Annotated in this window: 45 protein-coding genes (1 of these 45 running past the window's edge); 29 read left to right on the top strand and 16 right to left on the bottom strand. The window is 68.9% G+C overall.

Annotation, left to right across the window (positions count from 1 at the left end):
* Window positions 1-871: the 3' portion of a glycosyltransferase family 4 protein gene (locus tag K3554_RS16780; protein WP_259946256.1), read on the top strand. 443 nt of this gene lie to the left of the window's left edge; the window shows 871 of its 1,314 coding nt (coding positions 444-1,314); the start codon falls outside the window, past its left edge; its stop codon occupies window positions 869-871.
* Here the strand turns inward: K3554_RS16780 and K3554_RS16775 are convergent.
* Together K3554_RS16775 and K3554_RS16770 are read right to left on the bottom strand one after the other, a co-directional pair.
* A complete protein-coding gene (locus tag K3554_RS16775; RefSeq protein ID WP_259946255.1) occupies window positions 862-1,311 on the bottom strand; it encodes a hypothetical protein in 450 nt (149 codons plus the stop codon). The genes K3554_RS16780 and K3554_RS16775 overlap by 10 nt on opposite strands.
* Before the next feature lie 68 nt (window positions 1,312-1,379).
* Window positions 1,380-1,946 carry a glycosyltransferase family 4 protein gene (locus K3554_RS16770; protein WP_259946253.1) on the bottom strand — a complete coding sequence of 189 codons (567 nt, stop codon included), beginning with the start codon at window positions 1,944-1,946 and terminating at the stop codon, window positions 1,380-1,382.
* A 192-nt stretch (window positions 1,947-2,138) separates the two neighbouring features.
* Here K3554_RS16770 and K3554_RS16765 point away from each other — a divergent pair, with 192 nt between their 5' ends.
* The 5 genes from K3554_RS16765 to K3554_RS16745 all read left to right on the top strand — a co-directional run bounded on the left by K3554_RS16765 (window position 2,139) and on the right by K3554_RS16745 (window position 8,601).
* Window positions 2,139-3,137: a sulfotransferase domain-containing protein gene (locus tag K3554_RS16765; RefSeq protein ID WP_259946252.1), complete on the top strand. Its 999-nt coding sequence runs from the start codon at window positions 2,139-2,141 to the stop codon at window positions 3,135-3,137.
* Window positions 3,138-3,444: 307 nt separating this feature from the next.
* Window positions 3,445-5,532: a hypothetical protein gene (locus K3554_RS16760; protein ID WP_259946251.1), complete on the top strand. Its 2,088-nt coding sequence runs from the start codon at window positions 3,445-3,447 to the stop codon at window positions 5,530-5,532.
* 167 nt (window positions 5,533-5,699) lie between these two features.
* Window positions 5,700-6,617: a hypothetical protein gene (locus K3554_RS16755; protein WP_259946249.1), complete on the top strand. Its 918-nt coding sequence runs from the start codon at window positions 5,700-5,702 to the stop codon at window positions 6,615-6,617.
* Window positions 6,614-7,555, top strand: a complete 942-nt coding sequence (locus K3554_RS16750; RefSeq protein WP_259946247.1) for a glycosyltransferase family 2 protein — start codon at window positions 6,614-6,616, stop codon at window positions 7,553-7,555. Before K3554_RS16755 ends, K3554_RS16750 begins: the two co-directional genes overlap by 4 nt.
* Window positions 7,552-8,601, top strand: coding sequence for an acyltransferase family protein (locus K3554_RS16745; RefSeq protein ID WP_259946245.1), 1,050 nt, complete (start codon window positions 7,552-7,554; stop codon window positions 8,599-8,601). Before K3554_RS16750 ends, K3554_RS16745 begins: the two co-directional genes overlap by 4 nt.
* Window positions 8,602-8,753: 152 nt before the next feature.
* Here K3554_RS16745 and K3554_RS16740 read toward each other — a convergent pair whose 3' ends face one another.
* The 5 genes from K3554_RS16740 to K3554_RS16720 all read right to left on the bottom strand — a co-directional run bounded on the left by K3554_RS16740 (window position 8,754) and on the right by K3554_RS16720 (window position 17,021).
* The gene (locus tag K3554_RS16740) at window positions 8,754-9,371 is read right to left on the bottom strand and encodes a sulfotransferase family protein (RefSeq protein ID WP_259946244.1); all 618 of its coding nucleotides are present in this window, start codon (window positions 9,369-9,371) and stop codon (window positions 8,754-8,756) included.
* Window positions 9,368-10,435, bottom strand: a complete 1,068-nt coding sequence (locus K3554_RS16735; RefSeq protein ID WP_259946241.1) for a DUF563 domain-containing protein — start codon at window positions 10,433-10,435, stop codon at window positions 9,368-9,370. Before K3554_RS16735 ends, K3554_RS16740 begins: the two co-directional genes overlap by 4 nt.
* A 259-nt stretch (window positions 10,436-10,694) precedes the next feature.
* Window positions 10,695-11,927, bottom strand: coding sequence for a glycosyltransferase family 4 protein (locus K3554_RS16730; protein WP_259946238.1), 1,233 nt, complete (start codon window positions 11,925-11,927; stop codon window positions 10,695-10,697).
* A gap of 103 nt (window positions 11,928-12,030) precedes the next feature.
* Window positions 12,031-15,363 carry a calcium-binding protein gene (locus tag K3554_RS16725; protein ID WP_311200400.1) on the bottom strand — a complete coding sequence of 1,111 codons (3,333 nt, stop codon included), beginning with the start codon at window positions 15,361-15,363 and terminating at the stop codon, window positions 12,031-12,033.
* Between the two features lie 269 nt (window positions 15,364-15,632).
* Window positions 15,633-17,021, bottom strand: a complete 1,389-nt coding sequence (locus K3554_RS16720; RefSeq protein ID WP_259946235.1) for an oligosaccharide flippase family protein — start codon at window positions 17,019-17,021, stop codon at window positions 15,633-15,635.
* A gap of 125 nt (window positions 17,022-17,146) precedes the next feature.
* Between K3554_RS16720 and K3554_RS16715 the strand changes: the two genes are divergently transcribed.
* Window positions 17,147-18,742 (top strand): efflux transporter outer membrane subunit, encoded by a 1,596-nt coding sequence (locus K3554_RS16715; protein ID WP_259946234.1) that lies wholly within the window; start codon window positions 17,147-17,149, stop codon window positions 18,740-18,742.
* A 173-nt stretch (window positions 18,743-18,915) separates the two neighbouring features.
* Window positions 18,916-19,761 carry a Stf0 sulfotransferase family protein gene (locus tag K3554_RS16710; protein ID WP_259946232.1) on the top strand — a complete coding sequence of 282 codons (846 nt, stop codon included), beginning with the start codon at window positions 18,916-18,918 and terminating at the stop codon, window positions 19,759-19,761.
* A gap of 181 nt (window positions 19,762-19,942) precedes the next feature.
* On the opposite strand, the gene K3554_RS16705 is transcribed toward K3554_RS16710, so the two are convergent.
* Window positions 19,943-20,836: a sulfotransferase family protein gene (locus K3554_RS16705; protein ID WP_259946230.1), complete on the bottom strand. Its 894-nt coding sequence runs from the start codon at window positions 20,834-20,836 to the stop codon at window positions 19,943-19,945.
* Window positions 20,837-20,985: 149 nt separating this feature from the next.
* Between K3554_RS16705 and K3554_RS16700 the strand changes: the two genes are divergently transcribed.
* Together K3554_RS16700 and K3554_RS16695 are read left to right on the top strand one after the other, a co-directional pair.
* The gene (locus K3554_RS16700) at window positions 20,986-21,951 is read left to right on the top strand and encodes a polysaccharide pyruvyl transferase family protein (RefSeq protein ID WP_259946229.1); all 966 of its coding nucleotides are present in this window, start codon (window positions 20,986-20,988) and stop codon (window positions 21,949-21,951) included.
* Complete coding sequence (locus K3554_RS16695; RefSeq protein ID WP_259946227.1) at window positions 21,948-23,057, top strand: glycosyltransferase; 1,110 nt, start codon at window positions 21,948-21,950, stop codon at window positions 23,055-23,057. Before K3554_RS16700 ends, K3554_RS16695 begins: the two co-directional genes overlap by 4 nt.
* Window positions 23,058-23,094: 37 nt before the next feature.
* On the opposite strand, the gene K3554_RS16690 is transcribed toward K3554_RS16695, so the two are convergent.
* Window positions 23,095-25,131: a hypothetical protein gene (locus tag K3554_RS16690; protein WP_259946225.1), complete on the bottom strand. Its 2,037-nt coding sequence runs from the start codon at window positions 25,129-25,131 to the stop codon at window positions 23,095-23,097.
* A 284-nt stretch (window positions 25,132-25,415) separates the two neighbouring features.
* On the opposite strand from K3554_RS16690, the gene K3554_RS16685 reads away from it, so the two are divergent.
* The 8 genes from K3554_RS16685 (at window position 25,416) to K3554_RS16650 (ending at window position 34,132) form a co-directional block, all read left to right on the top strand.
* Window positions 25,416-26,201: a WecB/TagA/CpsF family glycosyltransferase gene (locus tag K3554_RS16685; protein ID WP_259946321.1), complete on the top strand. Its 786-nt coding sequence runs from the start codon at window positions 25,416-25,418 to the stop codon at window positions 26,199-26,201.
* Window positions 26,084-27,151 (top strand): sulfotransferase, encoded by a 1,068-nt coding sequence (locus tag K3554_RS16680; RefSeq protein WP_259946320.1) that lies wholly within the window; start codon window positions 26,084-26,086, stop codon window positions 27,149-27,151. The genes K3554_RS16685 and K3554_RS16680 overlap by 118 nt, the downstream gene beginning before the upstream one ends.
* Window positions 27,152-27,172: 21 nt before the next feature.
* Window positions 27,173-28,642, top strand: a complete 1,470-nt coding sequence (locus tag K3554_RS16675; RefSeq protein ID WP_259946318.1) for a hypothetical protein — start codon at window positions 27,173-27,175, stop codon at window positions 28,640-28,642.
* Window positions 28,639-29,622, top strand: a complete 984-nt coding sequence (locus K3554_RS16670) for a glycosyltransferase family 2 protein (protein ID WP_259946316.1) — start codon at window positions 28,639-28,641, stop codon at window positions 29,620-29,622. The genes K3554_RS16675 and K3554_RS16670 overlap by 4 nt, the downstream gene beginning before the upstream one ends.
* Entirely contained in the window at window positions 29,619-30,503 is an 885-nt protein-coding gene (locus tag K3554_RS16665) for a sulfotransferase domain-containing protein (protein WP_259946314.1), read from the top strand. Before K3554_RS16670 ends, K3554_RS16665 begins: the two co-directional genes overlap by 4 nt.
* The gene (locus K3554_RS16660; RefSeq protein WP_259946311.1) at window positions 30,500-31,465 is read left to right on the top strand and encodes a glycosyltransferase; all 966 of its coding nucleotides are present in this window, start codon (window positions 30,500-30,502) and stop codon (window positions 31,463-31,465) included. The genes K3554_RS16665 and K3554_RS16660 overlap by 4 nt, the downstream gene beginning before the upstream one ends.
* Window positions 31,466-31,589: 124 nt before the next feature.
* On the top strand, window positions 31,590-33,194 hold the full coding sequence (xrtD, locus tag K3554_RS16655; RefSeq protein WP_259946308.1) for a VPLPA-CTERM-specific exosortase XrtD: 1,605 nt from the start codon (window positions 31,590-31,592) through the stop codon (window positions 33,192-33,194).
* 386 nt (window positions 33,195-33,580) lie between these two features.
* Entirely contained in the window at window positions 33,581-34,132 is a 552-nt protein-coding gene (locus tag K3554_RS16650; protein WP_259946305.1) for a hypothetical protein, read from the top strand.
* A gap of 81 nt (window positions 34,133-34,213) precedes the next feature.
* Here K3554_RS16650 and K3554_RS16645 read toward each other — a convergent pair whose 3' ends face one another.
* Genes K3554_RS16645 through K3554_RS16635 form a run of 3 tightly spaced genes read right to left on the bottom strand, consistent with a single transcriptional unit; the run spans window position 34,214 to window position 37,620 of the window.
* Window positions 34,214-35,080, bottom strand: coding sequence for a CpsD/CapB family tyrosine-protein kinase (locus K3554_RS16645; RefSeq protein ID WP_259946304.1), 867 nt, complete (start codon window positions 35,078-35,080; stop codon window positions 34,214-34,216).
* Between the two features lie 4 nt (window positions 35,081-35,084).
* Window positions 35,085-36,695 (bottom strand): Wzz/FepE/Etk N-terminal domain-containing protein, encoded by a 1,611-nt coding sequence (locus K3554_RS16640; RefSeq protein WP_259946302.1) that lies wholly within the window; start codon window positions 36,693-36,695, stop codon window positions 35,085-35,087.
* A complete protein-coding gene (locus tag K3554_RS16635) occupies window positions 36,688-37,620 on the bottom strand; it encodes an ExeA family protein (protein WP_259946300.1) in 933 nt (310 codons plus the stop codon). The genes K3554_RS16640 and K3554_RS16635 overlap by 8 nt, the downstream gene beginning before the upstream one ends.
* Before the next feature lie 461 nt (window positions 37,621-38,081).
* Here K3554_RS16635 and K3554_RS16630 point away from each other — a divergent pair, with 461 nt between their 5' ends.
* The 11 genes from K3554_RS16630 (at window position 38,082) to K3554_RS16580 (ending at window position 54,256) form a co-directional block, all read left to right on the top strand.
* Window positions 38,082-38,789, top strand: coding sequence for a sugar transferase (locus tag K3554_RS16630; protein ID WP_259946297.1), 708 nt, complete (start codon window positions 38,082-38,084; stop codon window positions 38,787-38,789).
* A 54-nt stretch (window positions 38,790-38,843) separates the two neighbouring features.
* Complete coding sequence (locus K3554_RS16625; RefSeq protein WP_259946294.1) at window positions 38,844-41,432, top strand: tetratricopeptide repeat protein; 2,589 nt, start codon at window positions 38,844-38,846, stop codon at window positions 41,430-41,432.
* 99 nt (window positions 41,433-41,531) lie between these two features.
* On the top strand, window positions 41,532-42,179 hold the full coding sequence (locus K3554_RS16620) for a polysaccharide biosynthesis/export family protein (protein WP_259946292.1): 648 nt from the start codon (window positions 41,532-41,534) through the stop codon (window positions 42,177-42,179).
* The gene (locus K3554_RS16615; RefSeq protein WP_259946290.1) at window positions 42,179-43,501 is read left to right on the top strand and encodes a hypothetical protein; all 1,323 of its coding nucleotides are present in this window, start codon (window positions 42,179-42,181) and stop codon (window positions 43,499-43,501) included. Before K3554_RS16620 ends, K3554_RS16615 begins: the two co-directional genes overlap by 1 nt.
* A 13-nt stretch (window positions 43,502-43,514) precedes the next feature.
* Window positions 43,515-44,144: a rhomboid family intramembrane serine protease gene (locus K3554_RS16610; RefSeq protein ID WP_259946288.1), complete on the top strand. Its 630-nt coding sequence runs from the start codon at window positions 43,515-43,517 to the stop codon at window positions 44,142-44,144.
* A gap of 64 nt (window positions 44,145-44,208) precedes the next feature.
* Window positions 44,209-44,415 carry a hypothetical protein gene (locus tag K3554_RS16605; RefSeq protein WP_259946286.1) on the top strand — a complete coding sequence of 69 codons (207 nt, stop codon included), beginning with the start codon at window positions 44,209-44,211 and terminating at the stop codon, window positions 44,413-44,415.
* Between the two features lie 427 nt (window positions 44,416-44,842).
* On the top strand, window positions 44,843-46,063 hold the full coding sequence (locus K3554_RS16600) for a VPLPA-CTERM sorting domain-containing protein (RefSeq protein WP_259946285.1): 1,221 nt from the start codon (window positions 44,843-44,845) through the stop codon (window positions 46,061-46,063).
* A 175-nt stretch (window positions 46,064-46,238) separates the two neighbouring features.
* Window positions 46,239-48,659: a tetratricopeptide repeat protein gene (locus K3554_RS16595; protein ID WP_259946283.1), complete on the top strand. Its 2,421-nt coding sequence runs from the start codon at window positions 46,239-46,241 to the stop codon at window positions 48,657-48,659.
* A gap of 431 nt (window positions 48,660-49,090) precedes the next feature.
* Window positions 49,091-49,720, top strand: a complete 630-nt coding sequence (locus K3554_RS16590; protein WP_259946281.1) for a VPLPA-CTERM sorting domain-containing protein — start codon at window positions 49,091-49,093, stop codon at window positions 49,718-49,720.
* Window positions 49,721-50,226: 506 nt separating this feature from the next.
* Complete coding sequence (locus K3554_RS16585) at window positions 50,227-52,641, top strand: vanadium-dependent haloperoxidase (protein ID WP_259946279.1); 2,415 nt, start codon at window positions 50,227-50,229, stop codon at window positions 52,639-52,641.
* 109 nt (window positions 52,642-52,750) lie between these two features.
* Window positions 52,751-54,256, top strand: coding sequence for an AMP-binding protein (locus K3554_RS16580; RefSeq protein WP_259946277.1), 1,506 nt, complete (start codon window positions 52,751-52,753; stop codon window positions 54,254-54,256).
* A 27-nt stretch (window positions 54,257-54,283) separates the two neighbouring features.
* On the opposite strand, the gene kduD is transcribed toward K3554_RS16580, so the two are convergent.
* From kduD to K3554_RS16560, 4 genes are read right to left on the bottom strand one after another with little or no spacing between them, the layout of a single operon-like run.
* A complete protein-coding gene (gene kduD / locus K3554_RS16575) occupies window positions 54,284-55,033 on the bottom strand; it encodes a 2-dehydro-3-deoxy-D-gluconate 5-dehydrogenase KduD (RefSeq protein ID WP_259946275.1) in 750 nt (249 codons plus the stop codon).
* Window positions 55,030-55,353 (bottom strand): cupin domain-containing protein, encoded by a 324-nt coding sequence (locus tag K3554_RS16570; protein ID WP_259946273.1) that lies wholly within the window; start codon window positions 55,351-55,353, stop codon window positions 55,030-55,032. The genes kduD and K3554_RS16570 overlap by 4 nt, the downstream gene beginning before the upstream one ends.
* A gap of 29 nt (window positions 55,354-55,382) precedes the next feature.
* Complete coding sequence (locus tag K3554_RS16565; RefSeq protein ID WP_259946270.1) at window positions 55,383-56,744, bottom strand: MATE family efflux transporter; 1,362 nt, start codon at window positions 56,742-56,744, stop codon at window positions 55,383-55,385.
* 28 nt (window positions 56,745-56,772) lie between these two features.
* Window positions 56,773-57,462, bottom strand: a complete 690-nt coding sequence (locus tag K3554_RS16560) for a GntR family transcriptional regulator (protein ID WP_259946268.1) — start codon at window positions 57,460-57,462, stop codon at window positions 56,773-56,775.
* Window positions 57,463-57,671 lie beyond the last annotated feature (209 nt).

The raw sequence follows: 57,671 nt of genomic DNA, 5'->3' as shown, positions 1-57,671 counted from the left end.
GGGCCCGCTCAACGGCGGGGTGCCCTGGCCGCCCGGCTTCGATGCCGAGCGGCGGCGCGAGCGGGAATGGCTGTCCTACCTGCGCGGGGCCTACCGCCTGTCGCCCGGGCGCCGTGCGATGCTGGAGGGAGCCGCAGCGATCCTCGCGGGCTCGCGTCACACGCTCGGCGAGATTCCCGCCCGCCATCGCCACAAGGCGATCTGGCTGCCCGAGAACGCCGTCGACCCGGACCGCTTCGCCACGCCGGCGGCACAGGACGTCTCGGGGCCGCTGCGGGCCTGCTTCGTGGGACGGCTCGTGCCCTACAAGGGCGCGGACATGGCCATCGCCGCCGGGGCGGAGCTGATGCGCGCGGGCAAGCTGCGGCTGGACCTGGTGGGGGACGGGCCGATGGCGGACGAGCTGCGCGCCCAGATCGCGCGCGAGGGGGTCGGGGACGCCGTGCGGCTTCACGGCAACCTGCCCCACACGCGGGTGCAGGACGTCCTGTCGGAGGCCAACATCCTCCTGTTCCCGTCGGTGCGCGAGTTCGGCGGGGGCGTGGTGCTGGAGGCGATGATGCTGGGGGTGGTGCCCCTCGTGGTAGACTACGCCGGGCCGGGCGAGATCGTGCATCCCGGGATCGGCCACACCGTGCCCATCGGCCCACGCCCGGCGATCGTGGCAGCCCTACGGGAGCGGCTTTCGGCGCTGGTCTCCGATCCGTCGGACCTGCCCGCCATGGGCGCGCGCGCCCGCGCCGAGGCGCAGGAGCGCTTCACCTGGGAGAGCAAGGCGCGGCAGGTGGCGGAGGTCTACGACTGGGTGCGAGGCCTGCGCGCGGACCGGCCGGACTTCAGCGCGCCCGGCGGCGCCCCTCCTCAGGCATAGAGCACGGCCGGCGCTCCGGGCGCCAACCGCGCGGCGAGGTGCTCCAGGTGATCTCGGGGCAGCACGAACCCGTCGCCCGTGGCCGCGATCCCGAAGGGCAGCGGCCCGCGAACCCGGTCGTGCAGCACGATCCGGCCGGCGCCGGGATGCAGGTCGAGGAAGCTGTCCGCCGGGTGATCCGCCGCACGCGGCCCGGCGCGCAGCGCATGGCCGAGCCCCGTGCCAGGCCCCGTCACGAGCACCAGCAGCCCGCGCCCGCGCATCACGTGGACCGAGCCCGGGGCGAGCCCCGGCGCCACGGCGAGCGGAACCACGCCCCCGGGGGTGCCACGGGCCGCCGCGGCCGGCACGGCGGGAAGGCAGGCCGCCGCGAGGCCCGCGGCGAGGATCCGGCGTCGGGACGGGCCCCGGGCGGCGTAGGGGCGAGGATCGGGCTTCATGGCGGGCGTCTCCGGTGACATGTGGGGGAGAGTGCCGGACGGATCGGGTCCGGCGCAAGGCACCGACGCTAGCGCCGCGGAAGATCGGCCACGATCCGCAGCACGCCCTCGCTCCACGCGTCCCAGGTCAGCCGTTCGCGATAGTGCGCCACGGCGCCCCGGCGCAGCGCGGCGTAGGCTTCGGGGTCGGCAGTCATCTCGAGGATGCGCCGGCCCCATTCGGGCCCGCGGTCCCCGGGCGCCATAAGCCAGCCGTTGCGCCCCCCCTCGATCAGCGTGCCCAGCCCGCCCACGTCGGTGGCCAGCGCGGGCGCCCCGAAGGCGTTGGCCTCGGCCACCACCATCGGCGTGCAGTCCGCGCGGGTGGGCAGGATCAGCGCATGCGCGGCCCCCAGCACCGCGTCGAAGCGCGCCGCGTGCTCCGGACGGTTCTTGTCGAGGAAGGGAATCACGGTGATCCCGTCCTCGAGCCGTCCCTCGACGGCGGCGTCCCCGCCTTCCGGGTCGCGGTAGTCCGGCGGGCGGCTGCCCAGCACGGTCAGGTGCGCGTCCACTCCTTGCGCGCGCAGCCAGCGCAGCGTCTCGAGCGCGATGTCGCCGCCCTTGCGCGCCCATTTCTTGCCCAGGAAGACCAACCGCAGCGGCACGCCGTCGCCCGGCGGCGCGCTCCAACTCCTGGCGCGCTGCGGCAAAGGCACTACGCTCCCTAACCGATCGCGGATGGACACGGTCAATGACTGGACTTGTCCCTTGATGCCGCCGCCTGGATCGGATGGACAGGCACGGTGCGCCGGACGGGGGCGCACGGCCCGCACGGAGGACGACTCATGACCCCTTCCGATACCCCCGGGGCATCCGAAGGGCTGGCCCTCCCAGCCGAAGCTGCTCCCGCTCTGCGGGCGGTCGCGCAGCGCGGCGGCCTGCCACACTTCTTCCTGGTCGGAGCGCCCAAGTGCGCGACCTCGAGCCTGCACCTCGCCCTGCGGCGCCACGAGGGCGTGTTCATGTGCTCCCCCAAGGAGCCGCACTTCTACAGCTCCGACATGCCGGGGCTGGCCGAGGTTCCGGACGAGGCCGCCTACCGGGACCTGTTCGCGGACGCTCCGGCGGACACGCGACGCGGCGAGGCCTCGGCGTTCTACCTCGCGAGCGAGACGGCCGCGGCCGGGATCGCGGCGGCCGTGCCGGACGCGCGGATCGTGATCTCGATCCGCCACCCCGCCGAGGCGGCCCATTCGCTGTTCCATCAGCTCCGCGACGGCTTCCGCGAGGACCGCGCCGACTTCGCCGAGGCGTGGGACCTGCAGGAGGCGCGCGCCCGCGGCGAGGCGCTGCCTCCCTACTGCCCCGAGCCCGCGCAGCTCCAGTATCGCCGCATCTACAGCTACCACGACCAGATCGCGCGCTACTTCGACGCCTTCGGGCGGGACCGCGTGCTGGTTCTGATGGTGGACCGCATCCGCTCCGATCCGGACGGCGTGATGACGGAGCTGTTCCGGTTCCTCGGCCTGCCGCAGCCGGCCACCCCCCTGGAGCTGCCCCGCACCAACACCCGGCGCGCCCCGCTCGTCCCCGGCCTCGGTCAGTTCCTCGCCGCGCCCCCGGCCGTGCTGCGCCCGCTCGTGGGACCGGTGAAGCGCGCGCTGAACCGTGCGGGCGTGAAACCCTCCGAGTTCATGATGCGCCACCTCTCGCGCCCGGCTGCGCCGTCGGAAGGCGCGCGTCTCGACCCTGCCCTGCGGGCCCGCCTCGTGACGGCCTTCGCCGAGGACGTGGGTCGGCTCGAGACGCTGCTGAGTCGGGATCTCTCGGACTGGAAGCGCTAGGCGGGAGGCGGCGGTCCGTCAGATCGCCATGCGCCGCATCACCACGCGCTTCCTTTGCATGGGTCGTGTCGGCGAATGATCGGATTGGTTGGCGCGTCGCGCGTGGAGGACCCTTTCGATGTCTGCCCGCGAGTCGCGGCAGTCCTCGGCGTTGGGTTTGAACCTGCCGTAGCACATTCGGAACGACACTTCCAAACCCTGAAACTATGGGTTTCGAAAGCTTGGACGGACTTCGGGAGCATTCTCTTCTTGCCGACTTCGCCGATATAGATACCCCGGGTTGATCGCTTTCAGGGAGATGAGTGTGGTGAAGTTGTCGGTTCCTTGGGATGCGATCGACGCACTGATCATCGACGTGTTTGGCGGGGCGCTCCTGTGCCGCGTGCCGGAACCTCGCGATCTTTTCGTACTCGTCGAGGCTGCCCTCGCCCGAACGGACGGCGCGCGCTTCCACGACTTCTCCACGGTCCGCCTCGAAGCCGAACGCGAGCAAGTGGAGGGTGTGCGGCAGAGTGGGCATGGCGCCGACGCCGGCCTTGCGGGGGTTTACGAAATCCTCGCGCGGATCCGGCCCGACTGGTCTGCGGACACATCGCGCCTGATGGCGCTGGAATGCGAGACGATGTCGGCTGTCTCGATCGCCAACCCCGCCGTGCTGGCGACTTACGGCGAGGCGCTGAAGCGCGGCAAGGCGGTAGCCTTCCTGCTGGGGAACGTCGTTCCCCAATTCTACGCAGAGACCACCCTCCGCAAATGCGGCTACGAGGGCGAGCTTTTCATGATTGGCGACGTGGAGGGCGGCGATGGGGGACCCGAGGAGATGCTCGTCAGAACAGCAAGCACTCTAAACGTCGACCCCGGTCGCATCGCATGCATCAGCGGCGAGCCACTTGCCGCCGGGGTCTCCGCGCAGCCGCACTGGGTCGGATCGCTGCCAGTCCCGCGGGGCATCAAACATCGGAAGGTCGCTGTAACGCGCCCGCGCCGTCGGGCGACGCCCCCCATCCGGGACGGAGCGGGGGACGTGCTCCACAGAGGCCTGGTGGAGACCGACGCTTCGATCCGGTTTCCGGACCAACCGGAGTCCGATCGGCGCGTCTTGCTGGGGCGTATCGGCTACTCCGTGCTCGGCCCTGTCCTCGCAGGTTTCACGCAGTGGCTGGCGGCCAGCGTGGGCGAGACGCCGGGGCGTCTGCACTTCGTCTCGCGCGACGGTTGGTTGCTGAAAGTCGCCTTCGAGAAGTACGCGCGGGTCCACGACATCGTGGCCGAGCCTCGCTATCTCTACGCCTCGCGGCGGTCGCTGAAGATGGCCACTCTCTCGGACGAGCCGAAGGCGCTCCGGGAACTGCTTCGGCAACTCGTGCTTCGCAACAAGGGGGCCTCGCTGGCGCAATACTGCGACTTCCTGGGCATCGCCCCACCCGACGCGGAAGAGCTCGGGCAGATCGGCTTGCCCTCGGCGGAGGTTCGGATGGAAGGGCCCTCGCTGCGGTCGCGGTCCGACTCGTTGCGACAGCGATCCGAAGCGTTCTTCGAGGCGCGCGCCGCCGAGATCGCGCGACGTGCCGCCCGTGAGCGTGCGGCATACTTGGACTATCTCGCCGACGAGCACCTCCTGGACGGCGGGACGGCGACGCTGGTCGACTGCGGCTGGTTCGGCTCGACGCAAAGGCACCTCAAGGAACTGATCGAGGAAGTCCGACCGGGCACCGCCGTGCGGGGGTACTTCCTCGGCACCGCGAGGGGGGCGAACGCCAAGCAGCCGGCGTGCAGCGAGATGACCGGCTACCTCTACCACGAAGGCAACGGCATCAACCGTCCGCGCGAGTTCGTTGAGGCGGCGCGGCTGCTGGAGCTGTTCCTCAAGACCGACCAGTCGCCATTCTACTGCATGGAGCCGGACCCCCGTGGCGGGACGCGACCGGTCTTCGGGGGCGCATGCGAAGCCGACCCGGATCTCGAGCACCTCCAGGCTGAGGCGCTGCGCTTCGTGGACGACTGGCTCGCCCTGGTTCCGGCAGCGGGCGTGGCCGGGGCCGCTCTGCGCCCCTCCTCGCTGCGCGCCGCAATCGCCGAGCTCCTCGGGGCCCCCACCGCGGATCAGGCGCGGGCGCTCGGGGGCATGGCCTACGCGACCGATCCTCTATCGGACGAGAGCGCCTCGCGCTTCGCCATGCCTACGCTGAGCACCTGGGAGATGCTGAGCCGCCCCGAACTGCGCCGCCGGGAGGTCAAGGCATCCGGGTCACGCCATATCTACGAGATGCTCAGCCCCTCGGCGCTGTCGCGGCTGCTGGTTCGGCTTACCCCGGTCGACGACCATCCCGTGACCCCTGTCCACGCCCTCGCGCGCCGTGCCAAGGTCCACCTCAAGCGGGCTCGCCGAGCTTAGGTGCGGACGGGGCGAGTGCATCGACCCTTCGGATTCGAGGCTTCCGCCCGTCCGCCGCGCGGACTAGGGACGGGTTCGGGCCGGACAGGAGCACATGCATTTCCGTCCCGATCGTCGACCGAGTTGGCTCGCCCCGTGGTGCGACACCGTCCAAGCATGAGGTCCGAATGACCATCACTCCGACCTCGAACGCCTCCGCAGACCACCTCCCGATCTCGACCAGCCGGAACGAGGCGAGCCACCACCGCTCCATCTCGCCTGCCCGACGCCTCTTGCGGCAGCTACGGCGGCGGCTGGGTGACGCGGCAGCGGACGCGGCGCGGGACCGTTTCTTGAAGCGGCCCTTCCGCCTTCTCGTGGTCTGCGGGCAAAAGCGCTCCGGCAACCATCTGGTCCTACAGTGGGCACTGTCGCAGCGCCGCGGATCCTGCCTCCACTACAACCATGTCGACCCGGCACAGCTGCCCACCGAACGCCACCGCCGGACGCTGCACCGCGGCGGCGGCGTCAGTACCGAGGATGCCCTCCCGACCCTCGTTCTGAGCTACGAGGACCGGGATCTCGATGCGGTGATGGGAGGCGGACTGGGCCGGTTCCTTGAGGAGGCGGGAGACCGAGTCCGTAACCGCGACCTCGTCCTCGCAGGCCGCGATCCGCGCAACCTCTTGGCCAGCCGCTTCCGCAAGTGGCCGCATGAGCATACCGATCCCGCAGCGCGTGCCCGAACCGTCGCCCGCTTCGCCGATTACGCTCCTCTCTTCCTCGACCCGCCGGAAACCGTTCACGACATGCAGTTCACGCCGATCTTCTTCGATGCCCTCATCGCGTCGCGTCCCTACCGGGATACGGTATCCGACCGACTGGAGCTGCGTCGTGGCGACCGGGGCCTGGGCGAGGTTCCCGCCTACGGGCACGGCAGCTCCTTCGACGGTGTCGCATCCGACGGACGGTCGCTGGAGGTGGATGCGCGCTGGAAGGCCTATGCCGATGATCCGGTCTTCCGCGAGGTGTTCGCCACCCCACCCATGGATACGCTGGTCCCCGCCTTCTCCGAAGCGATCGCCCTGCGTCGGGGGATGCAGTGAACGCTCCCGCCTCGACCGACTACCTGCTGATCTCGCCCTGCCGCGACGAGGCGGACTACATGCGCCGCACACTCGACAGCGTGGTGGCGCAGTCGGTGCGACCCGCGAAGTGGGTGATCGTGGACGACGGCTCGACCGACGAGACGCCCGCGATCCTCGCCGACTACGCGGCGCGTCACCCCTGGATCGAAGTGGTCGCGAAGCCCGATCGCGGGGCCCGTGCGGTGGGACCGGGGGTGATCGAGGCGTTCCGCTTCGGACTCGACGCGGTGCGCGACGAATGGGAGGCAGACGCCTTTCCCTACCTGTGCAAACTCGACCTCGATCTCGACCTGCCCCCGCGCTACTTCGAGATCCTGATGGAGCGGATGGCCGCCGATCCCCGCATCGGAACCTGCTCGGGCAAGCCCTACGTCCGCCGCGGGGGAACGCTCGTCTCGGAGCGGCGCGGCGACGAGATGTCGGTCGGCATGACCAAGTTCTACCGCGCCGACTGCTTCCGCGACATCGGCGGCTTCGTGCACGAGGTGATGTGGGACGCGATCGACTGCCACAAGGCCCGGTCGCTGGGATGGCGCGCCGTGTCGTGGGACGACCCCGACCTGCGCTTCGAGCACCTGCGCCCCATGGGATCGTCGCAGGTCTCGATCTGGGAGGGCAAGCGGCGGCATGGGTTCGGGCAGTACTACATGGGATCCGACCCGCTCTACTTCGCCGCCACCTGCGCCTTTCGGATGGCCGAGCCGCCCTACGTGCTGGGTGGGCTGGCGATGATGCAGGGCTACCTCGGCGCGTGGACGCGCGGAACCGAGCGTCATGGTGACGCGGATCTCGTCCGATACATCCGCGCATGGCAGCGTCGAGCGCTGCGCGTGGGCAAGGGTCGCGCCACCGAGGAGGCGGAGACACGCGCGGCAGCCTCGGGACGCGCCGAGTGAGCGGGTCGGTCGAGACGGGGCGTCCGAGCGGGCCGTTCGCCGATCCGCGTGGCCCTGCTGCGGAACGCACCGAACCCGTCGAGACGCTGCGTGCCTTGGCGGTCCTCATGCTGGTGTCCTACCACGTGATCGGCGGTAGCCCCGGCAACGGGCTTCAGATCGACTACCCCCACCCGCTCCGCATCCTGAACGATCTGCTCGTCGACTTCCGGATGCCGGCCTTCGCGTTCGTCGCAGGGTACGTCTACGCGATCCGCCCGGTCGGGATGGGGGAATGGGGCAGGTTCGTGTCCGGCAAGTTCCGGCGGCTTCTGATCCCGGGTGCCGTGGCCGCCACGCTATTCGTGATCATGGCGAATCTTTTCGATACGCCCTTCGGGCGGGACGGCGACACGTTCTGGCGCATCTACGTCTATCCCTATGCCCATTACTGGTTCCTTCAGGCGATCTTCCTGATCTTTACCGTTCTCGCATTCGTCGAGGCTCGCACGGGCCCACGAACTGCCTGGGCCCTGCTCGCGATCTCCATCCCGTTCTACTTCGCGGACGTGTTCATGCCGGGCAATCTGTTCTCCACGAAGCAGGCCTTCTATCTCGCGCCGTACTTCCTCTGCGGCGTGATCTACTATCGCTATCTGCACGTATTCAGGCAGCATCGGTGGATCATCGGGATCCTGTGCCTCGTCACGATTGTGGTCTCGCTATGGCTCAACCTCAGCCGGATCGAGGATCAGGGCTTCTTCAGCAGGAGCACCCGCGATCTACAGAGCCTTGCATTGGGAATGACGGCCCCCGTTTTCTTGATGCTATGCCTGCCGAACTGGGCGCCGCTCACGCGTTTCGGCGCGGCGTCCTTCACGATCTACCTCTACCACGTCTTTGCCACGTCGGCGTCCCGGCGCGTGTTCGATTCCTTGGGAATGGACGGCGGCGCCTTTGTCATCGTCGCCGGAATCCTTGCCGGAATCCTCCTTCCCATCGCCCTCCACATCCTGGCGGAGCGGAACGGGCTGACGCGGCGTCTCGTCCTGGGGCAGCGGCGATAGCGGTATCCGCGACTGCGCTTGGCCCCGACCCCAACACATCACGCGCTACCAAAACCGGTCGGTAGTTTCGCTGGTCCACATCAATTCACGCAGCACTTGCGACAGCATTCGGGTGAAAGTTCCTTCGGAGCACAATCGCTAGCGTGGGGGCTTCAATGCCTACCGGCCCTGAACACCTGCGTGATCTTCTGCTTCAGCCGCCACCAGAGGGACTTCAGCTCCTTCCGGCGGCGCGTGTTGGCCATCGGCGTCGCCTCCTCGACGATCGGGACCCCCAAGAACCGGCAGATCTGCGTGTAGCTCAGGCCATCCTCCAACCTGACCTTCAGGTAGTCGTCCTGCCGATCCGAGAAATAGGCTTCGACGTCCGCGTTATGGCGGTCATAGCGGGCCAGCCAGATGTCCTCGTGACCCTCCGGATGGGGCACTCCGTAGATCACGGAATGAAGGGCGTTGTGCGACCGCCCAAAATCGCGAACGACGCTCCTTATCCAGGAATCGCGGTCCCGGACCACGTGGATGAACTTCGATCCCGGAAAGGCCTCGTCGAGTTCCCGGTAGAGCAGCGGCCACGGCGTGTCCTTCGCGGCATCGTACTCCGATGCGAGCGCGAGCGCGCGCGCGCGCAGCTCGGACCATTCGAGATCGGTCTTCTTGGCCATGTCGCGGAATTGGTGGTATCCGGCGGTGCGATAGCCCAACCGGTTGAGCATCCGGCCGAGCGTCGTCGTTCCGGTCTTCTGGAACCCGATCCCGAAAACCTTCGTCATGCGCGGTCTCCTTCTTCTGTCATGGCGAACGCGAGTTCCAAGGCCTCGGGATCGACTTCGAAGTCGTCCAGCGAGTATTTCGTGAAGCCCGAGCCGAACCTGTAGGACGGGCGTACGTAGGATGGTTTCAGTCGGCCCTGCACGCCGATCCAGTCGCACCCGACCTGCGCCGCCATCACGCGATAGACTTCCGTCATGTGTCCGCAAGGCATCAACTCGATCACGCGACGCGGCACGGGAATATCCTCGCCTCCCGCGTATAGCAGAGGCGCGAGGGCTGCCCCGTGGACCGCCACGATCTCCTCGGCCTGCAGGATCAGTCGAAACTGGTCCGGAACCGAGAGATCTTCGGCGTAGACGGTCTCGTACCCTCTGGCACGAACGACCACCTCAACCTCACCCCCGTTCGCAATCCGCCGGGTGTCTCGCCTCGAGAGGAATGGCCTCCGCGGCAGCGACGTGGGCGATCCTTCCGCGAGGAGCTGGCGTACGCGACCTCGCGGCCATTCGGTTCGCGCCCATTCGTGACGAATGCTCCTCGCACCCTGCCATGGGGAGACGTCGAAGGAGAGGATCGTTCCCTCCACGGGTGCATCGGTCTTCATGACCTCGAGGCCGAACAGCTCGGCGGCAGCCAGTATGTACGAAGGAGTGTTGTTCGGAAGGATCGCCAGGAGTCGCTCGGAGCCAAGACCATGCTCCTCCGCGAAGTGGAACGTGAGGGGTAGGTGATTGTTGAGGAAATGCGCCCAGTTCTGAGGCGTATTGCGCCGAAGGTTGATGGCCACCCGGTCGGAATCGAGGCGTACCGTATCGGGTGTTCCACGAGGCCAGAATCTTCGACGCCGTGCGGGCGGACGGGCCCTGCCCGCTCCAAGCGACGACATGATCTCCCCCCCGCGCACGACCGATGCGGACCTCCACAGCACGCCGCATTCCGGCTCGATCCGGTTGATCAGGTGAGACTTGGCCATCACGATCCGTGCATCTTCCAAGTGGAAGGACGGAATCTGCTTCTTCGCTGCAGTCGTCGTTTCCTCGGCCTCCAGGCGGGCTGACGTCATTCCGACCTCCGGGACGTGGGCGAATGAGACGATCCATGTGACCCGACGCGATGGAGGGCACGGCGATCGACGGACGCCGACCTGTATGCGACCGGTGGTCGATTACGGGACCGTCGCGACGGCGACGAGTGCGGAGCCGGCCGGCGACCGCGGAACGATCCGTGCGCCGGACCCCTGCTTGGAGGGCGCCCCATCGTGGACGCCGCTCCCGAAGGCAGCGAACACGCGCCCGCCCGATCCTCGCCGAAACCACCGTTCCTCATGTCGTTCCGTCGCCGGCGATGAGGCGGGCGAGATTCCGGGCCTCCCGCTCCACGTGAAATTCCGCTTCGACACGCGCGCGACCGGCCGCGCCCATGGCGGTTCGGCCGGCGGGGTCGTTCAGCAGCGCGTCGAGGGCGTCGGCGAAGGCGTCCACGTCGCCGGGCGGCACCAGACGACCCGCCACGCCATCCTCGACCAGTTCCGGGATGCCGGCGATGCGGGTCGCGAGCACGGGCAGGCGGGCGGCCATCGCCTCCATCAGTACGACCGGCACCCCTTCGGCGAAGGAGGGCAGAGCGAAGAGATCGGCCTGGGCGAGCGCCTCGGCCACCTCGTCCTGGTTCAGGTATCCCGTGAACCGAACCCCGTCGTCGCAGCCCAACGCCCGCGCATGGTCCTCGATGGCCGCGCGCTCGTCGCCGTCCCCCACCAGCGTAAGGCGTGCGTCCGGATGGGCGGCGCGGACCCGGGCGAAGGCCTCCAGGAGGACCCTTACGCCCTTGACCGCCGCGAGCCGGCCGACGAACAGGATGTGCTTGCCGGGCCCTCCGACTTCCCCCTCGGTGCGGTCGTAGCGGTCCGGGTCCACCCCGCAGTGGACGATCCGCATCTTCGACCAATGGGCGGGGTCGGCGAAGATCATCCCTTGCGAGCGACAGAAGTGACTGATGCAGGCCACGAAACGCGCCCGTGCGATCTTGACGTCGATCCGCCACCACCTGGGTTCGAAGAAGATCGAGGGGCCGTGGAGCGTGAACGAGAAGGGCACACCGCCCAACTCGGATGCCAGCATCGCGACCGAGCAGGACGAGTTGGCGAAGTGATTGTGCAGATGGTCCACGCGGGCACGGGCTAGGTAACGCGCCAGCACCATCGCTTCCATGAGGTAGAAAAGTTGCCAGAGCTTGGCCCTGCCCCCGGGCGGGGCGGTGCGCCAGGCCAGCGTCGTCGCGCGCCCGAAACGGACGGGTCGGGCAAGAGTCCAGCCGAGCGCGGCCAGCAACGCGCCGGGCTGGCGCGCGGCGGAGAGCACGTAGAAGGTGGAGGATGCCGCGGCCTTTTCGGCGGGACCGCGGTGATGCTGCAGCCCGGTTCGCCGGATCGCGCAGGTCTGGACCTCGAGCCCCGCTCGGCGAAGCGCCTCCACCTCGCGCAGGATAAAGGTGTGGGAAACGACGGGATACTCGCCGGTGAGGTAGGCGACGCGGGGGGCGGGGGTATCGGTCATCGGCAACTCGGCTCGCTCCCGGGGGCACGCCCTTCCCCGACCATTCTTCGCCGGCCGCGTCCAGCCGAAACGGCCCCCCTCGCGGGGGGCCGTGGACGGAACGTCAGCCCATCAGGGCGTAGTCGGCGCCCTTCTCGATCACCTGCAGGTCGGCGAACTCCCCGCGCACGTCGATCAGGTCGAACACGTCGCCTTCGTCCTCGACGCTGACGATGGAACGGACGCCCCGAACGTCGATCAGCAGGTCCGCATCGTCCGACAGGCCGCGGATCAGGATCCGGTCGCCTTCGGCAGCGTCGAAGCCTTCGATGCGGTCAGAGCTAGACGCCCCGTCCAGAAGGTCGAAGACAAACGTATCTGAACCCGCACCGCCATTGAGCCGATCGTTTCCTCTCCCGCCGTTTAACGTATCGTTTCCGGAACCACCGAGAAGGGTATCGTTGCCGTCGTCGCCCTTCAAAGTGTCGTCACCTTCGTTACCCCGCAGTTCGTCGTTACCATCGCCACCCATAAGATCATCATCGCCGCCGTATCCCCGTAGCCAATCTCTACCTCCATGGCCCATGAGGAGGTCATCACCACCGGACCCTTTAACGCGGTCGCTGCCCGTATCGCCCGCAACCAAGGCCTTCTCGGACACGGCTTGGGTTGGCGCTTCTTGGGCTTCTTCCGTCGGAGCGTCCGCAATAACTTCGGGTACTTCCGCGGTTACGGACTCCTCGGGAGCATCGCCGACTTCGCTTTCCTCAATCTCCTCAGCATTGGCTTCCTCCACCTCGACGCCTTCCAACGCCTCCGGCTCGTCGACCTCAACGAACAGGTTTCCGGATTCGATCTTCGAGGCGGTCATCTCGGGCAGAGGCGCGCCTTGGTCCCATGGTATCGTCTCGGTGATCGAGACCCGTCCAGTGCCGCCATCCGTCAGCGTCAGGGTGACCGTGCCGGCCGCCTGATCGACGTGGAGCTTCGCATCGCGTGCTCCCAGACCGGTCAGGGAGACGTTGCCGAAGCTTCCCGTGATGGCATCGACGAGCACGATATCGTGGGTACCGGCCCCCGCCAGCATCGAGACGTCGATCTCCAGCGCAGCGCCTGCCACGACGAGGTTCGACACCAGGTCCGAAGTGGCAAAGGCTCCGGAGCGGAACTCCGAAAGGATACCGAGCCCATCGGCCTCGGCCACGAAGCGGAGCTTTGCCGCCGCCTCCAGCCGTAGGGTGGACGCGCCGCCGGAGCCATCGAAGCCGACCTTCGCATCGTCGCCCGAGACGGTGATCGTGCCGTCCGTGACGGTCATGCCGCCGCCGCTGGAGGCGAGGATCGCCTCGCCGTCGTCCGCGTCGATCTCGAACGCGCCCAGCACCGTGCCGGTGTTGGCGAAGCGGCCCCCGTCGATGTCGAGCTCGAGCGTTCCCTCGCCGTCCCACGCGCCGATCCAGAACTGGCCCGCGCGGTCGATCAGGGCTTCGCCCCCGCCCAGCACGGCGCCCGCGCCCAACCAGCCATGGTTGAACACCATCGTCCCTCCGGGTCCGAAATCGAGAGTCGCGACCTCAACCGTGCCGCCGAAGTGAACGAGGTTTCCGCCCAGATCGACCGCGTCGCCGTCCATGGGGAGGTCTTCGGTGGACCAGTTGATGCGGTTGTCCCAGCGGACGCCATCACCCAAGTTGTTCGGCACGAACTGCACCAGCTGCGGCGCATCACGCTGGTCGAACTCGATGCCGAAGCCTTCGCGGAAGTAAGCGAGGATGTCGTCGGCGTCGACTTCGCCGCCCGCGGCGGTCAGGTCACGGAGGTAGTTGGCCAAATCGTCGATCGTAGCGGTGTCGACACCTAACAGGTCCGCCGCGTAGCGCTGGATCGTCGTGGTGTCCATCACCGCGGGATCGAGGTCCTCGGTGTTCGCTTCCTGAATCCTTTTATTGGCACCTTCGACATCCCAATTCCGCACGATTGTATCATCGTAAGCTCGCGTGGGGTTCTCGCTAATCGACTTATGCTCGACAGTCTTGGCAAGGATCTCAGCTGCGTTGTCTGGGTCCGCCAAGTGGGCGACGATGTTGTCTAAGAAGACGGACATTTTTGAGAAATCGCTAATACCTAACGTCAGCGCGCCGATGGATAAACCGGCTTTATGAGCACCAGAAGTAACTAGATTTCCGTTGCTAAGTGTGTAGTTTCCCGACCAGAGACCTTCTTCGATCTCTATTCCGTGACCAGTGCTAAAACCAAAATTGTTTTCAACGAAGACGTTATCCTCAACAAACCCGCCTGGGCGGACCTGAGCACCAGCGGACGCCGCCTGCATCGAGATATTATCGCGGAAAGTAACTTCGCTAACATCTTTTTGGATGTAGATGTTGTGGCTGTACATACTAGGTACCTGACCTTGATCAGGATCCCCGTTTAGATCGTATCCCTCGGCCCAGCCAGAGTGAGCCACGAAGCTTTTCTCAAAAAGAAGCCCATCGATATTCTTGAGAAAGGTGCCCTGGTCGCGGTCTCGATGGGCATGCCACCCGTCGGGATCTGCGGGCGCGTCCTTGATCACGTCAATGATATCGCTCTGGCGGAACGTGAATCCATCAACGCTTTGGACGTTCATCATGGCGTTGGTGACATGCACATCGTCTAGAATGAAGTTCGCACCTCCGAATGCTTTGAAGCCTTCACTGAAGCTTAGTCCGCTGAAAACGATGTTGGAGGATGGCTCCTGGTAGATCAGGAAGCTGTCCGTTATAACCGGAGGCTCTCCCTCTCCCCATGCGGTGACATGAACCGGATGCAGCTCGTCCTCACCATGAGTACCGTCACCAATTATCCTTCCCGCTTCGTATTCGTAGCCGCGCTCGAACAGCAGCCAATGCGAGGAAGGGTCGGCAGAGGACCCCGTGATCGTCCCCCAGAGGATCTCCGCAGCGTCCAAAGCCAGCGCCATTCCTTCGCTACCACCGTACTGCGGGTTCTCCGCTAGCCACCGGCCGAAGTGCTTGTCGCTCAGCGAAAGGCCCTCAATCTCTTGGATGTCGGCCTTGGACAGAGCCGCGTCGCTGCCCGTGACGTAGACCTTGCGATGGTTGTCGCCGGTCTCGACGACGACATCGTCGTTCTCGTCGGTCTGCAGCATGTAGAGGCTTTCGCCGGTGGCCCAACCACCTGCCTGGGGACCTGCGGTAACGTCGATCTGGGGGGCGAGCGTTTCCGTCGTGCCATCGGTGCGGGAGATCTCGAGCGATAGCGATACCGTGCCGGAGTACGCCGGGTCGAAGGAGACGTAGCTCAGCGTGGTGCCGTCGGGATCGACGGTGAGACGCCCGTTCTCGGGTTGCCCGAGGATCGAGACGGAGGACACCGTCTCCGCCGAAGGAATGAGGATCTTCGTAACGCGTCCTGCGATGGCGTCGATGGGTTCGTCGAATGTCGCGTCGTACATGCCTGTGCCCTTTGCGACCACTACCGGTTCGACCCGGTGTGGGTTCGTGGTGATTGGCTTCGATACTGGGGAAGGTTTCCCGGCGATCGCAGGACCCGATGGGGTCGAGATCAAGGCGATTCCGCGTCAAGCGGATCGAGATCGCCGGAACTATGGCAGTCACAGGTAAAGAGAAGCTTGCCCAGAGAGATCAATCCTCCGGGAAAGTTCACCATTACGTCGGGTAAGCGGGGCAGACGGGCGGGTGGCCGCTTACTTCATCGCATTCGTCAGTGGAAAAGCGCCGCAAGTTCCTCGCGGTGGAGCCAGCACGCCAAACCTGCTGGAAGCACACCAAGTAGGAGCAGCCCGACCTCACCAACCCCGTCCCATCCCTCGTAGCGACGCGCGTAATGCAGCCGCAGGGGATGCACCGCGATCACCGCGATTGCGGGGGCGAGGATCGCCCCAGCCAGCCCGAACCATTGCACACCGAACCATAGGACGGGAACCTGAACTACCGCCCTCGCGACGGTAAGATGCATGGCACGCCATGAGTCGCCTGAAACTAGGAGCAGATCTCCAGTACCCAAGGTAATAATCTGAGGGATCAACGACAGACAGAAGAGGACGACGATCGGGCCGGCCAGCGCGTAGCGCTCGTCGTAGAGGAAATCGACGAGCGGGATGCCGACGAAGGCCAGCACGGCCATCACGGCGATGCCGGCGCCTGATATGAGGCGCCGCATGGCGAAGGTCTTTCGCCGGTTGGCCTCGTTCCCCTGCATGGGACGCATCCGATAGATCGGCATGAGGAGCTTCGTCTTGAGCGCGCCGCAGATCTTGTAGGCGAGCATCGCAAGCATCAGCCCAATGTTGTAGATGCCCAGATCCTCTAGGGAGATGAACGCTCCCAGGATCATTTTGTCTGCATTGTTCACCGCGTAGGACGCGGCGGTGCCGAGGAGGATCCATCTTCCGAAGCCGAACAGCTCACTCGCGATCTCCCCGTCCCAGTGGAACCGGTTCAGGGAGTTCGGCAGGAAGACCCGTGCCAATATTTGATTGGAAACTGCACCGGCAAGGATACCCCACACTAATACCCAGACAGATCCGAATATCCATGCTAGTAGTATGGATGTGGCGATGGTGATGAACTGGCTTGATAGTTGGATCAAAGTTACTCTACCAAAGCGCATGTGTCGATCCGCGGTTGCAATCGCCGTCGGATTGATTCCTTTCAGAATTAGCGTGAGACCAAGGAGCGGCAGAAGCTGCGCTATGATAGGCTCGCCGTAGACTGCTGCCATCGGCCACGCGAGTGCGCACGAAATCAGCCACAAAGCGACACCCCGGATCACCTTCACTGTCCAGACAGTGTTTAAGAAATCTGGGTCGTCCCCCCGGGGGTGCCGCAACACAGAGACCTGAAGCCCTGTGTCCGACAGGAGCATCAGCCCCGTCAACACGACCTGCAGCAGCGCCATCAGCCCGAAGGCTTCCGGAAACAGCAGCCGCGTGAGGATCAGGCTAGAGGTCAGACGCAGGACCTGCGCCGTGCCGAAGGATCCCATCGTGAACGCCGCACCGCGCACGATCCGTCCCTTGAGCCCATCGCTCGTCAGAAGGCCTCGAAGCCGGTCCCAAGAGAACCGGCGCAGGGGCGGGATCATGGTCATGAACGGGGGTCGTGGGCGGGCATGGCACGCATCGGAGGAGTTCCTGTTCCTGTCCGGTTGCTGCGCCGACCACTCGATCCGGCCGTACGAGCGCCGGTCTCCGGCCTTCCAGTCCATGCGCCTGGATGACCGACACATCAAGGCTGACCACGGGATATCGGGCCGGGGATACGATCTGTCTCCGCCGCAGCCGCAATTTTACGGCGTGGTTTGCCACGTTTCTGCCCCGTTTCGTGGCGTCCGGGCGACAAGAAGGCACGGATACGGCCCCATCCGGCACGACTGCGGCCATTCGTGTTAACCTCGGGAAAACCAAGAACAAGATCGAGCACCCCATGATCCGAAGCCTGATTGCCCCGCTGGCCCTGATTCTGGGCGGCTGCATCACCACCGTAGGGCCCGACAGCGCCCGGCCCGAGGTCGCCGTCGCACGCGAATTCGCCTTCGCCGTCTCGCCGGATCTGGAAGGCGCCGCGTCGGAGGCGTGGTGGCTCGCGCTGGACGACAGCACCCTCGATGCCTTCATGGCCCGCGGCCTTCGGCAGAACCTCGACATCCGAACCGCCCGCGCGCGCATCGCGCAGGCACGTGCCCGTGTCCGGGCGGCCGGTGCGGCGCAACTTTCTGGGGACCTGGACGTCACGCTGAACCGCACCGTGTCGGACGGACGAACCTCCGGGTCCGAGGTCGCGGCGGGCGGAGCCACCTACGCGTTCGACCTGTTCGGCGGCCAGGCCCGGCGGCGGCAAGCGGTGAGGGCGGAGCTGGAGGCGACGCTTCTCGACGAGGCGGCGACCCAGTTGGCCTTCCAGCTCGAACTGGCGACGGCGATGATCGAGGTCCGGTTCTTCCAGAACGCCCAGGCGGTCACCGAACGCTCCATCGCCGATCGGCGCCGCCTCCTCGCGCTGACGCGCGAGCTGGTCGCGGCCGGCGAGATGACCGCAGTGAACGAGGCGCGCGCGCAGGCCGATCTCTCGCTGGTGGAGGCGGAGCTGCCAGGCCTTCGGGCGGGCGTGCAGCTCAACACCATTCGCGTCGCCACCCTCATCGACATGCCCGTCTCGGCGGTCGCCGCCGCGATCGGCCGAGCGGGCCAACTGCGCCCCCGCCACACCGTCGCGCCCGGCGTTCCGGCCAACCTGCTGCGCAATCGCCCCGACGTGCTTGCCGCCGAGTACCGTCTGGCCAAGGCCCTCGCAGAGATCGGCGTGGCGGAGGCGGCGCTCTACCCTGCGCTCACGCTCAACGGCACGATCCAACTCGACAGCAAGGAGACCTTCCGCCTGGGGCCCACCCTTTCGCTGCCGTTGCTCAGCCGGGGACGGCTGATCGCCCTGCGCGATGAGACGGCCGCCGAAGCGGCAGAGGCCGAGATCCTCTGGCGGCAGGAGCTGACACAGGCCGTATCGGACGTGGAGTCCGCGCTGGTCCGCGCGGCGACCAGTCGCCGCGAGATCGCCGCCCTCACCCGCGCGAGCGCCGACTACGCCCGGTTGGAGGCCCTGTCGCAGGACACCCTGCGGCTCGGCGTCACCACGATTCTGGAGTTGATCAGCGCCGCGCAGGACCGCCGCCGGACGGACCTCTCGCTAGCGTCGGCGCGCCGGGATCTGGCCACGGCGGTGGCACAGCTCGCTGTCGCGACCGGGCGGGGCTGGAAGGTTGGGATCCCGGACGCCGACGGGGGTCGGGACCTGCCGGACGCCTCCGCGTCCTGACCGGACCCCCGCCCCATCCGGATCGTGCAGGTTCGGCGTCGGGCGGAGGGCTGGCGTCAGATCGCCTTGCATTGCAGAAGGACAGCGAGACGCCTTCCATCGCTCCCCCTGTCGAGAGTCCTGCCAATGTTCCGCATGCCGCACGCAGCGAGCTTCCATTCCGGTCGATGCCGATGAAGGCGTTCATTCCACGGGAACCGGACTGGCTGCGCGCCCTTCGTATGCGGGGCGGTCTGCGCTGGCCGGCTTGGGCCCGGCTGCGGATGCATCCCTATCCCGAGCAGTTCTCCCCCGCGATGGATCTTCCGCCACGCGATGGCCCGGCGCGGTTCTGGCTGATGGCGACCACGCCGCGTTCGGGCAGCCACTTCCTGGGGCATCTCCTGCAGGGGGCAGGGCATTTCGGCTGCCCGCTGGAATACATGAATCCGATGAACCTGGATCTGTGGCGGCATCGTTTTGGCGCCCGCGATGACGGGGAGGTGTTCGACGCGTTGACGCGGCTGCGCAGCGGTCCGACGGGCCTCTTCGGCATCAAGGCTCATTGGAACCAATGGGCGGGTTTTTCGTCTCACGATCTGATCGCCCGGCGGGGCGGGTTCGAGCGCGCGATCTGGATATACCGGCGCGACCTGCTGGCCCAAGCCATCTCGCGGACGGCGGCGGTGCAGACGGGGCAGTGGATCGGCAGCGCCCGCGCCCGCGGCGCGAAGGCATTCGACTATGGCGCGATCGTCCGCAACGCCCGGATGATGCGGAAGCAGAACGAGCACTGGGCGGCGTTCCTTGGGACGGACTTCGCCGCGCCGAGCAAGACGGTCGTCTTCGAGGACGTCGCAGCCGATCCCGAAGCAGCGTGCCGGGAGATCGGCGCTTTCCTCGACCCGGTCGTGCCGGAGCTTCGCTTCGAGCCCCGAACCACCAAGCAGTCGGACGGCACCTCCCGCGAGTGGGCCGATCGCTTCCGGCACGAGGTTAGACCCGAGCACGACTGGATCCTGACGCCGCAGTCCTTCTAGCCCCCCCCGGGAACGATGGTCTCGGAGCGTGCCGTCGTGGCGGTTCCGTATCGACACCGCGCACCGGGGCCCCGACCATTCGCGATTCGGTGGAACCGGGATGCGAGATCGCCTGTGGAAGCGCCCGGTACTCGGCGCGTGTTCCGCGAATGCCCTCGCGCAAGGGAAGGCGCTCCGCCCCCTAGGCGACGGGCACGCCGACCGGTCGACCAGACCCGGACGTCGCATCGGCCGAGAGCATCGCCTTCAAAGCAGGTGTCTCGGCGCGGGCGGCGGCGTGCAGCGCCACGTCCGCCGCGTAATGCTGGTCCACGAAGTCGCGCACCTCGGGCAGGTCCAGCACCCCGCTCGCGTCGGCGGCGCTGCGCCCGGACGACAGCATCCCGATTGCCGCCGCCTTGACCCGCGCGTGCATCCGTTCGGGCAGCATCCGCCGCAGCATGCTGTTGATCGCGTACGCCGGGCCACCGAGGGCTCGGACCTTCAGGTCGACGTTCTGGTTGGCTCGCGCACCCGGATCCAGCGCCACGCCGCTCCGCCGCGCGAGGTGGTCGATCAGGTCGGGCACGAGTTCCATCGGCAATGCGTGATCGACCAGCCGGGGATGCCCCTCCAGCCCGAGGTCGGAGACGAAGCCCTCCTGGCGGGCGAAGAAGACGAGTTTGCGGGACGGCACCGCGTGCGGATCCCCGGCGACCCGTTCGAGGTCCGCGGCGACGTCGTCGAGCATGCGCAGCGTCGTCTCGCGCAGCTCCGCAGGCGGGATCGCCGTCATGGGGCGCCCCTCGTAGCGCCACAACACCTGGCGGAGAGCCGAGCCGAACCGCGCGAGCGGGTCGCGCAGGACCGCGAAGGCCGTCAGGTCCCGCACGGCGGCATACTCGTCCGGGAAGTGCGCTCGCAGCGCCCCGAGCGGAACGTGGCCGTAGTCGATCCGGCCCAGCGACGGATGCGCGGCCACGTCGCCCATGGAAACGTGGTCGGCATCGCAGCGCCTAACCTGCGAGCGCACAGAACTGCCGGCGCATTTCGGGATGTGGACGAAGACGAAGCCTTGCGTCGGGCAGATGATCATGGGGGACTCGCGTCTGTTGCCGCGCCCTTGCTACTGTTCGGCACGCCGAGGGTCCATCCGGGGGACCCCGAACTTGTGCGGCGAGGATCGATCTGCAAGGAACCCCGAGGCCCGCCCCGTACGGCGTGTCGACGATGCGGGAGCACGGCGTGGATCTATACTACTGCAAGACGCCGGATGGAAATTTCGGCGACGACATGAACCTCTGGTTCTGGGACCGCCTCATTCCCGAGTGGCGGGAGATCGCGCCCGATCGGACGCTGTGCGGCATCGGCACGCTGATCAACCGGAAGGCTTTCTCCGCGATGGACCGCATCCTCGTGTGCGGCAGCGGCACGGGCTATGGCCCGGTCCAGCGATTCGACCCCGCCAAGGTGGAGTTTGCATGGGTGCGCGGTCCGCGAACCGCGCGGATCCTGGATGTGGACCCGAGCCTCGCGATCACGGATCCGGCAGTGATGGTATCCGACTTTCCCGACTTCGCGGACGGGCCGCGCGCGGAAGGCGACGTGATCTTCGTGCCGCACCGCCTGACCGCCAACCTGGACCTTGACTGGAAGCGGCTGTCGCGCCGGTCGGGTGTGCGGACGGTGTCGCCCAAGGACGATGCCAAAGAGGTGATACGGGAACTGCGCGATGCCCGGCTGGTGATCGCCGAATCGATGCATGCCGCCATCATCGCCGATGCGTTCCGTACACCCTGGGTGCCGCTGGTCGTGTCGCACCACTTCAACACCTTCAAGTGGGGCGACTGGGCCGACAGCTTGGATTTCGACCTTCGCCTGAACACGGCACTGCGCCTGCCGCGTGCAGCATACTTCGCCCTGCGCAACGCGCGCGGAGCCCTCAAGCGCCCGAAGCGGAGGACCCGGACAGACGGCGAGATCACTCAGACCTTCGTGAACCCCAACACGATGGGCCGCCAGGAGCGGGACCGTCTGAAGGGCTTGATCGCTCACTTCCAGAGGCCGGTCGAGGCGATGCTGGCCCGTGACATCGCTCGAGCCGCCCGCTGCGAGCCGAGCCTGAGCGACCCGCGCGTCCTCGACGACCGCAAGTCGCGCATACTGGAAAAGGCTCGGGAGATCCGCCGGATGGCGGGGGCCGAGGCGTGATCTCCGATCGGGGCCGCCTTTCGTGGGGGCTCTGCGTCGCCACGCTGAACCGCCCCGACATGCTGGTGCGCTGCGTCGAGCACGCGCTCGCGCAGACCCGGCCGCCCGCCGAGATCGCCATCGCCGACGCCTCCGACGACTGGGAAGCCCATCGCGGGCGCATCCGCGAGACGCTCGCGGCGGCAACAAACGGGGCGGAGGTCCGGCTCGTCTTCCTGGGCCATCCGGAGAAGTCCTCGGCGCGCCAACGCAACGCCGCCCTGACGGCGATGTCGGCCGACGTGGCGTTCGTGATCGACGACGATTCCCTCATGGAGCCGGACTGCGCCGAGACGATCATGGCGCTCTACGACGCCGATGCGGAGGGACGCGTCGCGGGCATCGCGGGGGTCAACGTGGCCGGCGACGACGCGGCGGCGCGGGCGGTGGCGAAGGGAACGGCCCTCAAGGACGCGGGCGGCATCCGGCGCAGCGCGCGGATGCGCGCCGCGGTCCGCCGCTCTGGCCTCGCCCGCTGGGTGCTCAAGGAAGTGCTGCTGCAATCACGCGACCGCATCTTCCTGCGCTACGACGAGCCCGGCACCCATCACGGGCGCGATACGGCCGCGGCGCTCGCCTTGCCGGGCACCCGCTACACGGAGTTCCTGCCCGGCTGGGGCATGACCGTTCGCCGGGAGGTCGCGCTACGGGAGCTCTTCGACGACGGGCTTCTGGCCTACTGTCCGACGGAAGACCTCGACGCCTCCTATCGCTGGGGTCGCCACGGGGTCTGCCTGGTCGCCGAAGGCGCTCGCATAAACCACGTCGAAGCGGCGGCGGGACGTATCAAGAGGCGCAAGGTCACGGCTCTCAGTCTGATGAACTCGGCCTACTTCACGCGCCGCAACTCGCGCCGGCCGGCACGGGACGCGGCACGATTCTACGGCCTCGCGACCCGGAGGGTGCTGGCCGAGACGCTGAAGGACCTGATCACCGGCCGGCTTTCGCTGCCACAGGCGCGTGGCGCCGCTTGGGCCCTGGTGCGCTCGCCGACGGTGTGGCGGCAGGACCGAGCCGACCTGCCCGATTGGTACGCCGGGCTGCAACGGCGGATCCTGGCCGGATAGCCCCGCGGGTCCGGCCGGTGGCGCGGCCCGCCCGGACCTACCGCGGCTCCAGCGCTCCGGCATGGGGCATCGGTCCCCGCAGCCGGCCGAGCAGGTCGTCGAGGGCTACTTTCTCGCCGGGCTGGAGAGCCGCCTCCAGCACGTTCGGCGAGGCCGGAAACGGCAGCGCCACGGTGGGCCTGCCGTCAGGTAACTCTGCGAGGGACGCGAAGGCGGCATCGAGAACGGGGCTGTCGGGCACGCCTCGGAGGTTGTTCTCGCGACCCGTGTCCTCGCCGCCCGGGGTCACGAAGGTCTCGGTGTCCTTGTGGCGGTTCTGCCACTTGAGGCCGCGATAGGAGGGTGGAAACAACGCCGCAAAGTCCAATGCCTCGCCGAGATCCCGCGGCGACTCCGCGTAGAAGGGCGCGTGGTGGAGGACGTTGGACAGGATCACGTCGCGCAGTTCGACCCCGTCGGGCATGCCGCCCCGCAGGATGGCCTTGTCGACATTCGTCCAGTCGAGGACCGTGCCGCTGTAGACGTGCACATGGCCCTCCAGCGCATCGTCGCTGTAGGCGGCCCGCTTGCCCCCGTAACCCATCAAAGCCTTCGGGGGGCGTAACTCGAACTGGCCACCCGCGGTCGGCGGCACGATCACGAGGAAGTTGCGGCACACCGCACCGGTAAACGCGGTCTTCCAGGCGCTACCGCCATTGTTGGAGGTGCCTATGGTCACGATCTTGTCGATGAGGATGTCGCAGCGCCTGTCGGTGTTCTTTCGCTTGGAGGTGCTGGTGTTGATCCCCGGGTTGCCGCCTTCGGCCACAACCCGGTCGATCCGGAGCGTGCCTCCCGACGCCCCGCTGGTATTCCAGCGCAAGCACGCCTGATGGGACGGTCTGTTGGGCACTCCGCGGCCGGCGTTGCCGGCCGACCAGCCATTCATCGAACGCAACTGCGTCTGGGCGACCAACGTCCACGAACCCTCGGGCGCGGTGCCGACCCGCAGGGGTCCGTGGTCGTTCTGCAGGTTGTCGCTGCCTCGGATCGCCAGAGGCACCGCACCGCCACCCATAGCTTCAGGGTTTTGTTCGAATCTGCAGCCGACGAGCGCTAAGACGTTTTGGCTTCCGGCGAGCATCCCGTAGTCGCGCCAGTTCGACACCTCGGTGTCTGATATAACAAGGTGAAGAGCGGAGCCTCGGGTCGAGATGGTGTTGCCGAAGCCGCCGAAGCGGCAACTCTGCACCGTCACGTGGCCCCGCACACTGCCCCCGAGGGAGAGGCCCCCCCAAGGATGAACATCGCCGCCCGCGGTTTCCGTCGTAGCATCCCAAGTGCTCTTGCACGCCAGCCCCCAGATCGCGATTTCGTCCTGCGACCCGGTCTTCGTGCAGCGTAGAATGCGGTCGGTCCTGACTTGTCGCAGACCCTCAAGGACTGGTGCAGGCCCGTCGCCCCATGCCCCCACCTGCGCGGCACTCTTTGCGCGTCCGAAGACGATAGTCCCCTCCAGCTCGTAGCTGTGACCGCGCTTGAACAGGATGCGGCGGTTGCCGGTACGTCCCTGGAAGTCCCGGGCACGGGCGAAGGGCTGGGGCGTGACCGGAACCGGGGCCCCCGAAAAGTCTCCGTCCGGCGCCACGAGGAGAGTGCGGTCGCCTGCGAAGACTAGGTCCGGGTTCGCGATCTCTACCTGCATCTCCGCCGCGACGGCCCGGCTGCCGTCGGTGGCGGTGCAACGCACGGTGTAGCGCAGCGCGGCCGCGCCGGCGAAATCGGTGGCCGAGGGGTGGAACACGTGGGCGGCGCGATCGCCGAAGGCCCGGTTCGCCGACGCGCCCCATATCGTCTCGACACGATCCAGACCCGCGAAGACGGATCCGGGGTCGCCGAAGTCCCACTCGAAGCGCAGATCCCGTGACGGGTCCTCGACCCCCCACCCTGACGCAGCGACGGTGAAGGTGATTCCCGACGGCGCGACGCCCGCGCGCCGGCTCGCGTCGAGCGCCAGCGAAGGCGCCTCCGAAACCTGCCCCGCGGGACGCGGACGCGTCGCTGCGGCGGGCAACAGTCTTTTTCCGTAAGGCATGAGAAGCGATCCGTGATGGCGCGAAGGCGCTGGCAGGCTGCTGCGAGCCGGTTTCCCGGCCCGCACAGGCCGGTTTCGACCGGTCTGCGGGATCAGTAGCCGTTATCCAAGCCTTTACGTCGCCGTATTTCGCACAATATGTCCGAAGCTTGACGGTCGAAGGAGACTTTGCGTCAAATCCTGGACTGCGCTATGGAAGCGCCGTTGGAGGAGACGCGGGGGCCAACCTCCTTCCTCACGCCCCACCCTGCCGTGGGAGGGGCCTTTTGCGAGGGTTGCACACGATGGATTGGTCACTTCAGACGTCTTCCGGCCAGGTACGGGGCGGCAGCTCGGCCGTCACTTTGAACACGCCCTCGAGCGATGCCCTGCTGAACGACATCCGCCGGCACCTCGTGCGGGAACGCGGCTTTTCCGTGGCGACGCTCAACCTCGACCACGTGGTCAAGCTGCGGGGGCACAAGGAATTCCGCGACGCCTATGCGCGTCACACCCATGTCGTGGCCGACGGCAACCCTATCGTCTGGCTCGCGCGTCTGTCCGGTCAGCCGATGCACCTGGCGCCGGGGGCGGACCTACTCCACCCCGTGATCGCCATCGCCGCCGAGATGGGCCTTCCGGTCGCCTTCGTCGGCGGAACGGAAGCGTCCCTCGTGGAGGCGGCGACGCGTCTGGAAGCCGAGCACCCCGGCCTCCGGATCGTCGCGCGGATCTCGCCCTCGATGGGGTTCGACCCGACCGGTGCGGAAGCGGAATCGGTGATCGACCAGCTGCAGGAGGCGGGCGCACAGCTGTGCCTGCTGGCACTCGGCGCACCCCGCCAGGAGATCTTCGCGGCCCACGCGCAGGAGCGTCTGCGCCGGACGGGGTTCCTATCGATCGGCGCCGGTCTCGACTTCGTCTCCGGGCATCAACGCCGCGCGCCGCGCGTGATGCGGGCCCTCAAGGCCGAATGGCTTTGGCGCATGGCGTCGAACCCCCGCCGCCTCGCAGGGCGCTACGGGCGTTGCTTCGCCGTGCTGCCTCATCTCGTCGTGGCGGCGGTCCGGTCGCGGAAGGTCCAGTCTTGACGCCATCCGGACCTCCGGCCTCCTTCTCCCCACCCGTCTTCGTCTACGGCGCGACCCGATCGGGAACCACGGTCTTCCGGCTGATGCTCAATGCCCATTCGGGACTGTCCAATCCCGGGGAGGAGGACTTCCTCTTCGACTGCATCGCCCCCGATCCGACCCATCCGACTGGTTGGCGCTACGACCGGGAAGCGCTGCGGGACCACCGTGTTTTCGCCGCGCGCGGGCTCGATCTGCCGGACGGTGTCGATGGCCTCGATCTTCTCAAGCACATGCTCGAGCGGCTGATGAACAACGCGGCAGGGGTCCGCTGCGTCAACATCCATCGCCATGCCGACCGGATCCGCGCGATCTTTCCGCAGGCTCGCGTCATCCACATGCTGCGCGATCCGCGCGACGTGGCCCGGTCCTCGGTCGGCATGGGCTGGGTCGGGATCAGCTACTTCGGCCTGGATCACTGGATACGCACCGAAGACGCATGGGACCGAGCGGCGTTTCCCGACGATCAGGTCCTGGAGCTGCGATTCGAGCGGCTGATGCACGACCTCGAGGGAGAGCTGGTGCGGGTCTGCGCGTTCCTGGGCGTCCCCTTCGTTCCCGAGATGCTGGAATATCACCGGGACACCACCTACGGTCCCCCCGATCCGAGGCTGACCGAGCAGTGGAAGCGCCGCGCCGATTCGCACGAGGTCGCGCTGCTGGAGGGGAAGTGCGGTCGACTGCTGGCGGCGCGTGGCTATGAGCCTTCGGGCCCCGGACACAGGCCCGGACCACTCGAACGTCGTCGCCTGAAGATCGAGAACCGGCTGCGGCGCTGGCCCAACAGTCTGCGTCGCTACGGCCTGCCGCTGCTGGTCGGCGCCAAGCTCGCTGGCTGGCTCGGGGCGTCCGAGATGCATCGCCGGTTGCGGCGGCAGATGTCCGAGCGCATTACGCAGCAGGTACGTTAAGCCCGAGCGGGGGACGCGCCTATGGCGAACATGCTGGCCCATGCGGTGCTTCTGGGATGGCCCGTCGTGACGCTCGTGCTGTTCCGGAGACTTTCCCCGGCCGTGGCCGTGTCGGTGGCGATCGTCGCAGGCTACCTGCTGTTGCCGCTTAAGCCGACGTTCAATTTCCCCATGATGCCTCCCATCGGGAAAGAGGAGATCCTTGGGTTGTCGCTTCTGCTCGCAGCGTTTATCACCGTAGATCAGAAGACTTTCACTCTTCGCGGGTGGCTACCGCAGCAGAAGCTGATTTGGACCTGTGCCATCCTCTTCGTCTTGGTCCCGCTCGGAACGGTCCTAACTAACGGCGACCGAGTGATCCGCACGGCAGGTAGCGTACAGACAGGTTTGACGCTCTACGACGTTGCTTCGATGCTGTCGGACCTCCTGATGATCGTCATTCCGTTCGTCGTAGCCCGGCGATACCTCGCCGCCCCCGCCGCCCATCGGATGGTGCTGACCGTGCTCTGCGTGGCAGCACTGCTCTATACGATTCCCACCTTGTGGGAAGTGCGGATGTCGCCGCAACTCAACAGCGATATCTACGGTTTCTTTCCTCACGACTGGCGTCAACACATACGAGATGGCGGCTTCCGGCCTTTGGTATTTCTGCGCCATGGCCTGCTGTTGGGCATGTTCCTTTCGCTTGGGGTACTTGCGGCGGCGGCTCTCTGGCGCATCAGCCTGAAGGGGCGCGGCGCCACGATCCGCACCGCTATGGCGACCCTTTTTCTCCTGGCTACCCTCGTGCTGTCGAAGAACCTTGGCGCGACGCTGATCGCGCTGATCGGCTTGGCGACTATCCTCTTGCTACCCGCGCGTCGGTGGCTCCTGATCGCGGCGCTGATCTCGACCACGGTGCTGACCTATCCGGTCCTACGCTCGGCCGGCCTGGTTCCCACGGACAAAGTGGTCTCCGTGCTCTCTGGGATCGCCGGATCGGGCCGTATTCTGTCTCTAGAGTTTCGTCTAAGGAACGAGGACATCCTGCTCGAGCGGGCCAACGAGAAGCCATTGTTCGGTTGGGGTCGTTGGGGGCGGGCCCGAGTCTACGTGGACGGCCGCGACATTACGACCACCGATGGCACATGGATCATCACTTACGGCGAAGGAGGCCTACTCGGCTACCTGGCGGTCTTCGGGCTTCTCGCCCTGCCCCCGATCCTATTGGCCTTTAAAAGAGGACCGGCGCTGGAGCCTGCCAGCGCGGCGCTGGCGTTGCTCCTTGCCGTCAATCTGATCGACCTCCTGCCCAACTCGGGCCTGTCGCCCGTCACTTGGATGCTGGCCGGTGCGCTGGCGGGACGGCTCGAGTGGCGGCCCTCCGCCGCGACGGCCCACGGCCCGGAGATCGCGGCCGCGGGCGGGCGCGTCCCCCGCATGCCCTACGCGCGCAGCTTCGACACGGTGCGGGGCGGCGGCGCGCCATCACTGCGGAGAGACCACCCATGATCCCGCTCCTGATCTCGATCATCAACTACCGCACCGCCGAGATGACGCTTCGATGCGCCCGATCGGCGCTGGACGACCTGGCGCATGACGGGATCGCGGGACGCGTGGTGATCGTCGACAACGCCTCGGGTGACGGCTCGGTGGAGCGGATCGCGGAATGGATCAGGGGGCAGTCCGACGGCACGCCGGTCGAGCTGGTGCGCTCCGAAAGCAATTCCGGCTTCTCGGGCGGGCACAACCGCGGCATGGCCGCCGCGGACGCCGATCTCTACCTGCTGCTCAACTCCGATGCGCTGCTGCGCCCCGGCTTCTGCGCCGCGATCCTGGAGGCCGCCGCGGCACATTCCCGGGCGGGCTTCCTCGCGCCGCGCATCGAGCACGAGGACGGCACCCGTCAGGTCAGCGCGTTCCGCTTCGCCTCGCCCGTCAGCGAATTCGCGCGAGGGGCCAACACCGGATGGGTCGACCGCATGGCACGCCGGTGGAAGGTCGCGCTCGGGGACGACGCGGACCCGGCGCGGATCCAGTGGGTCAGCTTCGCCTGCGTCGCGCTGCGCGGCGAGATGGTTCGCGAGATCGGCGCGATGGACGAAGGCTATTTCCTGTACTTCGAGGATGCCGAGTACTGCCTGCGCGGGCGTCGTGCCGGCTGGTCCATCGCGCGAGTACCCGAGGCGGCGGCGGTGCACTTCCGCGGCGGCAGCGGTCCGGTCAAGACGCTGCACAAGGCGCGTCGTCGCATGCCGGCCTACTACTACGCCTCGCGCACGCGGTTCCTCTACCAGGCGCACGGGCGCGCGGGCCTGTGGACGGCCAACGCGGCCTGGCTGATGGGGCGGGGACTGGCGCAGATGCGGCGCCTCCTCGGGCGCCGGCCCAACCCCGCCGCGGAGGCCGAGCTGCGCGACATCTGGACCAACGCGCACCGTCCGCTGGGGCCGCGCCGGGCGCCGTGGGAAGACGGCGAGGCCGCCCAGTGAGCGGGACCGGAGGCGGGCGGCCGGACTTCGTCATCCTGGGTGCCATGAAATGCGGCACCACCACGCTGGCCGCGCAGCTGGGCGCGCAGCCCGGCTACTTCATGACCGACCCGAAGGAGCCGAACTTCTTCTCCGACGACGCGATCTGGGCACGCGGGCCGGAGTGGTACGCGCAACTCTTCGCAGGCGCCGCGCCGGGCGACCTGCGGGGCGAAGCCTCGACCCACTACACCAAGCGGCCCACCCACCCTCACGCCTTGGACCGGATGCGGAGCTTGCTGGGCGACGCCCCGCCGCGACTGATCTACATGATCCGCGATCCCGTGGCGCGGGCGGTCTCGCACTACATGCACGGCTGGAGCCGGGACGAGATCACCGTCCCCCTGGCGGAGGCCGTGCGGGCCCATCCCGAGCTGGTGGACTACGGGTGCTACGGCATGCAGATCGCGCCCTACGTCTCGGCCTTCGGAGCGGACGCGATCCTGCTGACGAGCCTCGAGGCGATGAAGACCGATCCGGAGGGGGAGCTTGCGCGCGTGGGCGCCTTCCTCGGGCGGGACGCGAGCCTGCGGGCCGAGGTCGGCGCTCGGAACGTCTCGGCGGAGCGCGCCCGGCGCCTGCCGCTGCACGGCCTGCTGGTCGACAACCCGGTGGCCACGCTGCTGCGCCGCGTGCTGGTCCCGAAGGCGGTGCGCCGCCGGATCCGCGAGGCCCGCACCCTGCGCGAGCGCCCCGAGTTGCCTGCCGACCTTCGCGCCGGCATGGAGGCGCGCTTCCTCGCCGACCGGGCGGAACTGGCCCGGCTCTTTCCCAGCCACCCCGCGCTGGAGGCCTGCTATCCCTTCGCCTCCGCCGCGGCGCGTGAGACCGGCGCGGCATGAGGGATAACGCCCCAACGGGCGCGGTCGCCATCGGCCGCAACGAGGGTGCGCGCCTGCTGCGTTGCCTGCGGGCTCTGCGCGCGCAGATAGACGGTCCCGTGATCTACGTCGATTCGGGTTCGACCGACGGATCGGTCGCTGCCGCGCGCGAACTCGGTGCCGCGGTGGTCGAATTGCCCCCGGACACACCCTTCACCGCCGCACTGGCGCGCAACGCGGGGCTCGCGCGGCTGATGGAGGAGAACGCCCCCCCGCATCTCGTTCAGTTCGTGGACGGCGACTGCGAGATCGTCGAAGGCTGGCTGCCCGCCGCGCGGGCGTTCCTCGCCGCGCACGAGGACGTGGCCGTCGTCTGCGGCCGGCGCCGCGAACGCCACCCCGAGGCGTCGGTCTGGAACCGGATGATCGACCGCGAGTGGGATACGCCGGTGGGCGAGGCCCGCGCCTGCGGCGGCGACGCGCTGATGCGCGTCCGAGCACTGCGGGACGTAGGCGGATTCGACGAGCGCCTCATCGCCGGCGAGGAACCTGAACTCTGCGTGCGGCTGCGCGCGGCGGGCTGGCGCGTCTGGCGGCTCGACGCTGAGATGACGCTGCACGACGCGGCCATGACGCGCGCGTCGCAGTGGTGGCGCCGGACCGCCCGGGCGGGCCACGCCTTTGCGGAGGGCGCGGCGATGCACGGCCGCCGACCCGAGCGGCACAACGTCGATCGCCTGCGCCGCGCGCTTCTGTGGGGGCTCGGGCTGCCTCTGGCGGCGTTGGCGGGCACGCTCGTCACGCCATGGGCCTTGCTTCTGCTGCTGCTCTACCCGGCGCAGATCCTTCGGCTGGCCCCCCGGGAGGGCCTGGCGCGCGCGGCCACCCTAACGCTTGGGAAGGTCGCCGAGGCCCACGGCGCGCTCACCTGGGCGGTTCGGCGGCTGCGCGGCGCGAAGGGTGGGCTGATAGAGTATAAGTGATGGCCCCTCCTGCCGCGAAACGCTTTGTTTTCGAACCGTCATCTGCTAGCCGGGCTCCGGTTTCGGAACGCGCGTTCCAGGCTGTCCACAACTTCCGTGCTCCTGACTAGGCGGTGTTCCGATCATGGCGTTCCAATCCACCGCAAACGGCTCCGGCAGCGCCCTGAGCCGTCTGATCACGCCGGGCATGGCGGTCTTCGTTCTCGCGACCGTGGCGGCGGCGATCTACTTCGACCGGGGAATCGATGCGCTGCTGCGTGCGTGGCAACTTCCGGAGTACAGCCACGGCCCGTTGATCCCCGTCCTCTCGGGCCTGCTGTTCCTGCGCCAACTCAAGGACGTGCCGGCCGATCCGGGCGTCAAGCACGACCGGTGGCCCGGCGTGGCGGTGCTGGTCTTGGCGCTCGCGCTCGGGGCGGTCGGCAAGCTGTCTGGCATCGACGACATCGTCGCCTACGGCTTGATCGTCTGGGTGGCCGCGATGCTGCTGATCTCGTTCGGCTGGCGAACCGGGATCCTGTTCTGGGCCGGGGTGGTGCACCTGGTCTACATGCTGCCGCTTCCGGACACGCTCTACTACAAGATGTCCGCATGGCTGCAGCTCGTCTCCTCCGAGATGGGCGTGGGGATGCTGCGCGTGATCGACGTGCCGGTCTTCCTGGAAGGCAACATCATCGATCTGGGCGTGCTGAAGCTGCACGTGGCGGAGGCCTGCTCGGGGCTGCGCTACCTGTTCCCGATCATGTCCTTCTCCTACGTCTTCGCCTGCCTCTACCGCGGGCCGATCTGGCACAAGGCGGTGCTCCTGCTGGCCGCGGTGCCGATCACCGTCGTGATGAACTCGGTGCGGATCGCCTTCGGCGGCTGGATCGCGAACCGCTTCGGCCTCGAGTACCTCGAGGGCTTCACCCATTTCTTCGAGGGCTGGGTGATCTTCCTGATCTGCGTGATCCTGCTGTTCATCCTCGCCTGGCTGATGATGCGGATCGACAACCGCCACCAGAGTCTGTCCGACGCGCTCGACCTCGACATGTCGGGCCTCGCTGCGCAGTTCGGACGCCTGCGCCTTCTGCGCGCATCGCCGGCGATGATCACCGGCGTGGTCCTGATCGCCGCCGGCGCTCTCGCCTTCCAGTTGCGCCCCGACGCGGACCGGCTGCCCCCTGCCCGCGACCCCTTCACGTTCTTCCCGCAGCAGCTGGGAGACTGGCAGTCGTCGGCACCGCTCCCGCTGCGCGCCGACGTGGCCCGCAGGCTGGGGGCGGACGACTACCATTCGGTCCAGCTGCTGCCCGAGGGGGGCGGCTCGGTCCCGGTCGAGCTGTTCATGGCCTACTACGAGGACCAGTCCCGCGGCGGCGTCCACTCGCCGGAGATCTGCCTGCCCGGATCGGGTTGGGAGATCGCCTGGCTGGAGCGGATCGACATCGCGCCGGAGGTCGGGTTCGAGGGCAGCTTCCCCCTCAACCGCGCCGTCATCCAGAAGAATCAGGAACGGATGATGGTCTACTACTGGTTCGAGCAGCATGGCCGCCGCACCGCGTGGGATCTGGCGGCCAAGATGCTCCTCCTGTGGGACGGCATGACGATAGGGCGCACCGATGGCGGCATCGTGCGGCTGATCACCCCCATCGCGCCGGACGAGACCGACGCGGAGGCCGAGGCACGCCTGCAGGACGTGTTCCTGGACACGGTGGCGGTGCTTCCCGACTACATCCCCGGCGGCTGACCGCCTTCGGAAGGAGTGGGCCGCGGGGTGTCCTGCGGCCCGATCCTGGCCTCCGACACGATCCGGCCCCATTCCAACTGTCGCGGCAGCGGAAACGGATTGTGCCTGCGCTCCGGAGGCACTTTACACGGAACGAGTTGGGGTGAAAAACTGTTCTGTGTCTGGGGCTTGCGAAGGTTCGTTGGCAGGCTGGGACGGAGGCACGATTTCAAGATGTCCACTTCATGGTCGTTTCGGCAGAAAGTGGACGGATTTCCGGCAGAACCGTGTCATGGTGCCCCAAGAATCCTTGTGGCCGATCAGACGGCAAGCTACTGCTGGACCTCACTAGTCGCCGGTTCGCCCGCAGAGGTTTCCAAGACCTTCGATAATCAGTGGAGAGAAGAATGACCAAAACCCTTAAGATCACCGCGGCCGCACTCGCGGCGACCCTGGCTCTGGGAACGGGCGCACAGGCGGCGACGTCGATCGGCAAGAACGATGCCATCACCGTCACCGACAAGCTTCCGAAGACGGCCGGTGTCGACAGCCAGACCATCTCGTTCATGGCGACCGAAGCGCTGAAGCTCACCGGTGCCGTGATCGGCGCGACCGGCAGCAACAGTGGCGACGACCTCGCGAAGCTGCTGGTGAACTTCTTCATCGACGGCGTGCTGCAGGCGCAGAAGGACTTCACCCCGATCAACGTCTTCGGCACCGTGGGCGAGGGCCGCGCCGGCTTCACCCCGCCGACCTTCAACATCGCCTCGGGCCAGACCTTCTCGTTCGAGGTGTTCGAGGACAGCGGCAACGTGTCGGGCAACGCGCAGGTTGGCCTCTCCGCCACCGTCGCGACCGCGCCGGTTCCGGTGCCCGCCGCGGGCGTGCTGATGCTCAGCCTGATGGCCGCCGGCGGCTTCGCCTCGCGCCGTCGCAGCCGCAAGGCCGCCAACGCCTGATCGGCGTCAGCTACCAGACGACGAAGGGGCGGCACATCGTGCCGCCCCTTTTCCGTTCCGGCCGGCGCCCCCGGCCTGCGATCAGCTGTAGTAGTCGTACTTGCCCGTCTCGTCGGCGTACTCGCACTTGTTCAGCACCACGCCGAGCACCTTGGAATGGGCCGCGACCTCGCGCTCGGCGTTGTCGATCTCGGCGATGGACGTGGTGCCTGCCGCGGCCACGATCAGCACGCAGTCGATCCGATCCAGGAAGCCGAGCGTGTCGTCGCTCGACAGCACAGGTGCGGTGTCGAAGATCATGATCGTCGGATCGAAGGCCTCCTCGATCGCGTCCAGCGCGACCGCCGCGCTGCGCGACTGCAGCAGCTCCGCTGAGCGGGGCCGCGGGCTGCGGACCGCTCCCATCGCCAGCTTCTCGTCCAGCCGCACCGCGTGATCCGTGAAGGCCCCCTCGCCGCGGAGGACCTCGGCGAAGTCCTTGCGGGTCGAGAGCCCAGCGATCCGCGCCAGCGACGGCCGCCGCAGATCCATCTCGAGCAGCACGACCCGCTCGTCGTCGCGGCGGGCGAAGGTGAACCCGAGGTTGAGCGCGATGGTGCTCTTGCCGCAGTTGGGTCCGGGCGAGGTGATGGCCAGCCTCTTCCAGCCCTTCGCCCTCATCTCCTGGGTGACCCGCGTGCGCAGCTTGTCGAAGGCGATGGCCTCCGGCATGCCCTTCCCAGGGCCCTTCGCAGCGACGATGCGCTGTCGCTCGAGCTGCCGGGGCGGGATGTCGAACCCCTCCACGGCGTCCCAGCTTTCCCGCCAGCGCTGCGCGTCGGCCGGCTCGGCCTTCGCGGCGGTCGCCGTCCGCTTGACCGACGCCGCACCGCCCTTCGCAGCATGCGGATCCTGCGTCCCGTCCCGCGCCGCGCGCGCCCTGTCGATGGCGACCCTCAGTCGTTCCATGCTCTCAAGCACCTCCGGAGGTAATCGATTTCAGCCCTGCCCGGAGGCGATCGATCGGCAGCCGATCGATCAGGCGCTCGGCCAGCAGGTCGATCGGCATGTAGTAGGTATGCACCGCCCACAGACCCACGGGGATCGCGATCAGGACGACGAGGAAGGCCGATGCGATCTTCGCGCGCCACAGCCGGACCTCGCCGCGGGTGCGGATGTAGGGCAGCACGCCGATCGGCATGATCTCCATCTTGCGGCTGATCTCGACCGGGCGCCGGACAGACCCGTTGAGAAGCTCCAGCAGCGCGACGAGGGCCAGCCCCGCCAAGAGGCCGCCGCCGACGCCCGCCGTGACCAGCCGGCCCCGGTCGGGGCTGACCGGACGCGCCGGTGGGGTGGCCTGTTCGATCACCGTGATCCGCTCGCCCTTCGACAGCGCCTCGATCATGTCGCCGGTCTCGGCGCGGGCGCGGTTGGAGATCGCGAGGTCGTACTGGCGGCGCACGTTCTCGTAGTCGCGGCGCAGCGTCTCGATGGCGATCGCGTTGGCCGGAGTGGCGGCGATCGCCTCCTGCAACTGCTCGACCTGCTCCGCGAGCGCTACCCGCTGTTCGGCCAGATCCTCCATCTCTCGCGCAAGATCGGCCATCTGGATCTCGTACGGGCTGAGCGGATCGGCCCCCTCCCCGGCCGAAGCGTCCGATCCGAGCGCGGCCGCCTGCTGATCGGCGATGACCGATTCGAGCCCGGCGATGCGGTTGCGCAGCACCCGCATCCGCGGATTCTCGTCGGACAGGGTGGCACTCAGGGTGCGGTATTCCCGCTGCAGCTCCAGCAGCTCCTGCTCCTCTGCGGTCTCCGGCTGTCCGACCGCGGGCCCGAGTTGCCCCGTCGCCTCGTAGATCCGGGTCAGGTCGTCGCCCCGCTGGCGCGCGGCCGCCAGATCCCGGTCGATCTGGATGATCCGGTCCTGGAGCGTGGTGAGCTGCAGCCGGCGGAACTCCATGTTCTCGGGCAGCGCCTCCTTGTTCGCATTCTGGAATGCGACGATCTGGGCGCTGCGCTCCTCGAGCTCGCGGTTCAGCCGCTCGACCTCCTGCTCGAAGAACTCAAGCGTCTGACCGGAGACCCCCGTCCGCATCCGGACGTCCTCCTGCAGGATCAGAGTGACCACCTCGTTGGCCACCGCCGCGGCCATGTCCGGGCGCGAGGCGGTGAAACCCACGTTGACCAGCGTGACCTGCGCCTCTCCGCGGCGACCGCCGCCGTCGATGCGGATGGTGATCCGCCGGCGCATGTCGCTAACGATCTCGTCGGGCTGCAGGGCCCCGGAGCCCTGACCCGCGTAGACGCGCAGCCGGTCGGCCATGTCGAGCAGGTTGTCCCGGGTCAGGATACGCCGCTCGATGATCTGGAGCTGCTCGACGGCCCGCGTCTGCACCGTGGATGCGGCGAGGCTGTCGGGAATCTGCTCGGATTCGACCACGAGCTGCGCTCCGGCCCGGTAGACCGGCGGCAGGATCGACGCCAGCGTCACGCCCGTCACCGTTCCCAGCGCCAGGAAGAAGAGCACGTAGTGCAGGCGCTTCAGGAGAAGGAAGAGGTAGAACTTGAGATCAGCCATCGCGGCCTTCCTCCGGTGTCACGCGGGGATCGACGAGCCGCAGGATCTCGCGGTCGTCCGGTTTCGCATCGGCGGGGGCCTGCGCGGGATCCGCGCCGCCTCCGAAGAAGACGCCCTCGTCGAGCACCTGCTGCACGAGGTCTTCCGAGATCCAGGTCGCGCCCTCGATCGAGCCATAGAGCAGGGCGAAGTCGCAGAGCTGGTTGATCAGCCGCGGGACGCCCCTGGTGCGTTCGTGGATCAGGTTGCAGGCCTCGGCCGAGAACAGATCGGCGGCGCCGCCCACGGTGGTCACGCGGTGCGCGATGTACTCCCGCACGTCCGCGGCGGACAACGCCTTCAGGTGGTAGCTGACCGACACGCGCTGCGCGAACTGCGTGAGGTCCGGGCGGCGGACCGTGTCGCGCAGCTCCGGCTGGCCCACGAGGATGAGCTGCAGGATCTCGTCCTTGCCCGAGTTGATGTTGGTGTACATGCGCAGCTCTTCGAGCGCGCTCACGCTCAGGACCTGGGCCTCGTCGAAGATGAGGATGACCCGGCGCCCTGCGGCGTACTCGTCAAGGAGGAAGGTCTGGAGCTGGGCGAAGAGGTCGACATAGGGCTTGTCGGCCGGGGCCGGCTGATCGAAGGCGTGAAGCACCCAGCGGAGCAGCTGGTCATGGTTTCCCTGCGCATTGGAAACCAGACCGACCCGGACCTCCTCCTCGATCGTGCCGAGCAAGTAATGCAGCAACGTCGTCTTGCCCGCCCCCACCTCGCCGGTCAGCAGCGTGATCGGCGCACGGGTAACCAACCCGTATTCGAGGATGGTGAAGGCCGACTGATGGCCCTTCGCCCAGAACATGAAAGCCGGATCGGGCGGCAGAAGGAACGGCCGTTCCGTCAGCCCGTAGTGCGAGCAGTAGATGTCGGGACTGCTGGACATTGCTTCCGCTTCACGTCGCTTCGCCGAGCATCCGGCGCCGCGGGGCGGTCCGGATCCGTCGTCGAGGGCGGGACACGACCGCCCCGGGTTCGGACCTGCTGCTAGCGGTCCGGACGGCCCGCGGCAAGCCGGGCCCCACGGCGCGGCGCGAATCACTTCGCCACAGTTCGGGACGCACTTTTGAGCATGTGGGGAACAATGCGCCGCGAGGTAAGGCATTGTGTAAACGGGCGAAACTGCCTTAGCCGTCGGCGATGCCCGTGCCGGCTGCGAACCGCCGAATTTCGCCTCACAGTCCTGAATATGGGCCTTTACCTGGCGAAATCGGGGCTACCTCGCATGGACGAGCCGGAACAAGCTAGTTAAACGTTGCCCCCGGGGCACGTCGTTACGTCCAGGGTGGGAATTTCATGAACGTTCAGATCGATGACAACCTTCAATCCGTGCGTTCCGTATCCATGATGGCCGTTCCCGTAGGCGCCGCAGTCCAGGCGGAGGCACCGCGTCGCAGCTTCCGCAGCTCCTTCGTGGCTGCCACGCCCCGGCTGCCCCGCGTGCGGTCGAAGATGTACCGGGACCGCGTCAAGCGCGGGGTGGACCTCTTCCTGATCCTTCTCATGGCGCCCTTCGCGGTGCCGCTGATCGGGTTGCTCGCGGCCTGGGTGGCGCGCGACGGCGGAAAGCCCTTCTACTCGCAGGAACGCATCGGCCGCGGCGGGCAGGTCTACCGCATCTGGAAGCTTCGGACGATGGTTCCGGACGCGGACAGGCACCTCGAGGCCTGCCTGCGGGCCGACCCGCAGATGCGCGCGGAATGGAACCGCAAGCAGAAGCTCCTGAACGATCCCCGGATCACCCGCACAGGCCGCCTGCTGCGCAAGACCTCGCTCGACGAGCTGCCGCAGCTCTGGAACGTGTTCCTCGGCGAGATGAGCCTCGTGGGTCCGCGCCCCATGATGGTATTCCAAGAAGTCATGTATCCGGGCAGCGACTACTACGACCTCCGTCCGGGCATCACCGGTCTGTGGCAGATCTCTGAACGGAATGCGTCGAGCTTCAGCGACCGCGCCAAGTTCGACACGGTCTACAACCGCACGCTGTCGCTCGCCGTCGACATCGGCATCCTCCTTGCTACGGTAAGGGTGGTGATGCGCGGGACGGGCCACTAGAACCCCGGGCTCCGGCTTGCCGAACGGCGGCGACGGCAACCTAGAGCGAACACAATGACCAAACAGATCAAGACGTCCGCTTCGAAGGCGTCTCCGCGCGCTGCGCTGAAGGCTCGGTCGAGCCTTCTGGTCCTCGGATTGGCGTGCGGCCTGACCCTCGCCGGGTGCCAGAGCGCCGAGGAGAAGGCGGACGCCTTCTTCGCGTCCGGTCAGGAGCTGCGCGCCGAGGGCGACGCCGACCGCGCCATCGTCGAGTTCCGCAACGTCTTCCGCTACGACGAATCCCACCAGGAGGCGCGCCGCGCCTTGGCGGAGATCCTCCTCGCGCAGGGCGACCTCGGCCGGGCGTACCGGCAGTACCTGCGCCTCTCCGAATTCCATCCCGCCGATCTCGACGCGCGCGGCGCGCTGGCGGTGATCGCCATGGAGGCCGGTGACTGGGAGGAGGCGCGCCGCCACGGCACGCGGGTCGTCGAGGCAGAGCCCGATTCGGTTCGGGCGCGGACGATCGACCTCGGCCTGCGCTATCGGGAGGCCTCGCTCATCGACGACGCCGAGGCCAAGGCCGCGGCCGCCGAGGAGGCCGAGGCGCTGCTGGCGGAGGCGCCCCAGACCGTCACGCTCTGGCAGATCGTGATCACCGAGCGCACCGCGACCGACCCCGACGCGGGGCTGGACGGCCTCGACCGGCTGATCGAGTTGCGGCCCGCGGAGTTGGAGTACTGGACCGCCAAGCTGCGCCTGCTGACCTCGCTGGACCGCATCGAGGAGGCGCGCGCGCATCTCGACGCCCTCCAAGTCGCCTTCCCGGACGATGCCGAGGCCACGCAGCTCTTGGTCGCTTGGTATCTCAACCAGGGCGAGAACGACGCCGCCATCGCCGCGCTGCGCCGCGATGCGGGCGACGACACCGGCAATCCCCTCGACCATGCCGTGGTGATCGACCTGATCCGCCAGCTCCAGGGGCCCGACGCCGCGGTCGCGGAGATCGAGCGTCTGATCGCGGCGAACGCCAAGAACCCGGCCAACGTCGCGCACTACCGCGGGCTGCGCGCGACGGAGATGCTGCGGCGGGGCGAGCGCGCGGCCGCGGAGGCCGAGCTTCGCGAGGTGGTCGCCGAGACCGACCTTCCCGGACGTCTTCTGTGGATCAAGGCGCTGCTGGCCGACCTGTTGCGGACCGACGGGAACGAGGAGGAGGCCGGAGTGCTGGTCGAGGAGATCCTCGCCCGCGACGCCACCAACGTGGACGCGCTGAAGCTGCGCGGCACGATGCTGATCTCGAGCGATCGCCCCGACGAGGCCATCGTCGACCTGCGCCGGGCCCTCGACCAGAACCCCCGCGACAGCGGCGTGCTGCTGCTGCTGGCCGAGGCGCACCAGCGGGCCGGCAGCCCCGAGCTCATGGGCGAGCGCCTCGCCGCGGCCGTCGAGGTGTCCGGGAACGGGGTACCGGAGACGCTGCGCTACGTCGCCTTCCTGATCTCGCAGGGGCGCGTCGCTGCGGCGCGCTCGCTTCTGACCGAGACCCGGCGCGCTCACCCTCAGGACGTCTCCCTGCTGACGCAGGTCGGACGTTTCGCGCTCCGCGAGAACGACCTCGGCCTCGTGCAGGGCGTGGTCCGCGACCTCGATTCGATCGAGAGCCCGGAAGCCGCCGAGGTGGCCGACGTGCTGCGCAGCGCCGTCCTTCTGCAGCAGAACCGCAGCGAGGAGGGGATCGAGCTGCTGACCCGGCAGGCGGGCGAGGCCGGCCAGAACGCGCAGGCGGTGCTGGCGGTGATCGTGGCTTGGGCCCAGTCCGGCCAGCCCGAGCAGGGCCGCCTCTACCTCGACAGGCTGCGCGCCGAATCGCCCGACGATCTGGAGCTGCGCCTCGTAGACGGAGCCCTCTCGCTCAGCGAGGGCGCGACCGAGCGCAGCGAGGAACTGATGCGCGGCATCATCGAGGACGCGGTCGACTCCCCCCAGGCGGTCGGAGCCATGCGTTCGCTCTTCGAACAGCTCCTGGCCGCGGACCGCGACGCGGAGGTGGGCGAGTTGCTCGACGCGACGCTCGCCGCGCAGCCCGAGAACCGGACCCTCCTCCTGCTGCGTGCCGCCTTCCTGGAACGGCAGGACCGGATACCGGAGGCGATCGAGATCTACGAGGACCTCTACGAGCGCGATTCGTCGGACGTCCTCGTGGCCAACAACCTCGCCAGCCTTCTGGCCGCATACCGCATGGACGCCGAGAGCGGGGAGCGCGCGACGCGGATCGCGCAGCGCCTGCGCGGCACGACGGTGCCCCAGTTCCAGGACACCTACGGCTGGATCGCCTACCGCAACGGGCGCTTCGAGGATGCCGTGGCCTATCTCGAACCGGCCGCCGCCGAGCTGCGCGACGACCCCGTGGTCCAGTACCACGTCGGCATGACCTACCGGGCCCTCGGCCGCGACCGGGAGGCGGCGGACACGCTCCGGCGCGCCCTGGAGATGGCGGGGGACGCCGGGTTGCCGCAGATGGACGAGGCGCGCGAGGCCCTCGCGGAGGTGGAGGCTCGGGCCGCTGCGGACGCGGCCCCGGCCGGTGCGCCCGAGACGGGCGAAGCGGCACCCGGGTCGGCGGAACCGCTGCCCGAGGGCAACGCTACGAGCAACTGAAGCCCGCGGATCGGCGTCCGCGGTTGCGACTCGTGGATCGCTGCCCTCATGGTCCTCGCTGAAGGGGCCTGAACGGCACCGCTAGGAAGGAGGCCCACCATGATGCATCGCCTGATTGCCCGCTGCCGCGCGTCCATTCTGCTCGCCCTCGTGCTGCTGATGCCGGCCGCCATCGCATCGGCCCAAGGCCGCTACGTGATCGGCGCCGGCGACGTGCTGCAGGTCGAGGTGCTGGAGGACGAGTCCCTCAGCCGCACCGTCCTCGTCACGCCCAGCGGCGAAATCTCGCTGCCGCTCGCGGGCTCGGTCCAGGCCGGCGGCCAGACGTTGAGTGCGGTACAGGAGATGCTGCGCCAGCGGCTCGCGCCCAACTTCGCCGAGCCGCCCACCGTGTTCGTGGCCCTGTCGCGCGAGGCGATCGACCCGCCGGTCATCCCCGGCCCGGCCCCCACGCCGCCCGCGCCCATCCTCCTGGACATCTTCGCCCTGGGCGAGGTCGGCAACCGGGGCCAGATCCAGGTCGAGCCCGGCACGACCATCCTGCAGGCCTTCGCGCTGATGGGCGGCTTCACGCCCTTCGCGGCCTCGGACCGCATCCAGCTGCGCCGGCGCGACCCGATCACCGGCGTGGAGCGGATCTACCCCCTGCGCTACAGCGCGATCATCAGCGGGCGCAGCCCCAACGGAAGCGCGCGGCTGGTCGACGGCGACGTCTTCGTGGTCCCCACCCGGAAGCTGTTTGAGTGATGACGGAGCCGTTCCGGCCCGTCCGCAGCGCGCGCGCCGCCCGGACGCCGGCGGCCTCCGTGCGCGGCGCGGCCGCCGCGGGGCTCGCCCTCGCGGCCGCGGCTTTGGCAGCCGCCGCGCCGGTCCTCGCGCAGGACGGCCCCGCGCGCGAGTTGACCGTCGGGCTGAGCACCGGCCTCGCCGGAAACACCAACCGCCGCCTCGAGGCGGACGGCGGCAGCGGCAGCGTTGCCGCCACCGCGGGCCTGTCCTTCGCCTTCCGGGACGCGACGCCGCTCCAGTCGATCACCGTCACCGGCGATACGGGGCTGCGCTACTCCCGCGGGTCCGACGCCGACGAGGACGCGAACGGCTTCACCGATCCCTCGATCGGCTTCGCCTACCAGCGTGCGGTGCCCGACACCGCGTTCGCCGCCAGCGGCTCCCTGCGGCGCTCGCAGGTGGACTTCCTGGAGCCGATCGACGCCTTCCTCCTCGATCCCGACGACCCGCTCTTCGATCCCGAGGATCTGACGCGGTCCCTGCAGGAGGGGACGCGCCTGTCCTTCAGCCTTCAGGCCGACGCCGAGTTCCGGCGCACCGCGCCCTTCGGCTTCGACCTGTCGGCGGGCGTGAGCGGGACGCGCTACGACGACCTCACCGGCAGCGACCTCGTGGACACCGACCGGACCCGCGTGGGCGTGGGACTGCGGTTCCAGCTCGACCCGGTGACGCTGGCGCGCGTGGGACTGAACCACTCCACCATCGAGACCGACGACGGCACGGAGGCGCGCGACACCTCCTCGGTGACCGGCAGCATCTCCCGCGAGTTCCCGCTGGGACAGGTCGGGCTGCAGGCAAGCTACAGCGACACGGAGGAAGGCCAGCGCACCCGCCTGTCCGCCACCGCCGCGCGCCAGAGCGTGACCTGGGACCTCTCGGGCAGCCTCGGGCTCGCCCAGGATTCGAACGACGATCTGACCGTGGTGGGCGGACTGCGCGCGCAGCGCGAGTTCGAGGCCAGCCAGGTCGGCCTTGCCGTGGATCGCTCCGTGCGCACGGGCGACGACGCGGAGATCACCGTCACCGCGCTGTCGGCCGACTACGGCCGCAGCCTGACGCCGACCACCTCGCTGGCGACCGACGCCGCCTGGGTCCGCACGACCGACTCCGACGACACGGCCGACGCGATCCGTCTCGGCCTGAGCCTCAACCGGTCCCTAACCGAGGACTGGTCCCTGTCCACCGGGGTCACCCACCGCATCAAGGACAACAGCAGCGGCCGCGCCCAGGACACCGCTCTGACCCTTGGCCTGCGCCGCGAGTTCTCCTTCATCCCCTGACGGGATCCGAACCATGAGAAGGCTTCCGGTCAGCATCGCCCTGGCCGCCACCTGCGTCGCAGTCGAGGCGGTGCTCTGGACCGGCGAGATGGGGTGGTGGGGACCGGCGGCCGAGGGCCTGCGGAACGCCGCGATCTGGCTCGGCGCGCTCTGGCCCGCCCTGCTGCGGGGCGAGGTCGCGCCGATCTATCCCGGGCAGTCGGCGGTGATGCTGCTGTCCTATCCGTTCGTGCACGCCGGCCCCGGCCACATGGCGGGCAACGTCGTCGTGCTGGTCTGGGCGGGCCTCCAGCTGGAGCGGGTTCTGGGCGGGATCCAGGTCCTGGTGCTGTGGGTCGTGGCGGCGTCCTGGGGCGCGATCCCGATGCTCCTGTCGGACGAGACGGCCCCGGTAGTGGGCGCCTCGGGCGCGCTGTTCGGCCTGCTCGGCGCCTGGATCGGAGTGCTGATCCACGATCCCCGCCGGCGGCGCGCCGTCCTGCGGGTCGGGCTCCTGGTCGTCGGCGTGGGTATCCTGCTGCCCGTGATCCTTCCCGAACTCACCGGCCCGATGGCGTGGCTGGTCCACGGCGGGGGCCTGGTGACCGGACTGATCTACGGGGTCGTGGCGGGAAAGGGCACCAGGGACGAGTTCCTGCCTTAATTGTTTCTCAATCTCTTCCTAGCATTTTTGAAAGAGGGTCGAAGGTTCGGAACAGGGGAACGGAATGCTGGCAACGTCATTACTGATGGGCATCGTGTCGGGGCTGACCAGCATGGTCGTCGCCCTGGCCTCGGGCATGGGAGTGCTCACCAGCCTCCTGATCTACCCCGCCAGCGGCCTCGCGGGCATGCTGCTGACGATCCTCCTGATCCTCGCCGCGCGCCAGCTGCCGCAGCTGGCCCCCGCCCCGCTGCCGCGCACCCTCCCCTGACGTCGGCGACCGGGCACGATCCCTCCTCCATCATCACGGCATCTTCCGCGCTGCGTGTCCTTCCGATCTGCCATCGAAAGGCCTGCGCCGGACACCACGGTCATCGAGGCGCAAACGTCGTCACCGACGCCGATCTTCGTAGGCAGATGAGCTACGCCGTTTCGAATCACTCCTTCGAAGCGAACGGCGGAACCAAAGGCGGTTCGAACTACCGGAAGCGAGGCGGAAGGCCTGGACGCCGCGTGGTTTGACGACGAAACCGCAACGATCGACGCCTGAGACCCGGTTTGTTCCCCGTTGCCGGACTTGCGCGCGCGTTCTCGACAAAATTCTTTGAGCATTACGCAAAGTAAGGCTACGCTACGTCACGTCGCGGCGGTCTGCCGGTCGTCCTTCTGCGAACCAAGTCCTTACTAGTGGGGAAAATATGTCATTTCGAATCAATCTGGCGGGCCTTGCCCTGGCAGCATCCGCAACCCTCGGCTTCGCTTCAACGGCCGATGCGAGCCACGGCCGTGGCGCAGCGATGGTTCCGTCGGTCAGTGCGAACGGTGTTCTCACCCTCGACATGGTCAGCTTCTGGCGGCAGGGCACGACCGTCTGCAGCTTTCCGAGCGATTGCATCTCGGCGAGCGTGACGGGTCCGAGCGGCTTCCAAGGGGGCGTCGGCGGCGGCGTCGGAGCCAACTCGGGCGGCGAGTCACTCGACAACGCCGATAGCCGTCGCAGTGAGGTGCGGCAGGTCGATACGCTGCAACTCACTCAAGGTGCCGGCCTGTACACCATCGACTTCAGCGGCTGCTGCTGGGTCGGTGGGGTCGAAGGACTGAACTCCAGCTCCTATGGTACGCGATCGACGATCTTCTGGGATGGTCAGACCGCCAACGCGCCGATCCTCTTCGACTTGGAGAACATCCAGCAGGAGGTGGTGCGCGGTCAGAACTACTCCGACAACGTCGACGCGACGTCCGGCAACGGTCTCGCGCTGTCTTACGCTGCGACCACCGCGAGCGGCCTTACCGGCGTTGCCTCGGGTCCGGACACCTATTCGATCGATGCCAATGGGACGATCACGATCGCCGCGGGCGACCAGGCCCTCGGGACCGGAACCTACGACATCAACGACAACAACTTCGAGCCGGGCGCCGACCACGCCTTCGAAGGCACCATCGCCAATGCCGACGGCAGCTCGATCGAGTTCTACTGGGTGTTCGACGGGGTGGAGGACGACGGCACCAACAACCTCGCCCCGCAGGTCGACGACCTCGTGGTCACCGTCGTGGCCGGCACCACGCTCAACCAGGTCATTACAGCGACCGACCCCAACTCGGGCGACACGCTCACGCTCGACCTGATCAGCTTCGACGGCGCGGGTGGCACCTTCCCGGGCGGGCTGAGCGGCGCATCGCCCCTGTCGGGCAACTTCTCGTGGGACTCCACCGGCACCAGCGCCGGCGACAGCTTCCTCGCCCTGTTCGAAGCCTCCGACGGATCGCTCACGGACCGCGGCTCGCTGCGCATCAACGTGATCGCCGGAGGCGGCACCTCGCCCGTGCCGCTCCCCGCGGCCGGCTTCCTGCTGCTGGGCGGCATCGCCAGCCTCGGGGGCCTTGGCGCGATGCGCCGGCGGTCGAAGCCGAAGGCGTGATGCCCCGGCAGACGTGAACGCGGGGCAGGCCGGAGGAACACCGGCCTGCCCTTTCGCCTCCCCGCCGCCCCGATCCCGGCTTTCCCCCGCCCGGACCTTCGTTCAGTCTTCCCACATACCCAGTCTTTCCCCGCCCGGAGGCCGCCATTCCATGCCGCTCGCCCGTCGATTTCGCGTGACCCGCTTCGCCATCGCCCTGTCCGGCTCCCTGCTCCTCTCGACCGCCCTGCCCCTCTCGGCGGCGACGTTCGACGGCGACACCGCGCGCAGCTACACCGGCGACGTGACCGGCTGGCTCCTGCGCGACGACATGCTCGAGCGGTCCACGAGGGCCAGCGACCCCGAGGCACTGGCCGCCGTCGCCCGGCTCTTCCGCGAGGGGCACCCGCGGGCCAGCGTCGCGCTCCAGAACTACTTCGAGCGCCACCCCACGGACCCCGCCGCCTTCGACCTGTCGGGGCTGATCCTCCTGGGCGAGCAGAAGTACGACACGGCGCTGATCTCCTTCGACCGCGCTGCCGCGCTCGGGGCGGACGGACCCTGGTTCGACGTCAAGCACGGGCTCGCGCAGCTTCTAAGCGGGCATCGGGACGAGGGGGTCTCGCTTCTGGAGGACGCCATCGCGGCGGAGCCCGCGAACCCCCTCGCCCGCCGCTACCTCGCTTGGGCCGCCATGCAGGAGGGGAACCTGCCCCGCGCCATCGAGCATTCGCAGGTCGCCCTCTCGAGCTTCGGCGTGCCGCGTGGCACGGTGAACCGGGCGCATCTCGACCTCGCCAACCTCTATCGCCAGGCGCAGCGCCACGAGGACGTCCACACCCTGCTGCGGCCGACGATCGAGTCCCCGGACCCCGCGATGCCGCCCGAGCTGCTGCTCGAGGCGGCCGGACTCTTCTTCGAGGCCGCGTTCGAGCTTCGGGACGAGGCCGGGATGGATGCCGCCATGGCGCGGTTCTCGGCGCTCGGGCTCGAGGGCACGCCGCAGTTCCGCCTCGGGCAGGCCCGGACCGCGCTGGTCGCCGACCGCCCCGAGGAGGCGATCGAGATCATCGAGACCTTGCGCGCCCAGGAGCCTGACCTCGCGGCCAGCCTCGTGCCCGACCTCGCCCGCGCCGAAGCACGCGCGGGCCGCGTCGACGCGGCCGTGAGCCGGCTCGTGCAGCACGCCACCGCGGAGGACGGCCCTGGAAACGTCGCGGTTCTACGGGAGGCGGCGGCGCTCGTGCTCTCCGAAGGCACCCCGGAGGCGGCCGAGACGTTCGCCAGCACCCTCCTCGCACCGGAGAACGGGATCGAACTGCGCTATCTCGGCGCGGAGGTCCTCGCCCGCGCCGGCTTCACCGACCGCGCGCTGGGGGCGGCGCAGGCGCTCCGCTCGGCCGCGCCCGACGAGGGATCGGTGCACCGGCTGCTCGGGCTCGTCCTGTCGGAGCTGGGCCGCGGCGAGGAGGCGGCCGCGGCCCTGCGCGACGCCGTCGCCGCGAGCCCGGACGACGAGGAAGCCTGGCTGATGCTCGTGGGCGCGGTCCATGGCCACGACGGCTACACCCACGCCGCGGCGGGCGACTCCCACGGCGAGGTCATCGAGCTCCTGACCCGCGCGGTCGAGGCCAACCCCGACAGCGCCCGGCTGCGCACGGAGCTCGGACTCGTCCACCTCTCCGACGGCGATCTCGACGCGGCGGCATCCGCGATCGGGGCGGCGCTCGTGCGGTCGCCCGGTTACCTTCCCGCGCTCTCGCTCGGCGCCCTCGTGGAGGCGGATCGCGGCGCGGCGCTGGACAGGGCGGCGGAGCTGGCCGACCTGGCCGCGCTCCTGGCGCCCGAAAGCGCGATCGTCACCGACATCCAGGGCTGGATCGCCTACCGCCGGGGCGATGAGGAGGAAGCGGTGCGCCTCGTCGAGGCCGCTCTCGCGCGCGATCCCGAGGACACCACGACGCTCTACCATCGCGGCGTCCTCGCCGAGGCGCAGGGCGACGCGGATGCGGCGCGTGACCTCTACCTCCGGTCGCTGCGGCTGGGGGACATGTACCGCCACTACAGCGACGCGGCCCGCGCGGGACTCGCCCGTCTCGGATCCGCCGATGCGGTAACCGGCTCCGTGATCCGCCTCGGCGCCGCGGACGCTGGCGTGGAGGAGGTGCTCGGCACGGTGACCGTCACCCCGTCAGAGGAGGGCGTGCTCTTCGCCGCGCGGATCGCCGGGCTGCCCGAAGGGCCCAACGCGGTGCACGTGCACGAGAACCCTTCCTGCCGTCCCTCGGCGGAGGGCGTAGTCGGGGGCGAGGCCGGGCCGCACTACGGCCACGCGCACCGCCACATGGCGATGGCGGACGGAAGCGCCGAGACCGAGGGAAAGGGGATGGCGATGGCGGCCGTCTCCGGTGAGGCGATGACGGGCATGGACGCGACGGCGAAGCCTCGCGGCGATCTCGACCCGTTCGTGTTCGACGCCGGCGGCGAGACCGATGCGACCGTGGCCGCGCCGCAGCTCACCCTCGACGAGCTGCGCGGCCGGAGCCTGATGATCCACCAGGGGCCCGACGAGGACGGTCGGAGCGGACCCAAGATCGCCTGCGCGATCCTGCGATGATCGGCGGTTGGGAGGAATGGCGCAGGTCCCATTGTGCCAGATGTCTGATCTAGGCCAGCCCCGTGAAGTGGGGATTCGGAACGTCCCGGACTAGACGTCCAACCGTTCGGTTGGGCGTTCGGTCCTGTGGCTCTCGGGTCTATCCCACACCGGCAAATGCGAACGAGCGTGTGCGGTGGCTCCGGTCCCTATCTCACCAAGACAACATCACGGTCGCTGCGAGAAAGGGAATTCGGCACCCTTATCGGGGAAGACTCGAGGAGCGTTCGCCGCCCGGGAGCAGGACCGGAAACCGTCACGGCGATTGTGTCGAAAAACCGCCTACGATGCGACATGTTTACGGGGAAAATGTGTGCTACGGTCCGAGCCGGCGACGCGATTCGTTCCGTTGAACGATGCAGTCTCGTCAGAGGTAAGAGGGGGTTTCTTACATGTCAACAATCATTCCGGCCCGTTTCGGAAAGGTCGTCCTGGCTGCCGCGGTGGCGCTGTGGGGCGGCATGGCCGGCGCTGCGACGATCACGGTCAGCAACGGTCCGATCGAAGTCGACTGCTCGAACGACCGCTGCGAGGCGTTCTCCGGCGGGTCCATCACGGTGGGCACGCGGGGGCCGACCAACAACAAGGTCACCGGCGGCTCGGCCGGAACGCTCGGAAGCACCGGCGATCTCTACGAGATCGGCAACGCCAGTGAGGAGAACCAGAGCAAGGCGCTGAGCGTGCTCATCGATGGCACGCTGAACAACGCTCTGCCGTTCTCGCGGACGACGCCGAGCAACGGGACGTCGACGACCTTCTCGTCGCTGGCGCAGTTCGTCGTGTTCAAGATCGGCGGAGGTCAGAACCCCGGCGACAACCTGTTCGTGAAGCTGCTCGGCAACGGCCCCGTGCAGCTGACGTTTAGCAAGCTCTCGATCCCCGGCGCGACGGGTGGCGGTCTGAGCAGCTACACCGAGTACGGCGAGCGCCCGCCCGCCGTCCCGCTCCCCGCCGCGGGTCTGCTCCTGCTGAGCGGCCTCGGCGGCATGGCCCTGATGCGCCGCCGCCGCCAGCCCGCCTGAGCGCGCGGCACCGACGACCTGCGATGGGCCGGTCTCCATGTGAGGGGACCGGCCCGTTTCGTTTGCGCCCATGCTCCCACTTGGTTGCACACGAAGGGAAGCGCCCGAACGGGATCGTGGACCCCGCCTTTGCTAAGCAACTCCGTGGGCGCCTATGCCAAGGCGGAGCGTGGAACGCACACGCGCAAGCGCGAAGGCCGCGACCGTCGTTGGGCTGTGGGCTTGGATGGGCTTGAGCCGAACGAAAGTTGAGTTCGCTGCCGTCGCCCCCGGCCGGCAAAACCGGGCCGGCGGACGGCCACGGAACGCGACGATCCGTGCCTCTTCATGCTGCGAGACCGCTCGGGCGCCCCCCCCAGGGCACCGATCCGTTTACAGAACGGCTTTCCTGACGTAAGGTAAAGCCTTCCAAACCAATTGTCCCATCCGGCTCCCAGTCGCCGGTCGCATGCTTCTGCTGCGGCGCCGGGTGCGTGTTCGTGGCGATTTCGCGAAGGACGTCCCCCATGCTCGGCTTCGGCTTCTCCCGCGTTCCCGGCCTCTCCGACTGGATGCCATTCGACGGTCCCCCATCCCCGCGATCCGAGGCGTGGTGGCGCGACTGGCGCGGCCGGGACGAGACCCCGACTCGATCCGATGCGGCGGACGGCGAGGACGTGCGGCTCGGGTCCGGCGCGCAGACCTTCGTGCACGAGGGCGACCTCGGCCGCGTCACCGGCGGGTCCGGCCCGCAGACCGTGATGCTCGACGGGAGCGCGAAGCGGGTCTCGCTCGGGCGCGGCGACGATGCGCTGATCGCGGACCGGGTCGACGTCGTGAGGATGGGCCGCGGCGACGACTTCGTGTGGCTGGCCGGCGCGGAACGGATCTCGATGGGGCGCGGCGACGACGTGGTCGAGCTGGGCGGGGCGGCGCACCGGGTCGATCTCGGCCGCGGCGACGACACGATCATCTTCCGCCTCGGCGCGGAGATCGACACCGCGGGCGGCGCGTCGGCCCGTTCGGTCATCGACGGCGGCCGCGGCGAGGACCGCTTCGAGACCGACGCCGAGCTCGGGGCGTTCGACTTCGACGTGATGCAGAACGGCACCGTGATGATCCACGACCGGCTCACGGGCGCGACCACGGTGCTGCGGAACTTCGAGCACTTCGTGTTCGACGGGCGGGAGCTGACCGCCGCGGAGCTGCGGGCGCTGTTCGAGCGGGACGCGCCCGCCATCTTCGCCAGCCACGGCACCCAGAACGTGACCGTCAACGACGCCGATCCCGGCATCAATACGGTCTGGAACCGCACGGCGGTGGAGTCGGTGATGGAGACCGGCCTCGGGAGCGGTCCGACCGTGTCGTCCCGTGTCTACGCGCTGGTCCACACCGCCATCTACGATGCCTGGGCCGCCTTCGATCCGGATGCCATCCGCGTGGCCGAGGACGCGGGCGGCGACAACGAAGCCCTGCGCGCCGAGATCGAGGCGGCGGGCCTCGTGGGCGACGAGGCGGCGCAGGGCGAGGCCATGAGCTACGCCGCCCACGCCGTCCTGCGGGACCTCTTTCCGGCGCAGGAGGCGCTGCACGACCTCGTGCTGGTCGGACGCTATGGGCTGGTCCGGCCCGAGGCGGCGACGTCGCTGGCGGCGCGGATCGGGATGGACGCGGGCGCGGACCTGATCGCGGACCGCGCGGACGACGGGAGCAATCAGGCCGGGAACTACGCCGACACGTCCGGCTACGCCCCCGTCAACGCCGGCCCCGGAGCGGTCGTCGACATCACCCGCTGGACGCCCGAGAACGTGCCGGTCGACCCCGAGTCCGCGCTGCCGGTTGAGCAATCGTTCCTGACCCCGCACTGGGGCGGCGTGAGGGGCTTCTCGCTGGAGCAGGGCGGCCCGCTCCTTCAGCTGGAGCTGGCCCTGGCCGATCCGGCGATTCGGGCGAAGTACGCGGGCGTGGCCGATCTGGACGCGGCGCCCGAGCCGTTCTTCACGGATGCCTTCTCGGGCTCCGCGCTCGACATCGCGGCGCGCACGATCACCACCGCGGCCGCCTCCGACTTCGGGCCCGCGGGCACGGTCGTTCCGGTCACGAAGGCGCTGATCGGCGAGGTCGTGAACCCCGGCTTCATCGCCCAGGCCGAGGTCGTGCTGGCCTACTCGGCGAGCCTCGGCGACCCGGCGGGGGCGCCGCCCACGCTGAACGCGCCGGGCGGGGACGCGGGCAAGCTCTCGGCGGAGTTCTACGAGGACGCGCCGGGCACGGGATTTCCGCCGGGCACGGCCATGGCCCATGCCGAATTCGTCTCGGCACGCGACGCGCCGGGACTGGCCGAGGACGTGTTCCTGTTCTTCGCCGCCTCCAACGCCGTGTTCGACGCGGGCGTGGCCACTTGGGAGGCCAAGACCGCCTACGACTACGCCCGCCCCATCCGGGTGATCCGCGAATTGGGCGAGCTGGGGCTGATCGGCGAGGAGGGCATCGACCACAAGGGCGACGCGGGCCACGTGGTGCGCGCCTACATTCCCTCGATCGGCGAGACGGGCCTCGTCCTCGCCAGCGAGTGGACCACCTACCAGACGCCCGGCGGCGATCCCTCGCCGCCCTTCGCGGAGTACAGCTCCGGCCACTCCGCCTTCTCGGCGGCGGGCGCGGTGGTGATGCGGACCTTCACCGGCAGCGACGCGTTCGGCGGCTCGGTCCTGGTCCCCGCGGGCTCCGCCGCGATCGAGCCGGGCGTGACCCCGCAGGCCGACTTCGCGATCGAATGGGCCACCTGGTCGGACGCGGCCGACGCGGCAGGGCTGTCGCGCCTGTTCGGGGGCATCCACTTCGAGGAGGCCGACTTCCACGGCCGCGCCCTCGGCGAGTACGTCGGCCGGGGCGTCTACGAGCTGGCCCAGTCCTACTGGGACGGATCGCTGCTGGCCTGAGCGCCGCGCCGGGTCGGGCGCCGCGCCGCCGGTCGACAGGAATCGGGAAAGCCGATACCCGCGAGGGGACCGCGGGGCGGCCCGGCTCGCGCGTGGAGGAGCCCGCCCGATGACCAACACCCTCTTCGACGCCCTCGTCGCGCCCCACGCCGGCTCGGACGCGACCTTCCTGGAGTGCGACGACGGCACGACCGTATCCCGCGGCGCCTTCGTGCGCCGGGTGGCGCAGCTGGCCCACGTGCTGGCGGCGTCGGGCGTCGCGCCGGGGGACCGCGTGCTGGTGCAGGCGTCGAAGCATCCCGACACCCTCGCGCTCTACGGGGCGGCGCTGCAGGCGGGCGCGGTCCACCTGCCGCTCAACACGGCCTACACGGGCGCCGAGCTGCGCCACTTCGCCGAGGATGCGCGCCCCCGCGTGATGGTCTGCGACGAAACTGCGCGCGGGGCGGTCGCGCCGCTCGCGGAGGCAGTGGGCGCGCGGCTCCTGACGCTCGGGTCCGCGGGCGGCGGCGGCACCCTCGCGGAGGCCGCCGACGGGGCGCCGGACCGGTTCCGGACCGTGCCCCGGGGGCCGGACGACCTGGCCGCGCTGCTCTACACCTCGGGCACCACGGGGCGGTCCAAGGGGGCGATGCTGTCGCACCGCAACCTCCTGCAGAACGCCCGCGCCCTCACCGACCTGTGGGAGATCACGGACCGCGATCGGCTGATCCACGCCCTGCCCATCTTCCACACCCACGGCCTGTTCGTCGCGATCAACACCGCCCTCTTGGCCGGCGCGCGGGTCCGCCTGATGCGCGCCTTCGACGCGGAGGCGGTGCTGGCGGAACTGCCGCGCTCGACGCTCCTGATGGGGGTGCCGACCTACTACACCCGCCTGCTCGACGAGCCCGCGCTCACGCGCGAGCGCTGCGCCGCCATACGCCTGTTCGTGTCCGGCTCCGCGCCGCTCCTGGCCGAGACCCATGCCGCCTTCGAGCGGCGCACAGGCCACCGCATCCTCGAGCGCTACGGCATGACCGAGACCAACATGATCGCGTCGAACCCCCTGCACGGCGAGCGGATCGCCGGAACGGTCGGCTTCGCGCTGCCGGGCACCGAGGTGGTCGTCACCGATCCCGGGACCGGCGCCCCCCTGCCCGCGGGCGAGATCGGCATGATCGAGGTGCGCGGCGACGGCGTGTTCCGGGGCTACCTCAACCTGCCCGACAAGACGCGCGAGGAGTTGCGCGAGACGGGCTTCTTCGTGACCGGCGACCTCGGGGCGCTCGACGCGGAGGGGCGCCTGCGGATCGTGGGGCGGCAGAAGGACCTGATCATCACGGGCGGCCTCAACGTCTATCCCCGCGAGGTCGAGGACGCGATCGACGCGGCGCCGGGCGTGCGCGAGAGCGCCGTGTTCGGCGTGCCCGACCCCGACTTCGGCGAGAGCGTGGTGGCCGCCGTGGTGGCCGAGGCGGACGCGGCGCTCGACCTCGACGCGGTGGCGGAAACCGTGGCGGCATCGCTCGCGCGGTTCAAGCGCCCCCGGCGCTACGTCGTCCTGGACGCCCTGCCCCGCAACGCCATGGGCAAGGTGCAGAAGGCCGCGCTGCGCGCAGAGCATGGGGGATGAGGGGACGAGCCTGCCGCCCCCGGCGTCTCAGCGGGCCAGCCAGCCGCCGTCCACGGGCAGGGTCACGCCGGTCACGTAGCGGGCGCCGGGGCCGGCCAGGAAGGTGACCGCGCCGGCGATGTCCGCAGGCCGCGCCCATCGGCCCATGGGGATGCGCGCGAGGATGGCCTCGCGCCGCTCGGGGTCGTCGCGCAGCGCGGCGGTGTTGTTGGTCTCGACGTAGCCGGGCGCCACCGCGTTCACGGTGATGCCGTGGGGCGCCCACTCGTTGGCCAGCACCCGCGTCAGGCCCGCGAGCCCGCTCTTGGAGGCGGTGTAGCCCGCGACCCGGATGCCGCCCTGGAAGCTGAGCAGCGAGGCCACGTTGACGACCGCCCCCTCGCCCCCCGCCCGCAGGCGCGACCGCGCGAAGCTCTGGGCGAGGAAGAACGCGGCCTTGAGGTTCACGTCGAGCACCGCGTCCCAGTCCGCCTCGGTCATGTCCACGGCGTCGGCGCGGCGGATGATGCCGGCGTTGTTGACCAGCACGTCGACCGGCCCGTGCGCAGCCTCCGCCCCCTCGAACGCGGCGCGTGCCTCCGCCATCGTGCCGAGATCGGCAGGGACGGCGTGCCCCTGCCCGCCCGCCGCGGCGATGGCCGCCAAGGTCTCGTCCATCGCTGAGCGGCCCGCGCAGAGAACCTCTGCCCCGGCGGCGGCGAGGTCCACGGCGACAGCCTGCCCGATGCCAGTGTTGGCGCCCGTGACGAAGGCGCGCCGCCCCGCCAGCGCGCTCACGCGGGGTCCGGCGCGAAGTCGGCGCGGCGCGGCGCGAACACGTCGAGGAGCGTGCCCGCCTCGACGGCGGTGCAGCCGTGCACCGCGCCGCCCGGGATCACCACCGCGTCGCCCGGCCCGAGGCGGCGGGTCTCGCCCGCGATCTCGTAGTCGAACCGGCCCGAGGCCACGAAGCTCGACTGGAGGTGCGGGTGGTGGTGCAGTGCGCCCACGGCGCCCTGCTCGAAGCGGAACTCCACCACCATCATGCCGGGGTCGTCGGCCAGCACCCGGCGCCGCACGCCCTCGCCCGCCTCGACCCAGTCGCTCGAATTCCCCATCACACGCTCCTCCGGGCGCCCCGCGCCGCTCATATCTCCGCCCGCCCGCGCTTCCAGCCGCCTTGCAGGAGGCGCAGGTGGAACGGTGCCAGCTTCACCAGTTCCTCGGCCAGCACCAGCGAGAAGATCCAAGGCGCGGGCATCTCGAGCCACAGCACCATGACGGCGGTGGCGGGCACGCGGAACAGCCATTGCGACCAGACGAAGATGTGCATCACCCACACCGTCTCGCCGCCCGCCCGCAGGGTGTGGCCGCACATGGCGTTGGACCCCTTCGGGAAGGGCAGGAGCAGGAGGACCGGCAGGAAGGCCAGCAGGGTCGCGCGGGTCTCGCGCTCCAGGTCGTCGTAGAGCCGGTCCGACACGAGGCAGACCGCGAGGTAGATGAGCGCCACTAGGGCGGCGGCGGCGAAGGCCGCGCGCCAGGCGCCCAGGAGGAATCGGTCGAGCAGCGGCCCGGGCGCGTCGCGGCCCAGGAGCTGCGCCACGAGGATGCCCACGGCCTGCGCCCAGCTCATGCCCAGCGTGCCGGCCACGTGGACCCATGGCAGGATCAGCGTGAGCGCCGCGAACTCGTGGATCGGCAGGCGCGCGTAGATCAGCGTGCAGACGCTGGCCGCGGTGGTGGCACTGACGAAGGTGGCGGCGATGGGCAGCGAGAAGGCGAGGTGCCGGCGCAACGCAGCGGCGAGCGAGCCGCGCGACCAGCCGGGCACGTCGCGGAACCACCGCGTCGCATCATTGAAGCGCCACGCCAGGAACGCCGCCCGCAGGAGCGATCCCGTGGCGGTGCCCACGGCGGCGCCGGTCACGCCCAGTTCGGGCATGCCGGCGAGGCCGTGGATGAAGACGACGCTCACGCCGACGTTGACGGGGATCGCCAGCAGGTAGCTCGCGAACGGCACCTTCGTGCGCCCGCATCCGTTGAAGTAGCCCGAGAAGCACTCCGCCACCGCCTCCGCGAAGGCGGCCACCGCGAAGACCATCAGGTAGCGGTGCGCCTCGGCGGCGATGGCGGGCGACGGGGCGGCGGCGAGCAGCACCGCGCCGCCGAACAGCGCGATGGCGAGGATGCCGAGCGTGACCGTGGCGAGGTTCACGACGCCGGCGCAGCCCATCGCGGTCTTAAGCGCCAGCGGCTCGCCCGAGCCGAAGGCCTGCGCGGCGCGGATCTGCGCGGCGTTCGAGAAGGCGACCACCACGCCCATCAGCAGCCCGCCGATCGCGGCGGCGAGGCCCATGGCGGCGAGCGCCGTCTCGCCCAGGGGGGCGACCAGCAGAGCGTCCACGACAACGACGCCGTGGAGCATCACGGCCTTCGTGGTCAGCGGCCAGGCGAGGCGGAACACCGTGCCCACCGAAGGGGGCGCGAGGAATGTGGCGTCGGTCACGGGCGGCCGGCCCCCGCCGGCGGCAGCGTCAGTCGACGTCGTCGAAGTAGTTGCCGTTGCGCTCCTGGATGGCCTCGATGGTCGCATCGAGCCGCGCGAGGTGCTCCATGCCCGCGGCCACCGCCGCCTCGGCGTCGCCCGCCGCGACGGCCGCGGCCATCGCCTCGTGGTCGCGCACGAGCTGGGGCATCCGGTCCTCCTTGGAGAGGCCGAGCATGCACAGCCGGTCCACCTTGGCCTTCTCCTCGCGGATCACGTCGAAGGCGAAGGGCACGCCGGCGATCTCGCAGAGGGCACGGTGGAAGGCGTAGTCCAGATCGCCGAAGGCACCGTGGTCGTTGGCGCGCAGCACCGCATGCTGCTGCGCCAGCTCCGCCTGCAGGCGCAGGTTGCCCGCCTCGTCGCAGCGGGCCGCGGCGCGGCGCAGCACCTCGGACTCCACTGCGGCGCGCACGAAGCGCGCGCGCTCGATGGCGGCCATCGAGAAGCGCTTCACCTCGGTGGCCTTCTGGGGCCGGATCTGCAGCAGGTCCATGGAGGCCAGCCGCCCGAAGGCGTCGCGCACCGGCTGGCGCGAGACCCCGAAGCGCTCCGCGATCTCGGCCTCCGAGATGCGGGTGCCCGGCAGGAGGCGCAGCGAGGCGATCTCCTCGTAGAGATGCTCGGCGATCACGTCGACGCTGGTGCGGCGGTCCCCGATGTTCGTGGCATGCAGCATTCCGTGTCCCTCCCGGTCGGTTCGGCTCCGCAGCCCAAAGGCCCGCCCGCCCCGCGCCGGGGGCGAGAGTTAGCATCGGAAACCCAATTCTGCAATTGCGTTCATGTATTATCGCAGGGTGCGAACCACCCCGCACGGCGCTGGTTCCGCCTCGGATCCGCGGTTTCGGCGCCGCGACGGGACGCGTCAGGGCTCTCCGGCCCCGTTCC

The organism is Jannaschia sp. W003, assembly GCF_025144335.1.
In the GTDB taxonomy this organism is placed as follows: domain Bacteria; phylum Pseudomonadota; class Alphaproteobacteria; order Rhodobacterales; family Rhodobacteraceae; genus Jannaschia.
This window is presented reverse-complemented; position numbering and strand designations above follow the sequence as displayed.

Excerpts from the sequence above, each read along its gene's own strand:
- K3554_RS16775 (WP_259946255.1), bottom strand. The coding sequence starts at position 1,311 with ATGAAGCCCGATCCTCGCCCCTACGCCGCCCGGGGCCCGTCCCGACGC.
- K3554_RS16765 (WP_259946252.1), top strand. The coding sequence starts at position 2,139 with ATGACCCCTTCCGATACCCCCGGGGCATCCGAAGGGCTGGCCCTCCCA.
- K3554_RS16755 (WP_259946249.1), top strand. The coding sequence starts at position 5,700 with ATGACCATCACTCCGACCTCGAACGCCTCCGCAGACCACCTCCCGATC.
- K3554_RS16740 (WP_259946244.1), bottom strand. The coding sequence starts at position 9,371 with ATGACGAAGGTTTTCGGGATCGGGTTCCAGAAGACCGGAACGACGACG.
- K3554_RS16735 (WP_259946241.1), bottom strand. The coding sequence starts at position 10,435 with ATGACGTCAGCCCGCCTGGAGGCCGAGGAAACGACGACTGCAGCGAAG.
- K3554_RS16730 (WP_259946238.1), bottom strand. The coding sequence starts at position 11,927 with ATGACCGATACCCCCGCCCCCCGCGTCGCCTACCTCACCGGCGAGTAT.
- K3554_RS16725 (WP_311200400.1), bottom strand. The coding sequence starts at position 15,363 with ATGTACGACGCGACATTCGACGAACCCATCGACGCCATCGCAGGACGC.
- K3554_RS16720 (WP_259946235.1), bottom strand. The coding sequence starts at position 17,021 with ATGACCATGATCCCGCCCCTGCGCCGGTTCTCTTGGGACCGGCTTCGA.
- K3554_RS16715 (WP_259946234.1), top strand. The coding sequence starts at position 17,147 with ATGACCGACACATCAAGGCTGACCACGGGATATCGGGCCGGGGATACG.
- K3554_RS16710 (WP_259946232.1), top strand. The coding sequence starts at position 18,916 with ATGAAGGCGTTCATTCCACGGGAACCGGACTGGCTGCGCGCCCTTCGT.
- K3554_RS16705 (WP_259946230.1), bottom strand. The coding sequence starts at position 20,836 with ATGATCATCTGCCCGACGCAAGGCTTCGTCTTCGTCCACATCCCGAAA.
- K3554_RS16690 (WP_259946225.1), bottom strand. The coding sequence starts at position 25,131 with ATGCCTTACGGAAAAAGACTGTTGCCCGCCGCAGCGACGCGTCCGCGT.
- K3554_RS16685 (WP_259946321.1), top strand. The coding sequence starts at position 25,416 with ATGGATTGGTCACTTCAGACGTCTTCCGGCCAGGTACGGGGCGGCAGC.
- K3554_RS16680 (WP_259946320.1), top strand. The coding sequence starts at position 26,084 with ATGGCTTTGGCGCATGGCGTCGAACCCCCGCCGCCTCGCAGGGCGCTA.
- K3554_RS16675 (WP_259946318.1), top strand. The coding sequence starts at position 27,173 with ATGGCGAACATGCTGGCCCATGCGGTGCTTCTGGGATGGCCCGTCGTG.
- K3554_RS16670 (WP_259946316.1), top strand. The coding sequence starts at position 28,639 with ATGATCCCGCTCCTGATCTCGATCATCAACTACCGCACCGCCGAGATG.
- K3554_RS16660 (WP_259946311.1), top strand. The coding sequence starts at position 30,500 with ATGAGGGATAACGCCCCAACGGGCGCGGTCGCCATCGGCCGCAACGAG.
- xrtD (WP_259946308.1), top strand. The coding sequence starts at position 31,590 with ATGGCGTTCCAATCCACCGCAAACGGCTCCGGCAGCGCCCTGAGCCGT.
- K3554_RS16650 (WP_259946305.1), top strand. The coding sequence starts at position 33,581 with ATGACCAAAACCCTTAAGATCACCGCGGCCGCACTCGCGGCGACCCTG.
- K3554_RS16645 (WP_259946304.1), bottom strand. The coding sequence starts at position 35,080 with ATGGAACGACTGAGGGTCGCCATCGACAGGGCGCGCGCGGCGCGGGAC.
- K3554_RS16640 (WP_259946302.1), bottom strand. The coding sequence starts at position 36,695 with ATGGCTGATCTCAAGTTCTACCTCTTCCTTCTCCTGAAGCGCCTGCAC.
- K3554_RS16635 (WP_259946300.1), bottom strand. The coding sequence starts at position 37,620 with ATGTCCAGCAGTCCCGACATCTACTGCTCGCACTACGGGCTGACGGAA.
- K3554_RS16630 (WP_259946297.1), top strand. The coding sequence starts at position 38,082 with ATGGCCGTTCCCGTAGGCGCCGCAGTCCAGGCGGAGGCACCGCGTCGC.
- K3554_RS16625 (WP_259946294.1), top strand. The coding sequence starts at position 38,844 with ATGACCAAACAGATCAAGACGTCCGCTTCGAAGGCGTCTCCGCGCGCT.
- K3554_RS16620 (WP_259946292.1), top strand. The coding sequence starts at position 41,532 with ATGATGCATCGCCTGATTGCCCGCTGCCGCGCGTCCATTCTGCTCGCC.
- K3554_RS16615 (WP_259946290.1), top strand. The coding sequence starts at position 42,179 with ATGACGGAGCCGTTCCGGCCCGTCCGCAGCGCGCGCGCCGCCCGGACG.
- K3554_RS16610 (WP_259946288.1), top strand. The coding sequence starts at position 43,515 with ATGAGAAGGCTTCCGGTCAGCATCGCCCTGGCCGCCACCTGCGTCGCA.
- K3554_RS16605 (WP_259946286.1), top strand. The coding sequence starts at position 44,209 with ATGCTGGCAACGTCATTACTGATGGGCATCGTGTCGGGGCTGACCAGC.
- K3554_RS16600 (WP_259946285.1), top strand. The coding sequence starts at position 44,843 with ATGTCATTTCGAATCAATCTGGCGGGCCTTGCCCTGGCAGCATCCGCA.
- K3554_RS16590 (WP_259946281.1), top strand. The coding sequence starts at position 49,091 with ATGTCAACAATCATTCCGGCCCGTTTCGGAAAGGTCGTCCTGGCTGCC.
- K3554_RS16585 (WP_259946279.1), top strand. The coding sequence starts at position 50,227 with ATGCTCGGCTTCGGCTTCTCCCGCGTTCCCGGCCTCTCCGACTGGATG.
- K3554_RS16580 (WP_259946277.1), top strand. The coding sequence starts at position 52,751 with ATGACCAACACCCTCTTCGACGCCCTCGTCGCGCCCCACGCCGGCTCG.
- K3554_RS16570 (WP_259946273.1), bottom strand. The coding sequence starts at position 55,353 with ATGGGGAATTCGAGCGACTGGGTCGAGGCGGGCGAGGGCGTGCGGCGC.
- K3554_RS16560 (WP_259946268.1), bottom strand. The coding sequence starts at position 57,462 with ATGCTGCATGCCACGAACATCGGGGACCGCCGCACCAGCGTCGACGTG.